Below are 56,850 nucleotides of genomic sequence, written 5' to 3'. Positions count from 1 at the left end.
TAACCCCGTCGTGTTCGTGGCGCCGCCGTGGCGCGAGATATTCGTAACCGATAGCGAGCGGGTCGAAGGCTGGGAGCATGCCCAGCGCGTCTATGCGTCACTGCGTGACTGCTATGCTGAACTGGGCTATCGCATCGTCGAACTGCCCAAGGTGCCGGTCGCGGAGCGGCTGGCCTTCGTGAAGGACGTCATTGCGCATGCCTGAGCCGAGCATTTTCGTGGACGCCGACGCCTGCCCGGTCAAGGAAGAGGCGATGCGCGTGGCTGAGCGCCTCGGTCTGGTGATCACCCTGGTCAGCAATGGCGGCGTGCGGCCGTCGCGCGACCCGATGATCCGGGTGGTCGTGGTGGCGGCGGGCTCGGATGCTGCCGATGACTGGATCGTCGAGCAGGCGCAGGCCAATGACATCGTGCTCACCGCCGACATCCCGCTGGCCAGCCGCGCTATCGACAAGGGCTGTCATGTGCTCGGGTTTACCGGCAAGCCGTTCACCCCGGCATCCATCGGCATGGCCCTGGCCATGCGCAACCTCAACCAGCACCTGCGCGAGACCGGCGAGAGCAAGGGCTACAATGCCGGCTTTCGTCCTGCGGACCGCTCGGCGTTCCTGAGCGCACTGGATACGCTGGGGCGGAAGGCTAAAGCACTGGCGGGTAAGTAGTCCTTAAGATTTCGCGAGGGAAATGTTAACCATAATCCGCGAAAAATGCGCTCAGTTGTAATCGAGCTGAGTTCAAGCCCGTGTCGCTTTCGCGTTTTGTTATGTGTCTTGTGATGGCGGGCGTAGCACTGGCGGGCTGCGCCAAGCCGCCCAGTCCACAAGCGATCTCGCGGCCTCACACCGCGACGCATGCTTTGATCACCAACAGCATCCTGCCGGCATCGCAGCCGATCACCCAGCAGCCCATGCCGCAGCGCATCTTCTCGGCGGGCCACCTCGGCGGACGCACGCTGGCCGTCGCATCGGCCGCCGATATCATCCTGCGGCCGGGCGAGGTCGTGCTCACCTTTGATGATGGGCCGCGCCCGGGCAGGACCGGTACGATCCTGGCGACGCTCAACGATTTCGGTGTCAAGGCGACCTTTCTGATGCTGGGATCGGCCGCGCAGGGCAATCCGGCACTGGCGCAGCAGGTCGCGGCCAGCGGCCACACGGTGGGCAGTCATACGTTCAGCCATGTCGATCTGGGCAATCTCAGCCGGCAGGAGGCGCTGGACGAAATCGCCAAGGGAGAGCGGGCGGTGCGGCTGGCGCTGGCCGGTGGCGGGCAGGCGCTATCGCCGTTCTTTCGCTTCCCCTACCTGTCGCAGACGGGTTTCCTGCGCACCAACCTGATGCAGGGCAGCATGGTGGTGCTCGATGTCGATATCGACAGCAAGGACTACTACAAGGACAGCCCCGAAGTGATCGCGGCGCGCACGATGGACAAGCTCGAAGCGCGCGGCAGCGGCATCATCCTGTTCCATGATATCCACCAGCGGACAGTCGAGACGCTGCCGGTGTTCCTGGCGCAACTCGAAGAGCGGGGCTATTCGGTGGTGCGGCTCGTGCCCAAGGACAACAGTATCTTCGGCCGCGACCTGATCACGGCTGATGTCCCGGTGCTGCGGGGCACATTGTAGGTCGTCCGCTCGACTCCATCCCTAGTTACAGTTTGGGTACCGCGGCAGGGTTATCGGAGGCTGAACGGCGGATAGTCGTCGGTGCTGAGAAGGAAGGCGTAGGCCCAGACACGCGTTGCCCATCTGCCAACCCCGACCACGAAGTCGAACAGGGGGCGCGGGTAAGCGCCGGTGATCAGGATTGCGAGCCAGGCGACCAGGGTGACTACCATCACGGCGATGACCAGCAGGCCAAGAATGATAAAGTGCGGCAGGGCCAGGAGCCATTTTACCAATGGCAGCCAGCGGTTGAGGCCGTGTTCTGCGTCAGGGTAAGCCACCTCCAGGTGAACCGATTGTTGTTCCACGGTTGAGGGATAGCGGTCGGTGAGGAGCAGCAGGTAGGCGGTAACCCGGGCGCTGAAGCGGGCCAGTTCCAGCGCGAAGTCGAACCACCAGCGCGGATAGCGCTGCCGGAACACGATCATCAGCACGGTGGCCGCGAACAGGCCGGCCGCGATGCCTCCGGCGGTGGATTCGACACTTACCCCGGCCTCAGTCACATGGCGCGCGCTTCCCGCGGCGTTCAGGAGCCCCAGGACAATCAGAATGGGGATGGCCCAGATCGGTCGGAAGAACGATGTCAGGCGATCCATTTTCGACTGATACTCGATGTCGAACTGGACCGGGTAGGGCACGTTTTCAGCCATTTTGACGCCTCTCAGATCAAGGATGATCTGGCGCCAGACTAGCGCGTTTGTGGATCACCAATTTGATCTGAAGCAACCGATCGCCGATTGCCTGGGGCTGGAGGAGGACCTCAGTCCTCGTCGTCTTCCTCGACGTCGGTAAGGTAAACCGAAATCTCGATATCGATTCCGTGCCCGGCAATGGCCGCCGCCGCATGGGCGGGCAGGCGGGCGGACATGGCTTCCCCATGCTCGGGATAGTCGAATGCCAGGTCGAGCACGGCCTTGCCGATGCGCCGGTCATCCAGCATGGCTGATATGGCGAGGCCTGAGCGTTCGGCCAGCTCCAGCAGCGACCTGACCGGGTTGGCCACCGCGATATCGACCTGCGCATAGAAGCTGCCATCGGCGTCTTCCGGCTCGTAGCGGCTGGTGAGCTGCTTGAGCGCCGCATCCAGCTCGTATTGGCCGATGGTGACGCCCGACAGGCGCAGTGCGATGGCGAAGGGTGCAAACTGGCTCATCAGACCCGTCCGGCAGTGGCCGCAAAGAGCGCGATGGCGGCGGCGTTGGAAACATTGAGCGACTTGATCGGCCCGGGCATGTCGAGCTTGACCATCTCGTCGCAGAGTTCGCGGGTGCGCTGGCGCAGGCCCTTGCCCTCGGCGCCCATGACAATGGCCAGCGGCTGGTCGCCGCTGCGGGGCTTGAGCTGATGTTCTGATTCAGAATCAAAGCCGAGCACTAACATGCCGCGCGCCTTGAGCTTTTCCAGCGCGTCGCCGAGGTTGCGCACTTCGATCATGGGCACGAGATCCAGCGCGCCCGAGGCCGATTTGGCCATGACGCCGGTTTCGCGCGGCGAGTGGCGGGCCGTGGTAATCACCGCATCGGCGCCGAAGGCACAGGCGGTGCGCAGGATGGCGCCGACATTGTGCGGGTCGGTGATCTGGTCGAGCACGACGACCAGCTTGAGCGGGTGGATATCGTCCAGCCCGAAGCGGCTCACCGGATCGACTTCCAGCGCTGCGCCCTGATGCACTGCGTCGTCACCCAGGAGCTTGTCGAGCTCCTTGGGTGTGGTTTCCTTCACCGGCACCTTGCCGATTTCGCCGGTCTCCTTGAGCCGCATCAGGGCGTTGGGTGTGGCCAGCAACACCTTCTTGATGCGGTTCTTGTTGTCCAGCGCGGCCCGCACCGTGTGCAGGCCATAGAGATAGACCGGCCCGGTATCGGGATCGTATTTCGGCTTGGGCGGAAATTTGTTGTAGCTCATGGGCGAGCCGTAGCGCCTTTGCACTGACGCGGCAAGCGGCTAGGGACCCGGCGCCACCGCATGGGCGGTCAGCGTCGAAATGAAGCGTCGGGTGCGATCCTGGGCGGGCGAGCCGAACACCTGCCGGGCCGGCCCGGCTTCGACGATCTCGCCGGCATCGAGATAGACCACGTTGCTGGCGATGCTGGCGGCGAGGCGCAGGTCGTGCGTGGCCATCAACATGGTGGTGCCGCTGCGGGCGAGCTGGGCCAGGACTTCCACGACCTCGGTGGCCAATTGCGGATCGAGCGCCGAGGTCGGCTCATCGCAGAGCAGGACCTTGGGCGAGGGCGCCAGCGCCCTGGCGATCGCCACGCGCTGCTGCTGGCCCCCCGAAAGGCTCGACGGCCAGGCGTCGGCCTTGGCGCTCATGCCGACAGTTGCCAGCAGTTCGAGCGCCCGCTGCCGGGCCTGTTCGCGTGGCCATTTGAGGACGGTCAGCAGACCTTCCATGACATTTTCCAGTGCCGACAGGTGCGGAAAGAGCTGGAAGTTCTGGAAGATCATTCCGGTCTTGCGGCGCAGCGCCAGCACCGCATCGCGGCCGACATGGCCGCCGGGCGTGAATTCGATGGCGGTGTCGTCGATGCGGATACGTCCGGATTGGGGCATTTCGAGCAGGTTCACGCAGCGCAGCAGCGTGCTCTTGCCGCTGCCCGAGGCCCCGATCAGCGCCGTGACGCCGCCCTCGGGGACGATCAGGCTCACGCCCTTGAGCACGTGGTTGTCGGCAAAGCTCTTGTGGATGTTTTCGAGCGCGATCATGAGCCGGCCTCGATGAAACCGCCATAGCGGGAGAAACGCTTCTCGACGCGGGCCTGCAGGCTCGAGAGGACGGAGCTGACCACCAGGTAGATCAGCGCCACCTCGATATAGAGGATCAGCGGTTCGTAGCTTGTGGCGACGATGCGTTGCCCGGCGCGAAACAGCTCCGGCACGGTGATGGCCGCGGCAAGCGAGGTATCCTTGACCAGCGAGATGAAGGTGTTGGACAGCGGCGGCACGGCCACCCTGGTGGCCTGGGGCAGGATGGTGCGACGCATGGCCTGCGCCCAGGTCATGCCGATGGAATAGGCCGCCTCCCACTGCCCCTTGGGCACCGAGACGAGCACCGCGCGGATGATTTCGGACGTGTAGGCGCCCACATTGAGCGTGAAGCCGATCAGGGCGGCCGGAAACGCGTCGAGCACGATGCCGACGCTGGGCAGGCCGTAGAAGATGAGGAAGAGCTGGACCAGCAGTGGGGTGCCGCGGATGATCCAGACGTAGAAGCGCACGAAGGCGGCGAACGGGGCGGGAGCGAAAAGCCGCGTGATGGCGGCGACAAACCCCACCGCCAGGCCGAATGCGAATGACAGCAGCGTCAGCGGCACGGTGAAGACCAGGCACGCCCATAGCAGGGAGGGCAGGGCGTCGATCATCAGGGATAGCCAATGCGGCATCGAGCGGTTCCGTCAAGACAAGGATCGGCCGAACCCGTCGGCCGATCCATCTAAGCCAGTGAGTGGCTGGATTACTACTGCGAGACGTCTTCGCCGAAATATTTCTGCGAAATCTCGGCATAGGTGCCGTCTGCCTTGATGGCCGCCAGCGCTTCGTTGATCGCGGCCAGCAGCTCAGGCTTGCCCTTGGCCAGCAGCACGCCGGAGAAATCGGCATCGGCCTGGGTGACGACGATCTTTACGTCGGCATCGGGTTGCTGCTTCTTGAAGTCGAAGAAGGACAGGCTGTCATTGATGGTGGCGTCGGCGCGACCCTGCACGACCAGCGCGATCGACTGGTCGAAGCCTTCGGTGGGGACCAGTTCGGCGCCATATTCCTGGGCGAGCTTTCCGTAATTGCTGGTCAGCGTCTGGGCCGCCTTCTTGCCGGCGAGGCTCTCGAAGCTGGTAATGTCGGCATTGTCGCCACGCACCACCAATGCGGCCTTGGAGGCAATATAGGGCTCGGAGAAGTCATACTTGGCCTGGCGCTCCGCGTTGATGCCGACCTGGTTGATCACCACGTCGTAGCGATTGGCGTCGATGCCGGCGATCAGCCCATCCCATGGACCTTCGACGAATTCGGCCTCGACCCCGAGCTGTTCGGCAATGGCGCGGCCGATCTCGACGTCGAAGCCGACCAGTGCGCCGGTATCGTCATGGTAGGTGAAGGGGGCGTAGGTGCCTTCTGTGCCGATGCGCAGCGCGCCGGCCTGCTTGATCTGCTCAAGGGCAGACTGTGCGACAACCGGGGTAGCGGCCACGGCAGCCAGGCCGAGCGCAATCAGGAACTTCGAGAGTTTCATTATCATCTCCTTATTCGACCGGCGCCTTGTTCAGACGCCGGAATTGGCCTGAAAACTGCGCCTGCGGAGGGCGGCTTTCAACTCCTTGGATGGATGTTTTTCTCTGGCGCCGCATGACGATAGCGCCATGCTCGCTTTTGCCGGTTCCGGAGAGGACGGTTGCCGGATTTCGGTTCGCCGCAGTGGCGGCGCCCATGCACGGAACCAAGTTACCGGGCGAAGGATTGGATAGCACAGCATTTTTTGGACAGGAGATGGCCATGACCTTCCCCACCGATCCGAACCGGCGCCAGGCAAAGGGCGACCAAAATCGACGCCTGGCCCTGGGGCTCGAACCGGATGTCTTTGCCCGGGAGGCCGGCGTTACGCTGGAACAGCTTCGCCAATACGAGCTGACCAGCCCCGACCAGGATTTCGACCTTGAGGTCGCCCGTCGCGTCGGCTTCACGCTCGAACGGCTCGAAGCCAATCCGCCCGCATCGCAGAAAGTGGTGAACTAGCATGGCGACCGAAAAATCGAAGCCGGCGCCGCTCGAAACCCGACCCGGCCAGCAACAGGACGACAATATCGACGATCTCGGCCGCAAGCAGGACGGGTCCAGGCAGGAACAGCCCGGCAAGAGCAAACCATCGAAGGGCTGACGGTCAGGTGGACGCCAGCGTCCACTCCGTCCTCTCGCAATTGCTGCATTGGTCGGAACCGTCGTGCTTGTTTCCGCAAGTGGCGCAAACAAGCTTGCCATCATGGGCAGCCTGGCCGTTCGGCGAAACCAGCTCGTGGGGTTCGATCTGCGACGGGGGAACAATCGGCAGGCCCCCGGGCAGGTCGCCCTTCTGGCGGAACACCGTAACCTTGCCATCCTTTTCGATATAGGCGCGCCGGACCTCACCAAGCTGTTCGATCCCCGCCTCCCGCAGTTCCTGGAACAGTTCGTAGCGGCTCATCGAGTTCTCTTTGAGAAACTGCCGGGCGACGACGCCGTCCCGGACGACCTCGCGCGGCTTTCCGTCCAGCACGCGCTCGGCGCGCCGGCTCTTGGCAATGATGAGGTCCAGCAACTTGTTGGCGACTACCACGACGGTGACCACCAGCATGGCCTGGAGCAGGGGCACATCGGGGTAGAACATGGCGTCGCCAACGGCGGAGCCGAGGGCGATGACGAGCAGGAACTCAACCGTCGAAAGCTGCCCGACCGTGCGACTTCCGAGCCAGCGCAGCAGCAGCAGCGTGTAGGCGTAGATGATAATCGTCCGGACAATGATTTCGAGGAGGAACAGCGGGGGCTCTTCCCCGATCAGCATGTGCTTCAAATCAAACGCGGCGATGGCCTGATCCATTGGTACCCCCGTGATCATGCGGATGATAATGTGGCGATCTCGGGCCCGAAGCACTCGATGAAAGCCGCCTGGTTCCGGCTCATGGCGTAGCCAGCACCCATACTGGACCGGCCGAAGAGCCGGTGACGATAGCGAGCTCTGACGGTTCGGCCGCGATGCCCGCCGCGTGGCCGGGCGACACATCAGCCAGAACCAGAACCTGGTCGGTCCCTTGGCGTCGGCGGAAAGCCAGGGTGCTGGCGCCAAGCTCCAGGGGTTCGTAGCTGCCCTCGGCGAACAGGCGCGGCAGACGGCGCCGCAGGCGCAACAGGGCCTGCGTGAGCATGAGCTTGTCGTCTCGCTCTACCACAGGCGAGGAGAGCCTTTTGGCCAGCGCGGCAAAGTCGAGGTGACGCCGGTTGTCGGGGTCGACGAAGCTCTGCTCCCAGTCCTCGGCGCCCCGATAGATGTCGGGGACGCCCGGTATAGTCAGCTTCAGGGCCGCCTGGATCAGGCCCTTGCGGCGGCCGATGGCCTGCAAGCGAAGGCGCGTGGGATGAAAGCTGGCGAGGAAATCGGCATCGGCCAGCGCGTGATCGATGAACCCGGTCACCGTGTTCTCATAGGCGACGGCGTTGACGCCCCAGTCACTGCGTTCGCGTGCTTCCCGCAGAGACTTGATCATCGCCCCCTTGAGCCGGTCGCCAAAGCCGGTGGCATCGCTGTCGATCGGCCACCCACCGACCAGGAGCTGGAAGAACAGGTAGAGGTCATTGGGGTGGATGGCGTCGCAGTGCGGCGTCAGTGCGGAGCGCCATTGCTGGAGGGCTGCGGTCCATTCATCGGGCACATCCGCTATTGCGGCAATGATGGCTCTCGTGTCCTCGCCGCGCTTGGTGTCGTGCGTGGACGTGGCAATCATGCAATGCGGATGGGTGGCCAGCCGACGCCGATTGCTGTCGTGGAAGGCCGCCAGGGTAGTCGAAAAGCGCTCGGGATGGGCGCCGACCTCGTTCAGCGCCACGAGCCGGTTGTAGCGATAGAGGGCAGTATCTTCGAGCCCCTTGGCCATCACAGGGCCGGCCAGCTGCTGGAAACGGCCAACGGCTACGGCAATGGCCTTGGGGTCGTAGTCCGCGCCCAGTGTTCCACACAGCAGCCCCCCGACAAAATCGAAGACCATGGGCTGGATCTGCGGCTGGTTGCGCCGGCTGCGCTCTACGGTACGGCCGATCTCACGCCGGTCGCGCGCCACCGCGCCATCATCGTCGATATAAGTGCGATACACCGCCATCTGCGCGATGATTTCGCGCAGGGCCCTGGCCAGGCCGAGTTCGGTGATGTCGGCAGTGGCGTCGACCGACCATGCGACTCTGGCAAACAGGCGGGCCAGCGCCGAGAGCTCGGCCGCCAGTTCATTGTCCATGACGCGCAGCTTGCAGCGATAGGCTTCCTCGCCAGGCTCGGTGGTTTCGCCGGTGAAATCCCTGTAGGCAGCGGTGACCTCGGCCTCGGCATGCCCGGACACCAGCAGCCGGGTCAGTTGCGCCCCGATCTCGTAACCGGTGGTGCCCTCGACCGGCCAGTCGGCGCGGAGCAGCTCATGCGGCGCGAGGATTTTCTCGACCACGAGATAGATCCGCCGCGGCGCATGACTGCGCAGTTTTTCAAGGTACCCCTTGGGGTCGAGCAGGCCGTCCACATGGTCGATGCGCAGGCCATCGACCAGCCCATCGGCGACAAGCGAATAGATCAGCCCATGCGCGTGTTCGAAGACATCTGGCCGGTCGATCCTGATGCCCGCCAGATCGCTGTTGATGAAGAACCGCCGATAGTTGATCTCGTCTGCCGCCACGGCGAAGTGGGCGAGCCGCCAATGCTGGGAGGCGATCAGGCTGTCGAGTGCGGCCCAACTGCCCCGATGGCCCTCTTCCCCGGTCAGGGCCGCAATCGCCGCCTCGGCGCTGCCATGGCGATCGAGCAGAGCCCGTTCATCCTCTGGCCGGATCGGCAGCTTGTCGCCATCATGCGCCCATACGGCAAAGCCGTCCCCATCTGCCTTGAGGCGCAGATGCCCGGAGGCGAGTGACTGCGCATAGGTGGAGACCAGGAAGGGCACCAGCAGCTTGCCATCCATGTCCGACCGCGGTGGATGCCAGTCGATGTCGAACCAGCCGGCATAGCGGCTGGCGGCGCCATGCTTGAGCACATCGAGCCAGAGCGCATTGTCGGCCCCGCCCACGCCCATATGGTTAGGCACGAAATCGAGGATGATGCCCATCTCGCGTTGTCGCAGCGCCCCTGCAAGGGCACGGAAATCCGCCTCGGTGCCAAGCTCGGGGTTGATGCGCGTGTGGTCGACCGTGTCATAGCCATGCGTACTGCCCGGCCGCGCCTTGAGGATGGGGGACAGGTAGACATGGCTGACGCCAAGGCTGTCGAGATAGGGCACCCGAGCCATCGCGTCGGCGAAGGTGAAATCCTTGTTCAGCTGCAGGCGATAGGTGGCGCGGGGTACAATCATGATTGCAGCTCGCTGCGGAACACCAGCGCGCAATCGGATGGCAGGATCCAGAATTGCTGCGGGTCGGTCGGGCGGCGGCCGGCCCCGTCATAGTCGGGGTGCTCGCTCGACCAGCCCACGGTCCAGCGGCGGCCATCCGGCGGCGCCAGCAGCGGTTCGGCCGCCACGCCGACCTGCAGGTCGCGGCCAAGGTTGAGCAGCAGCAGGCGGTGACCCGCCGGGTCGGGCGTGAAATAGCGGATGAGCAGCGCTGCGTCACCGATCACAGCGCCATCGATGCGCCGCTCGCTGGCCTGCGAAAAGGCGGGATCGCTGCGCCGCATGGCCAGCAGGTCCCGGTGTAGCGCCAGCATGCCGGCATGGCGCTCGGCCTCGCTCCAGTCGAGCTTGCTGGTCTGAAAGGTCATCGGATCGGCAGGGTAGGGCAGTCGTTCCTGCATGACAGGATCGGCGACGCTGGGGAAATTGCTCACCGATTGCCGCCGACCCTCGGCCCCGGCCTTGGCCTCATCGCCCTCTAGCCCGAGGAAGTAGAGGAATGGGTTGGTGGCGCCGAATTCCTGGCCCTGGAACAGGCAGGGCGTCTGCGGACCGAGCAGCAGCAGGCTCGTCACGGCCCGGACCCGCGCCGGCGAAGCGAGCGTGGCTAGGCGGAAACCCCGAGCAGAATTGGCCACTTGATCGTGGTTCTCAAGAAAATGCACGAAGTGCTCGGCCGGGGTTGAGAGGTTGTAGGTGCCATAGGCCTTGTCGCGCATGTCGGAGCGCTGCCCCTGATAGAGGAAGCCATATTTCAGCGCCGAGACGAGCTCCTGCGGCGAGCCGAGGTAGTCGCGATAATAGAAGTCGTTATGACCGGTAACGGCGACGCGCACGGCGTGCTGGAAATCGTCGCTGACCATGGCGTCCACGCCGTAGCCGCCCTGCGCCGGCGGGTCGATCATCAGGTGTTGCTGGGGCTGGTTCTCCACCACCACATAGACCTGGCGTTGCCCGGCGGCCTCGCGCATGGCGCGGGTGAGTTCGGCAATGATATGTTCGTCGCTGGCGTCGAACATGGCCTGGGCGGCGTCGATGCGCAGCCCATCGAAATGGAAATCCCGGACCCAGTAGACGGCATTGCCGATGATGAAATCGCGCACCGGCCGGGCGTTCTCGCCGTCATAATTGAAGCTGGCGCCCCAGTCATTCTCATAGCCGTCGGTGAAATAGTGGTCGCCATAGGCGCGATAATGGTCGCCGTGGCCCACATGGTTATAGACCACGTCGAGGATGACGCCGATGCCGAGCGCATGGGCCGCGTCGATGAAGGCCCTGACATCGTCGGGCGTGCCGTAGGGGGCAAAGGGCGCATAGAGCAGGGTGGTGTCATAGCCCCAGCCAAATCGCCCCTTGAAGGTGGCGATGGGCATGACATGGATCACCGTGATGCCCAGGTCCCGCAGGAAAGCGAGCTTCGTCGCCGCCGCGCGCCAGGTTCCTTCCGGCGTGAAGGTACCGACATGGAGCTCGTAAAGCACCTGGTTCTGCCGCTCCACGCCAGCCCAGGTCTGGTCCGTCCATGGGAAATCGCTCGCCACCACCTCCGACGGGCCGTCATTGCCCTCCGGCTGGCAGCGCGAGGCAAGATCGGGCACTGGCGGACCGTCATCGAGGCGGAACTGATAGCGGTCGCCCGGGCCGACACCAGCTACCTCTGCCCCGAAATAGCCCTCGCCCAGATTGTTCAGCTCAACACGGCCCCGGCCCTCGATCTCGACGGCGGCCGCATGCCGCCCGAGTGCCCAGAGGGTAAAGCGGGTGCCATCGCCATGCGGGACGGCGCCAGGAACGTGAGGTGGAGACATGCAGAGGGCCGGGCGGTTGGTGCGACGGGCAGAACGGGCGGCGCTCAACTTCGTTCCGGCGATGCCCATACTACCGCCGACCAGGCTGACAGCCGCAGCACTTCGCCATGCTGGGAATAGTCGCCCGCGCGGACCGCCCTGCCGGACGCTACGGGCATCCAGTTCGGCCGTCAGCAGATGCGCCGCAACGCCGGTGGTCGGGTCGTGTTCACGGATGACGCGGCCGCCAAGACTGCGGCCGGCGGGGGACGGAGGGGCAACTTGAACGTGGCCATGCACCAGAAGCGGCGTATACTTGTTTTCCATCGCCGAAGAGAGCCGTGACCGATGACTATTCGCAATCTCGATCGTGCCTTTTCGCCGCGTAGCGTAGCCCTGATCGGGGCCTCCCAACGCCCAGGCTCCCTGGGGGCACTGGTTCTGTCCAACATCGTCTCGGGCGGCTACGGCGGAGCGATATTTCCCATCAACCCCAAATATCGGGACCTGTCGGGAAGGGCCTGCTTTGCGCGCGTGGCCGACCTTCCTGAAGTTCCCGATCTCTGCGTCATCGCCACCCCGGCACAGACCGTGCCCGCTCTCGTCGAGGAGATCGGTCAGTTCGGATGCAGGGCCGTCGTTGTCATCACGGCCGGCGTCGGCAGCGAGGGCCAGTTGCGTCAGCGCATGCTCGAGGCCGCGGGCCGCCATGGCGTGCGGATCATCGGACCCAATACGATTGGCCTGCTGGCGCCGCTGGTCGGGCTCAATGCGAGCTTCACCCATATTCCCGCACGCGCTGGCTCGCTGGCGCTGCTGTCACAGTCGGGGGCAATCGTTTCCTCGATCATCGACTGGGCAGAGTCGGAGCAGATCGGTTTCTCCCAGATCATCTCGCTGGGCGACATGGCCGATGTCGACGTTGGCGATTGCCTCAACATGCTGGCCACCGATCCCAAGACGTCGGCCATCCTGATGTATCTCGAATCCATTCCCAATGCGCGCAAGTTCATGTCGGCCGCGCGCGCGGCCGTTCGGCTCAAGCCGGTGATCGCCATCAGGCCGGGCCGGCACGAGCAGGCGGCCAGAGCCGCCCAAACCCATACGGGCGCGCTCGCGGGAGCCGACGCCGTGGTCGATGCCGCCATGCGGCGCGCCGGCATCATCCGGGTCAACGATCTGGAAGACCTGTTCTCCGCAGCCGAAATCACCGCGCGCTTTAAGCCGCTGGAACGCGGCCGGGTCGCCATCGTCACCAATGGCGGCGGCGCCGGCGTGCTGGCGGTAGACCACCTGATCGACCGGGGATGCGAACTCGCCGAACTGTCGCCGCAGACGCTGGCGTCGCTCGACGCGGTGCTGCCGCCCAACTGGTCCCATGCCAATCCGGTCGACATTATCGGAGATGCGCCACCCGAGCGCTACCTGGCCGCCATGCGTCTGGTGGCCGACGATCCGGGTGTGGATGTCGTGCTGGCGATGAATTGCCCCACGGCCCTTGCGTCCCCGATCGCGGCCGCCAACGCATTGGCCGATGTGGTTCAGGACGGATTGATCAACAACAAGCCGGTGCTAGCCACCTGGCTTGGCCAGTTTGCCGCCACCGAGGCGCGGCGGGTGCTCAACACGGCCGGCATTGCCAGCGTCGATACACCGGCCAAGGCAGCCGATGCCGTCAGCATTCTGACCCGCTGGCGGCGCCTGACCTCGCGCCTGCAGCGCGTCCCATCGGCCCATGAAGCCATTCACGTCGATCGCCCCGCGGCCGGCGCGGCGCTGGCAATTGCCGCAACGGCGGGCCGGAGCATGCTCACCGAGCCCGAGGCCAAGAGCGCGCTCGCCGCCTATGGCATTGCCGTGCCCCGCACGCTGACCGTGACCAGCATCGACGCCGTCGAGGCGGCGGCAGCCGAACTGCTGGTCGGTAGCAGCCGGGTGGCGGTGAAGATGCTGTCGGCATCGCTGACCCACAAATCCGATCTTGGTGGCGTCGTACTGGATATCGAGACCGCCGATGCCGCGCGGGCTGCCGCCCAGGCCATCCAAGATCGTCTGGCAGCAAAGGGGCTCGCCTCGGCACTGGACGGCTTTGCCGTTCAGCAAATGATCATCCGTCCCATGGCTCAGGAACTGTTGATCGGGGTCACGACCGACCCGGTCTTCGGGCCGGTGCTGATGTTCGGGGCCGGCGGCGTCTCGGTGGAGGTGGTCCGCGATACAACCATGGAACTGCTGCCGGTGGACGATGTCCTGGCCGACGACATGATCAGCCGCACGCGCATCAGCGCCCTGCTTGCTGGCTATCGCAACCGGCCTGCGGCAGACCGTGGCGCCATCGTGCTGGCGCTCAAGGCGGTCTCGCAATTGCTCATCGATTTCCCCCAGATCGTGGCCATCGACATCAATCCCCTGCTTGCCGACGCCGATGGCGTGATTGCCCTCGACGCCCGCATCGAAATCGATCCGCAGCGCCTGGCGATCGCGCCGCCAAACCCGGCGCTGTCCATCCGGCCCTATCCGGGTGAGTGGACAACGCAACTCGCGCTGGGTGCGAGCAGCTTCGATCTGCGCCCCATTCGTCCGGTGGACGCAGCGCTCTATCCGCGATTCCTTGAAAGGGTTACGGCGGAGGATCTGCGCTTGCGGTTTCTCGTACCGACCAGCGAACTTTCCCCTGAAACGCTGATCCGGCTGACCCAATTGGACTACGACCGCGACATTGCCTTTGTTGCGCTATCCCGGCCAGAGGGCGACCTGGCGGGAGTTGTTCGATACGCTGCCGATCCGGACGGCAAGCATGCCGAGTTCGGCCTGCTGGTCCGCAGTGACCTCCAGGGGATTGGCCTGGGCACCGGGCTGCTGCGCCACCTGATCGACTATGCCAGGGCACGGGGCATCATCGAGCTGACAGGCGGAATGCTCCGCGAAAATGAGCGGATGGCGGCCGTTTGTCGGGAGCTCGGTTTCGAGATGACCTCGCTCCCCGGAGACGCCGCTCGCGTGCAGGCCCGACTGGTTCTGCGTGCCGGGTAATCCCGATGGCGACTGTGTAACGTGGCTCTGGCGGAAGTGCCCGGGAAGCTGCTCGAGCGGTAGATCGTCGCGGCCGAATATCCACCGTGATGCATGAGGACTGGTGGGGTCGGTCGAGATCAGATCGAAACCCGCCTGAGCATCGGCGAGAGCATCCAGGAATCGCAAAACATGTCCGCGTCCGTATAGTCGGGGGAGCCGCGCGTCGAAGCCGAGATCGCCTTTGTCATGAAGTCGCCCCTGGCCGGTCCTGATGCCAGTATTTTTGAGGGGCAGGGCAGGGGCCGTTCGCGGACTGACCGATTGTGGCGTCGGCGGCCCGTATCGCTGACATCTAGACCGGCGGCGGACTAGGTCTTGGATAGGTCGGGGCGGTCATTGTGAGTGCTTGGTGGCGAGGCAGCGAGTGGTGGCTTAGCACAAACTAGGCTCGGGGACTGCGACTGGCGGCGATGATAACGGCGATGATGATCACGCCGGTCAGCAGCAGCCTGATGCCCGCGCTGGCGCCATAGGTGTTAAGCATCGAGACGACCAGGAACAGGAAGAGCGAAGCGCCCCAGATTCCGGGGATATTGGCAAATCCGCCGGCGACGGCTGTGCCGCCGATCACGACTACGGCGATCGAGGTGAGCAGATATTCGGCTCCCATATTGAGAGCCGCCCCTCCCGAAAAACAGCTTAGCAGCAGGCCGGCCAGCGACGCCAACACTGCGCACACCAGATACGTGCCGGCGCGAACGCCATCCACCGGAACGCCGGCCATTCGCGCAGCGCGCATGTTCTGGCCCACCGCGGAAACCCAGCGTCCATAGATGCCTTTCTCGAGCGCCACCCAGGCAACGGCCGAGACCAAAAGCGCGAAGTAGGCCAGGTTGGGAATTCCCAGGGTCGTTGCAGTGGTGAATTCGGCCAGCGCAGCGGGCGGCTTGATGCGGATACCCCGATTATAGGAGATCGCCGCCGACTGAATGATAAAACTCGACGAGAGCGTGGCGATGATCGGTGGGATGCGCAGCAGCTTGATCAGGCCGTAGTTGATGACGCCGATGGCGAGGCCAATCGCCAGGGCCACCAGAATGCCCACGAGGATGAGGCTATCATTGGTATCCATGATCTTGAGGGCCACGGTGCCAGCCAGTGTCATGGTCGCGGGAATGGAGAGGTCCACATTGCCCGGTCCAAGGGTGATGACGAACATCTGGCCGATGCCGACAATGATGGAGAATGCTGCAAAGGTCAGCGCGGCCTGTGCGAGCCCTCCCGCGGAACTGCCCCCGGTAAAGGCTATGGTGACGAGCCAGACGCCGATTGCGGCCACGAAGGACCAGATCCAGGGTTTGGCGTAGAGGGCACGGACGACGCTCATCTGGCGGTCCGCCCTTCATGACGATTGAGGACCAGTCGCAAAGCGAGGACGACGATGAGGATGGCCCCTTGCGCACCGATCTGCCAATCGGGTGAAATCTTGAGGAATGACAGGAACGAGGCGGCCAGTGTCAGCGTCAGCGCGCCGATGACCGCGCCGATGGGCGACACGCGCCCGCCCACGAATTCTCCGCCGCCCAGGATCACTCCGGCAATCGAGAGCAGCGTATAGCGCAGGGCGATATTAGCGTCGGCGGAGGTGGTAAGGCCGACAAGGCACATACCGGCGAGGACCGCGAAGACGCCCGCCAGGGCGTAGGCGGAGGCCCGCGCCCGCAGCACCGACCAACCGGCCCGGGTAACCGAGCGCTCATTACCGCCAACGCCGCGAATGACCACGCCGAATGCCGAGCGGATGACGATCCAGTGCGCGACAGCCGCGATCAGCACGCTGGCGATGATCGCCATGGGGACAAAAGGAGGCTTGCTCACCATCACGGCGCGGATCCAGTCGGGCGCGACGCCACCCGGCGCCGGCAGCAGCAGCACGGCGAGGCCACCCCAGACAAAACTCATGCCAAGTGTGACGACAATGGAAGGCAGGTTGCGCAGGTAGATGACGACGCCAAGGACGGCATAGACCCCGACACAGCCGGCCAGAATGAGCACGCCCAGCAAGGGGTTGGATTGGAGGAATGTCGCCGTCACGCAGGCGGTGAAGCTGACGAATGTGCCCATGGAGAGATCAAGATCATTGACCGTCATGATCAGCATCTGGGCAATGGTCGCCAGCGCGATGGGAACGGCCAGGTTGAACAGCAGGTTAAGCCCGGTATAGCTCATCGCCCTCGGCTGGATCCAGAACACGGCAGCAAGCAGCACCGCCAGCGACAGGGCGGGCACCACGAGGCGAAGGCGGTCTGCGCTCAACCAGTTCATGCAGCCTCGGTGGAAAAGGACGCGGCCAGCACTCGATCTTCCCGGATATCGGCTCCGGTGAGCTCGACGACGATGCGGCCTTCGCGGAATACGTAGACACGGTCGCACTGGCAGATCTCGTCGATCTCGGTAGAGTACCAGACGAAGGTCCGGCCCCTGTCGGCCTCGGCGCGCAACATGGCATAGACCTCCTGCTTGGTGCCGATATCGACGCCCCGCATGGGGTCGTCCATCAGCACCACCGGCGCACGCGTGGCAAGCGCCCGGGAGAACAGCACCTTCTGCTGGTTGCCGCCCGATAGCGACAGGATGGGATTGTCGAGGCTGTCGGTGCGAATGCCTATACGCTCGCGCCAGCTCTGCGCGACGGCGCGTTCGTCGCCGTCACGCACGATGCCGGCCCGGGTCAGGTCGGTCAGCAGCGTGATCGAGATGTTGCGCAAGATGCTCCACATCGGCAGGTTGCCATCGACATGGCGGTCTCCGGCGACGAAGGCTGCCTTCACGTCGGCTGGTGCCAGCCAATCGCCGCCGAAGCCGCGATAGAGTTCGACCAGTGTTTCGGTCTGTCCGTGGCCGCCCAGGCCGGCAAGCCCGACGATTTCTCCTGCATAGGCGCGAAATTCAGGCGCCCCGTCGGTGCCGCGCCTGGTCAAAGCAGGCGTTGTGCCCGTGCGGTCGCGCGGCGGCGCTGCAGCATCGCGGGCCCGAACTACGCTACCCATGGCACCGACCAGGGTTTCCATGGTGAACCTGCTGGAGGGGCCTTCGGCGACGAGGCCACCATCCTTCATCACCACGATACGGTCTGTAGTCGTTAGAATCTCGCTCAGGATGTGGGAGATGAGGACGACCGAGCCGCCACCGCCCACGAATTTGCGGATGTGGTCCAGCATCTGCCGGGCAATATTGGCATCGAGCGACGAGGTCGGTTCATCGAGGATGACGATGCGCGCCGGACCGTCGCTCTCGGAAAACGCCATGGCAATTTCCACCATCTGGCGCTGGGCGATGCTCAGCGTGCCCACGGCCTGGTCACAATCGATGCCATGTCCGGGAAAGATCTCGTCCAGCTTGCTCCGAACCACCCGCTCGGCGCGCCGGCGCCAGCCAAAGCCGCTGATGGAAGCATGCGCGATGCGGGCGTTTTCGGTGACGGTCAGATTGGGGCAGAGCGATAGTTCCTGGAACACACAACGCAGGCCGTATTTTCGCGCCACCGCGACCGAATAGCGGCCGGTTTCGTCATTGCCCCCGAGATGGATCGTGCCGCTATCGGGGCGGGTGCCGCCGTTCATGATCCCCACAAGCGTGGACTTGCCCGCGCCGTTATGCCCGACCAGGCCAACGCATTCGCCCGCTGCCAGGGCGAAGCTCAAACCGTTAAGGGCGCGAACGGCGCCAAAGCTCTTGCTGGCGCCGTTCACTGCTAAGACAGGATTGTCTCTTTGATCATTCATGGTCTTGGAGACTAGCAGCCTTATTTGGCCGCAGCGATAACCGCCTGGGCATCCTCAAGGCTATATTCGACATTGGCGACGCCGCCCGCAGGGGTAGTTTCGAGGCTGGCTTCAAGGCCATCCTGATCGATGCGGAGGAATGGCACGACGAGATCCTTTGGCACGTCCTGGCCATCGAGAATCTGCTGCGCCACCCAGAAGGCGAGCGTGGACACGCCCGGTGCGATGGAAACGGACATGGTCTCGTAGCCGCTCGCGTCCTTCTGCTCCTTCCACCAGGCCAGTTCGTCCTGACGGTTGCCCATGATGATGAGCGGCATATCGCGACCTGCGGCATCAAATGCCTGCGCCGCGCCATAGCCGTCGCCACCCTGGGTGACCACCGCCACGATGTCCTCCGGCAGGCTGGGCAGGATGCCGGCAACAGCCTTCTGCGCCACGTCCTGAGCCCAGTCGCCATGCACCGAGCCGACAATCTCGAACTTGGGATTCTCGGCGACGCCTTCGTGGATACCAGCGGAGATTTCGTCATCGACGAACACGCCGGCCAGACCGCGGATTTCGAGGAGCTTGCCGCCATCGGGGAGCTTTTCGCCCAGATAGACCAACTGGTCCTTGCCCATCTGCTTGAAGTCCACCGCAATCCGCCAGGCGCAGGGTTCGGTGACGATACCGTCGAACGAGACGACTGTTATGCCGGCGTCGCAGGCTTCCTTGACGGCGCCGTTGAGCGCGGTCGGCGAGGCGGCGTTGACGACAATCGCGTCATAGCCTTCCAGGATCATGTTCTGGATCTGCGCGGCCTGTTCGGTAGCCTGGTTTTCGGCGGTGGTGAACGCATCTGCCGCCGCCACGATGCCGGCTTCGACAGCCGGCTTGGTGATGGTTTCCCAGCTCTGCAGCATGGCCTGGCGCCATGAATTGCCGGCATAGTTGTTGGACAGCGCGATGCGCTTCGCCGCGGTGTCTGCCATGGTGGTTGATGTCATGGCGGTCGAGGTCAAGAGGATGGTGAGGCCTGTCAAAACGACGAGGTTTTTCATGTGGTTCTCCCTAGGGCCCCATTTTTCAACCGCCGGCCCGCGGCGGGCTGCGACAGCGCCTCGATCTTGGTCGTCGAGTGCGCAGAGCGCCTCGGCATGCAATCAGCGAGGACGGTCGCAGTCAATTGTTTTTTATAGATAAAGCGAAGGCCAATAGTTCAGAAACCTCCTGCATCAACTGCAACGGGAAGGTGTCTTGGTCTAGATGTTTGCCAATGAGTGGCCTGCTGTCAGTTTTCGCCAAAGGCGCGAGCTTCGCGGAAAATCACTCCATCGACTCAAGTCGGGCGCGGCAGAGGAGAATTGAGGGCTGAGCATCTGCCGTAAAGAGATGGAGAGGTCTGCCAGCGTGATCTCAACACTGAAGCGGACGGACCGTTTTCACCCCACTGCGGACGCCGGGCCGTGGCAAAGCGGACCGGCAGCTTTCGGCACTCCGCAAAGGCCGTCTGGATGTCTGATATGGGCGGAAAGCGGAAGGGTGGCGGAGGGGCCGCAAGCGGTCCGTCGGCTTATGGCGTCGGCGAGTGAACTGCAGACGTTCAAGGCGATCGGCAAGGTTGAAGTAATCGAACCGGACAGCGCATTTAGATCCTTGCGATGGCGAACGCTCGGCCAGTGGCTCCACACTGACACAGGCATAGTCATAACGAGCACCGAGAGCGCTGCGATTCAGAGCTGCAACTCCCTGACGTTGGAGACCGCATAGCCATATGTGAGTTCCGCATAATCTTGCTGTGGTCGACCACGAAGTATCATCTGCGGGAACTACCCGGCGGTCAGACGTTGGGACAACTTCCAACATCCTCGGAACGCAATGAACACCATAACCTCGAGCCTGAACAGCATCTGCGAAGGCGTGCCATATTCGGTGCGATACAGCATCCTGAATGCTCGCGATGGGACGGTTTTCGAGCGGGCGGAGAGAGAAGAGACGCCCTCGGCCAGTACCCGCAAGATCTCAATCATGCTTGCGGTGCTTAATGCGGCCAGCGAGGGCAGGCTCGATCTCGACGACCACATCGTCTACGAGCCCCGCCTTCGTGATGGAGTGGCCAGCGGAATTTTTCGCTACCTTACGCCTGGCATTACCCTGACCTTGCGCGACGCGATCGTCGGAATGATCGTCCTGAGCGACAATGTCTGCACCAGAATGGTATTGGAGCGGCTTACCTTGCAGGAGGTCGCCGACTATTGCCAGGCTCTGGGCATGACCGGAACGCACCACCGTTTCCTGATTCCGCCGCCGACCCTGCCTGCCGACCACGGCCTGGAGGACGTTACCACGACGACCGCTGCCGATCAGGTCCGGCTATTGAAGCTGCTTGCCGACGCCCGGCACTCTGCAGCCAGTGCACGTATTCTGGGTATCTCGCCAGCGCTCTGCCAGTTTGCCCTGCAAACCCTCGGCCAGCAGATCCTGCGTTACGGCATCCCGTCACGGCTCCCTTACGATGTTCAATTTGCCTGCAAGGGCGGTCGCGGCAAGCGCGGGCGGATGGATGCGGGGATCGTGTTCAAGGACAAGGAACCGCTATACATCCTTGCCGTGTTCACCGACCATGTCCCCACGGCTCTGCCCGATGGCACGCCGGGTTACACGTCGGCGCTGGAGACCATCGGCAAGATATCCAGGGTCTGCTGGGATGGCTTTCAATGAGTGAGCTGCTGGATGCGGACGCCCTCCACGCCATTGAGGTCATAGCGACCTGGTGTGCCTCCCCCCACGAGTTTAGTGCGACGGCCCGCCTCAGTGCGGAGCAGGCGATAACCGACACCGTGGGATGCATGCTGGCAGGGGCCACCGATGGCGCGACCAAGGCGGTGAAGGCAGCATTTTCCGGCGAGATTGGTCCGCACGGCGCTGCTGGCATCGTCCGCGGCGGCCGGGCTGCCGCCTCCGTGGCAGCGCTCATCAACGGCACCGCGGCCCATGCCCTCGATTTCGACGACAATTTCCACGGCGCCACCACGCATGCCTCGGCCGTGCTGGTGCCCGCCCTGCTGGCAGTGGCTGAGAATGTCGGCGCCACTGGGGAAGCTTTGATCCAGGCTTACCTCGTCGGGCTCGAAGCGCAGGCGGCGGTCGGGCGGGGAGTCAACCCCTCGCACTATACCGCCGGCTGGCACTCCACCTCCACGGTCGGCTGTATCGGCACCGCAGCGGCCACCGCCTGGCTCATGGGCGCGGACCGGTCGGGCATCGCAGCCGCCATGAGCATTGCCACGAGCATGGCGAGCGGAGTCAAAGGCCAGTTCGGGACGCCGGTAAAGCCTTTTCATGCCGGTCTGGCAGCCCGCAACGCGGTCGAAGCGGCGCAGCTATCGGCAGCCGGCCTTGTCGGGCGGACCGACATCCTTGAATCGTCACAGGGCTTTCTTGCCCTCTATGGCGGTCCCAATCCTGCCGGCTGGAGCCAGCTCGCAATTGGCCCCGTCTCGATCGTCGAGACCATTGGCCTGGCGACCAAGCGCCACCCGTGCTGCGGCTCGACCCATCGCGCGATAGACATGGTGCTCGAGCTCAAGGCCGAGCACGGGTTCCGCGCCGAGGATGTCGCGGGCATCGACGTGTTGGTCGCCATCGCCCATGCCCGCAATCTGGCGTTTCCGTCACCCCGTGACGAAATGGAGGCCCGGTTCAGCATGAATTACTGCCTGGCTGTCGCCCTGCTGTGTAACCGGGTGACGCTGAACGACTTTACGCCCGCCGCCGTGGCGCGCCCGGACGTTCGCGCCCTGCTGCCCCTGACGCGAATGAACACCTATTCCGAGGATTATGAGCGGGCTACCCCGGGGCGCTTGCCGCATGAACTGACACTGCGACTGCGCGACGGCACCGAATTGCGCGTCTCACGGCTTGCGGCCAAGGGCACACTTGCGTTCCCGTTGGACGAAGCCGACCGACGGATCAAGTTCCTCGATTGCTCGGCGAAGGCAATCTCCTTGCCGTCTGCCGAGCAGCTTTTGAGCCAGATGAGTCATCTGCAGTTGCTGGACAGGGTGAACCTGTTTCAGGGCTTCGACTGGACCTGAGCTATTTGCCCGTAGTCAGGATCGCCTCTGCCAGGATGCGCTCACGCAGCATGTCGATGAATAGCTGCATCGGCCGCGACAGAGGCGAGTCGCGCAGCGTGATGATCCCGTAGTCCACTACAGTTTCGGGAATGAGCGGCACGAGCCGCACCCGCTCGCTGGTAATGAAACTGCCGATGAATGCCGGCACGATCGAGATGCCGATCCCTTCCGCCACCAGGGCAATGCTCGATTCTACCGAATGGGTCTCCACCCTGCAGCGGACTTCGCTCTTGGCGTCACGCAACAGGTCTTCGATCTCCTGCCGATTGTGGCGCAGGCGGCCCAGCAGGACCATGTCCGCGTGATTGAGGTCTTCGGCGGCGATAGCCTGCCTGTCGGCCAGGGGGTGATCGGCCGGAACGGCGCACAATGTGCCGCTGCTGAACAGGGGCATGACCTCAAATCCGAGGTCTTCAGGGGGCAGGCGCACGAAGCCGAAATCGGCGACCCGTCCCGTGACGGCATGTTCCACATAGCTATATGGCCCCGCAACCAGCTCAAGGCTCACCGATGTCGTTTCGGCGAGAAAGTCCCGGATCACCTTGGGCAGGATGGTGGTGGTCATGGAGTGGGGAAACCCCATTTTCATGAGCGAGCGCCCGAAACGTCCTGCGCCCAGCTCGTCGGTGCGGCGTTTGAGGCGCGCCAGGACGTCGGCCAGCTCGTCGACCTCATCGACAAGTATTCGCGCTTCCGCCGTGGCGAGCAGGCGCCCCCGGTCGCGATGGAACAGATTGAATCCGAGGTCGGCTTCCAGGGCGCTGAGCTGCCGGCTGATGGCCGACTGGGAGAGCTTGAGGACGACGGAAGCACCGATCGTGGTGCCCGTGGACATCACGGCCCGGAAGACTTCGAGTTGCTTAGGCGTCATCGGATCGTCCCATCGGCCCCACCTCGGACCGGTCCGAGTCTGCATCGATCAATGCAAAAAACACATAAGATTGCGCCGTTTGCCGATTGATCATTAGCTGCCACCACGGGTCGCGCAAGGACATTGTGGTCTGGGCGGCCAAGGGGAAAGACAATGGCAAGACTGCTGCCGAAGCGCGGAAAACAGAGGACGGAGCGATGACCGTATTCATCCTCCGCCGCCTGTTGCAAAGCGTGGGTGTGCTGTTCGCAACCTCGATCATCGTATTCCTCGGCGTGTTCGCCATCGGCAATCCGGCCGACATTCTGATCGCTGCCGATGCCACCCAGGCGGAACGCCAGGCTGCGATCGTCTCGCTCGGTCTCGATCGCCCGTTGCTCGAGCAATACTGGATCTTTCTCAGCAATGCGCTGCAGGGCGATCTCGGCCGGTCCTTCGTTTTCAACCAGCCGGCAATCGGGCTGATCCTGGCGCGGCTACCGGCAACGCTCGAACTGGCCTTCGTGGCTCTGTTCATCGCCCTTGCCGCTGGAATTCCGCTTGGGTTGATCGCTGGACTGAAGCCGCAGACGATCGTCGATGAAACCATCATGACCGGATCGATCCTGGGCTTCAGCCTGCCCAATTTCTGGCAGGGCATGATGCTGATCATGATCTTTTCCGTTTGGCTCGGATGGCTGCCCGCCGGTGGCCGTGGCGAAACCGTCCAGGTCCTCGGCATCTCCACCAGCCTGCTGAGCTGGGATGGCATCGCCCACCTGATCCTGCCGGCCACCAATCTCGCCCTGTTCAATCTCGCCCTGGTCATCCGCCTGACCCGCACCGGCGTGCGCGAGATCATGCCCCTCGACTTCATCAAGTTCGCCCGCGCCAAAGGCCTTACCGAACGGCGGATCGTGCTGGTCCACGTGCTCAAGAACATCATGATCCCGGTCGTCACAGTGGTCGGCATGGAGTTCGGCTCGATCATCGCCTTCGCGGTCGTTACCGAAACCATCTTCTCATGGCCCGGTATCGGCAAGCTGCTGATCGACTCGATCATGTTGCTCGATAGGCCTGTCGTGGTCTCCTATCTGCTGGTCGTCGTTTTCATGTTCATCGTCATCAACCTGCTCGTCGACATCGCCTATTCGCTGCTGGATCCGCGCATCCGGCTGAGGGACTCGCAATGAGCGCCCCGATGAGCAGATGGCGTCTCTCGACAGACTCGACGCTGGGCAAGGCGGTGGACGGGATCGTCACGAGCCCCAAGGCTGCGGTCGGCGCGGTGGTAGCGATATTGCTTGTGCTGGTGGCCATTTTCGGCCCCTGGATCGCGCCGCAAAACCCCTATGACCTTGGCGCGATCGATTTTTTCGACGCCCGTCTGCCGCCCATGTCTCCCACCATGAACGGCTCCATCTATCTGCTGGGCACCGACGGGCAGGGCCGCGATATGCTGTCGGCGATGATCTACGGCTTGCGGACCAGCATCGCCGTTGGCCTCCTGGCCGGCATCGTGGCGCTGGTGGTCGGTACGGCCCTTGGCCTGGTGGCAGCCTATATCGGCGGTCGGGTCGATGCGCTGGTGATGCGTCTGGTCGACCTCATGCTGGGCCTGCCGGCCATCCTGGTTGCGCTGATGCTGCTGGCTCTGCTGGGGCAGGGGGTCTGGAAAGTGATCCTGGCTCTCGTGCTGGTGCAATGGGCTCAGTTTGCCCGCGCCGTCCGCGCCGCCGCCCTGGTCGAGCGCAACAAGGAATATGTCGAAGCCGCCGTGTCCCTCGGCCTCTCCAGGCCGCGGATCCTGTTCGGACACATGCTGCCCAATTGCCTGCCGCCAATCATCGTGGTGGGAACCTTGCAGGTGGCGAGCGCCATTTCGGCCGAAGCGACCCTGTCATTCCTTGGCATCGGGCTCCCGATCACCGAGCCGTCCTTGGGCTTGCTGATTGCCAATGGCTACAAGGTGCTGCTTTCCGGTCAGTACTGGATCAGCGTCTATCCGGGCCTGCTCCTGCTGCTGCTGGTCTTCAGCATCAATGTGGTCGGCGACCGTCTGCGCGAAGTGTTCAACCCGCGGTTCTTGGGGCGCTGAGATGAGCACGATCGTCATAGACAATCTCGAAACGCATTTCGATACGCCGGCCGGCGTGATCCGCGCCGTCGACGGCGTCTCCTTCAGTGTCGAGCGCGGCGAAATCCTTGGCCTGGTTGGTGAATCGGGCTCAGGCAAGTCGATCACCGGCTTCTCGGTGATCGGCCTCGTCGATCCACCGGGCCGTGTGGCCGGCGGTCGTATTCTCTTCCAGGGCGAAGACCTGGTCGGGCGCTCGGAAAAGGAGATGCGGGCCCTCCGCGGCAAGAAGATCGCGATGATCTTCCAGGACCCGATGATGACGCTCAACCCCGTACTGACCATCGAAACACAGATGGTCGAGGCTGTCCGGGCGCACGACAAGGTCAGCCACGCCGAAGCCCGGCAACGCGCTGTCGAGGCCCTCGGCCTGGTCGGCATCCCTTCGCCCGACGAACGTCTTTCGGCCTATCCGCACCAGTTTTCCGGAGGCATGCGGCAGCGCGTGGCCATCGCCATTGCCCTGTTGCATCGCCCTGATCTCATCATTGCCGATGAACCGACCACGGCGCTGGACGTCACCATCCAGTCCCAGATTCTGTTCGAAATTCAGAAAGTGACCCGGAACTTTGGCATGTCGCTGATCTGGATCAGCCACGATCTGGGGGTAGTGGCCAGCCTCGCGCACAAGGTAGCCGTCATGTATGCCGGGCGCATCGTTGAGGCGGGCCCCGTCGATACGGTGCTCGACCATCCGGTCCATCCCTACACGATCGGCCTCTTGCGCTCGATACCGGCAAACCTTCAGCGCGGCGAGACCCTGCAGGCCATTCCCGGCATGGCGCCATCCCCGCTGCACCGGCCCAGTGGCTGCCCCTTCCGGCTGCGCTGTTACGCGGCCACGCCGGTCTGCGAGACCGAACTGGTGAAGTCCCGGGTCGGCGAACACAGCTGGCGCTGCTTCCACCCGCAGACCGAGGCTCGCCCATGAGCACGCCATTGATCAAGGTCGAGAACCTCTCCAAACGCTTCACCCGCAAGCTCGATCTTGCAGAACGCATTGTTGGCCGGCTGAGAGGTGCCGCCGAACCCAGGACAGTCCGGGCCCTGGACGATGTGTCCCTCGAAATAGGTGCCGGCGAGATCGTCGGTCTCGTCGGTGAATCGGGCTGCGGCAAGTCCACCCTCGGCCGGATACTGGCCGGGATCATGGACCAATCCGATGGCCAGGTCCTGTGGGAGGGGCAGTCGCTTGCCACGATGGCGCCGCGGGACCTCAAGGCAGCGCGGCTGGCCGCGCAGATGATCTTCCAGGACCCGATGTCCTCGCTCAATCCACGCAAGACGGTGGCCCAGGCTATCGGGGAAGCGCCCGTGGCGCACGGCATGACGCGCCGGGCAGATGTGGCCGGACTGGTTGAGAGTTTGATGGCCAAGGTCGGGCTCGACCCCTCCTATGCCCGTCGTTTCCCCCACCAATTCTCTGGCGGACAGCGGCAGCGCATCGGCATTGCCCGGGCCCTGGCAGTCAATCCGCGCTTCCTGATCTGCGACGAATCCGTCTCGGCGCTCGACGTGTCGATTCAAGCCCAGGTGCTCAACCTCTTCCTGCAGCTCAAGCAGGATTTTGGGTTGACCTACCTGTTCATCAGCCACGACCTCGGCGTGGTCAAGCACATCGCCGACCGGGTCGTGATCATGTATCTCGGGCGCATCGTGGAGAGTGCGCCGGCCGAGGCGTTCTTCGCCACACCAAATCACCCATACACCCAGGCGCTGCTTGCCGAGATGCCCAATATCCGGCAGCGGCGGCGTGTGTTCCAGCCGGTCAAGGGCGAGATTCCATCGCCTCTCGATCCGCCACCCGGCTGTCATTTTCATCCGCGCTGCCCCCAGGCCTTTGATCGCTGCCGCATCGAGCGGCCTGCGCTCAAGACGATCGCCCCGGGACATACCAGCGCATGTCACCTCAATGACGCGCCGCACACCACAGGCGCCGACAACCACCAGCAGGGAAGGATTTCGCCGTGACACGTCGATCAATCGGGAAGGAAACATCAATGCCCAGAATTCGCATGCTTCTGCTCGGACTGGCTCTGTCGAGCTGTCTGACCACGGTCGCCATGGCCGTCGATCTGACCGTCGGCAGCTCGACCGAGCCCGCCGCCATCGATCCGCATTTCTCCCGCTCGGGCAACAGCCAGCAGATTGCGGCACAGGTGTTCAACCGTCTGGTCGAGCCCGATGAGAACCTGCAGATTCAGCCGGGCCTGGCAGTGTCCTGGGAAAACCTCGACGAGCTCACCTGGGAAGTGAAGCTGCGCGAGGGCGTCACCTTCCACGATGGGTCGCCTTTCACCGCTGAAGACGTCGTTTTTTCGCTCGAACGGGCCGATGAAATCCCCAACAGCCCGGCCCCCTTTACCGCCAATGTCGCCCCGATTGCCGCCATGGAAATCGTCGATCCACTTACCATCCGCTTCACCACGACCAAGCCGACGCCGCAATTCATGGAACTGGCCGGCCTGGTCTTCATCGTGTCCAAGGCCGCGGCCGAGGGCGCCAGCATCGAGGCCTTCAACAGCGGCGAGGCCGCCATCGGCACTGGCCCCTACAAGTTCGCCTCATGGACCCCGGGTGATCGCTACACGCTTGTGCGAAACGACGACTATTGGGGTAAGGCTCCTCAATTCGAGAACGTGACCTACCGTCTCATGTCCAATTCCGCGGCGCGCGTGGCGGCTCTGCTGGCTGGCGACGTGGACCTCATCGATGCCGTTCCGCCGGGCGACATAGCAACCCTCGAAGCATCCGATGGTGTCCAGCTCCACACCACCGCATCGGGACGCATCATCTATCTCGGCCTCGACTCCGCACGCGATGAAAGCCCCTTCGTGACCGGCCCCGATGGCGCGCTCCTCAATCCCAATCCCCTCAAGGATGTGCGGGTGCGCGAGGCCATGTCCAAGATGATCGACCGGCAATTGCTGATTGACCGGGTGCTTTCGGGCGCCGGCACACCGGCCGGTCAGCTGGCGCCGGCAGGCCTTGGCGGTCATGCTGTATCCCTTCAGCCCGACCAGATCGACATTGAAGCCGCCAAGGCCCTCCTGGCCGAGGCCGGCCTGCCCGACGGTTTCGGCATTACCATCCACTCGTCCAACGATCGCTTCCCGGGCGATGGCGACGTTGCCCAGGCCCTGGGCCAGCTGTTCCAGCGCGGCGGCCTCACAGTCAACGGCGTCGTGACTCAGCCCTACAATGTCTATGCGACCGCGGCGGGCAAGCAGGAGTTCAGTGCCTTCATCTTCTCTTTCGGTACGACGACCCCATCGGCGGCGCCCGGTATGACCAATGTGCTGATGACATTCGACGAGGCAGCCGGCACCGGCTCGTTCAACCGCATGCGCTACTCCAACCCGGAATACGACGCTGCCATGCGTGCGGCGCTGGCCGAGTTTGACCCGGCAACCCGCAACAGACTGCTCGAGATAGCGGCGGAAATTGCCTTCCACGACTACGCCATCCTGCCGCTCTACTGGCCTGAAGTGACCTGGGCCAGCCGTGAGGGCATCGGTTATATTGCCAACACGTCGGAAGATACGCTGGCCACCTATGCGAGCGTGACTGAATGACGGCTCGGGACGCCATCGACAGGCCGGTGGTTGAGGTGGACGCTCTCCCGCCGCCTCACCATGTCACTGAAGGGGTCCTGGTCCATCGCGATGTCATGGTCATCATGCGCGATGGCATCCGGCTCGCAGCCGACATCTACCGCCCGGCCGCAGATGGCGTCCCGCATGCCGGTCCGCTCCCGGTCATCCTGGAGCGGACCGCCTATGGCAAGGGCGAACGGTCCCGCTCGGAGATCGAGGTGGGGATGGACCTCCCCATGACCCGCGCGGAGGTGGCCAGCCATTTCGTCCGCCATGGCTATGTGGTGATTTATCAGGATTGCCGGGGCCGCTACGGATCGGAGGGCGAGTTCGTCAAATACCTGTCCGAAGGCGCCGACGGCTTCGATACGCTGGATTGGATCGTCCGGCAGGCCTGGAGCAGTGGCAAGGTCGGCACCATGGGCCTGTCCTATGCGGCTCACACCCAGATGGCTCTGGCCTGCCTCAATCCACCGGGTCTTGCGACCATGGTGCTCGACTCCGGCGGCTTCGCCAATGCTTTTACCTGCGGCATCCGGCAGGGTGGGGCGTTCGAGCTCAAGCAGGCGACATGGGCCTACAACAACGCCCATGAAAGCCCCGTAGTTCGCGATAACCCGCTGCTTGCCAAGGCGCTTGGCGCAGAGGACCTGCGGTCGTGGTTCCAGGCCATGCCGTGGTCGGAGGGACGCTCCCCGGTCCGCTGGGTTCCTGAGTATGAAAGCTATCTGCTCGAGCAATGGCGGCACGGCACCTTCGACGACTATTGGCGACAGGTCGGCCTCTACGCTGCCGGCCACTATGACCATTTCCCCGACATTCCGGTCGCGTTCCTCTCTAGCTGGTACGATTGCTATGTCAGCTGCACCTTCGAAAACTATGCCGGCTTGTCGCGCTCGGGTACGCGTCACCTCGATCTGATCATGGGTCCGGGGCTGCACGGCAACCGCAACACCAGTTTCGCCGGTGACGTCTCGTTCGGTCCCAATGCCCCTGTCGGCGGCAATATTGCGCCGAGCTGGCTGGAGTTTCGGCGCCATTGGTTTGACCGCTGGCTGAAGGGTGTTGTACCAGCCGCTGCCGAAACACCGCGCGTTCGGCTGTTCCTCATGGGTGGTGGCTCCGGCCGGCGCGACGAAAGCGGCCGACTGGATCATGGTGGCACCTGGATCGAAGGAGCCCAATGGCCACTGCCGCAAAGTGAGGAAGTCAGGTTTTTCTTTCACGCGGACGGGCGCCTGTCGCCAGACGCCCCCCGAACCCAGGTCGCCCCGCTGGTCTATGACTTTGATCCCGGAAATCCGGTCCCCACCATTGGCGGTGCGCTGACCAGCGGTCGGCCAGTTTTTGAGGGCGGGGCCTTCGACCAGCGGGAGGACCAGCGATTCTACGGCGTAACCCGGCCGGGACTGCCCCTCTCCGCGCGGGCCGATGTGCTGACCTTCGAGACCGAGCCGCTTGCGGCCGACACGGCCATTGTCGGTCCCGTGAGCGTGCGCCTGTTTGCAAGCACCGACGGCCCCGACACGGACTTCACCGCCAAGCTCATCGATGTCTATCCGCCGAGTGAGGACTACCCAACCGGCTTTGCCATGATCATCACGGACGGCATTATCCGCTGCCGCTACCGCGAGTCCTTCGAGCAGCCGGGGCCCTGTACCCCCGGCGAGATCATGGAACTGGTCATCGAACCCTTCGCAACGGCCAACCTGTTCAAGGCCGGCCACCGCATTCGCGTCGACATCTCTTCCAGCAACTTCCCCAAATTCGACGTCAATCCCAATACCGGTGCCCCCGAGGGTACCGGCCGCACCCGGCGCGTGGCGCACAACGCGGTGTACTGCGATAGTGCCCGCTCCTCCTCGATTGCGCTCCGGACGGTTTCGGTCGACCGGCTTTCTCCCGCCTCCTAGGAGGCGTCGCAGCTAGGCCTGATGAAGTTCCACGTCGGCACGCGTACCCGGCAGCGCCGGTCGCAGCCTTCGAACGCCGCCGCAGATGAACTTCCTCCCAGTTGATTTTGTCCACATTGTGAGCGCCGGACCTGGACCAGGACTGCGTAACAAACTGTGTAACGTTGCTTGGGGAGGAGCCCGGATCTGCTGGCCTGAGGGCCTCAGCAGGAAGCGATGGTGGAGGGGACTGGATTCGAACCAGTGTACGCTAAGCGGTCAGATTTACAGTCTGATGGATTTAACCACTCTCCCACCCCTCCACTACAACGTCGCTTGGGTAGGAAACGAAGCGCCGGGGCGCGTCGTCGGGGCGGTTTATGGTGGTCTGATGACACAGTGTCAACACCCGTTTGGCAATGCCCCGCAAGAAAAGGTCAATCCGGGCCCATCCTGTCCTCGGCAGGTGCTGTGAACGGTCGGGAGGCCTGAACACTCCTCGCGTCAGGCAGCGGCCTGCGAAACAGAATCGGGGATGCAAGGGCAGGGGGATTTGGAGCGGGTAGCGGGAATCGAACCCGCATATTCAGCTTGGAAGGCTGCTGCTCTACCACTGAGCTATACCCGCTCGGTCGGTGACCGACATGCTAGCCAATAGCCCGTCACGGCCGGACCTGACAACCCCTTGGCGCATTGGAATCTGTGCGCGGGCGACGGTGGGCCACCGCCCGTGCGGTGGGGGCTAGAGCCAGCCCGCCAGGATGCCGAGGCCGGCAATGGCGAAGGCGCCGCCTGCCAGTCGCGCCGCGGTGCCGCCGAAGCGCCCGGCGAGGTGTGCAGCGCCGAAAGCGGCAGCAAGGCCGGTGAGGTGGAGCAGGGCGGTCGCCGTAACGAAGCCCAGGGCATAGGTGAGGCCATCGGCAGATTCGGCCATTTCGGCGCCGTGGGCATGGCCGTGGAACACGGCGAAGACACCGACCAGGGCCATGGCCGCCCCGACAGGCATGGGGCGGCCCAGGGCGGCCGCGCCGCCGATTGCCACGATCGAGAGGGCAATGGCCAGTTCGACGAATGGCAGCTGGACCTGCGCAATACCGAGACCGAATCCGGCCACCATTGCGCCGACGAAGCTGAGCGGCACCAGCCACAGCGCCCGGCCGCCGAGCACGAAGGCAAAGACGCCCACGGCGAGCATGGCGAGCACGTGGTCGAGGCCGCCGACGGGGTGGGCAATACCGTGGAAGAACCCCGCGCCATGGGCGATTCCGGTATGGGCGAAAGCCAGGCCAGGGGAGAGAGCCAGAATGGCCAGTGCCAGCAAAAGACGCATTGTCATCCTTCCGGGGCCTTTGCCCCTGAGTGATCGTGTCGCTGCCGCCAAACTTCCCTGAACTCGCAAAGCCATTTATTGGCTGGGTCTTGCCGATTGTAAATGGTGATCCTGTTGGCGCCGTCATGCGTTAGCGGGGGAAGGGCGGCGCAATGCCACCGGTGTTCAAGGGTTATTTCGTTTGTTGCTGATCATTTTTCTGGTGCTGTTCCTGCTGTTGATTCAGGTCGCCTTGCCCGGCCGCTACCTCACCGAGCAGGTCGGAACCGACGCGCAGATCGGACCGCGGGACGACCTGCCTGAACCCAGCCGCGATCTCGGCCGCGCGCGTCGGGCCCTGGCCAACCTGCAGGAGACCCTGCCGGTCTTCCTGACCCTGGCGTTGCTGTCGATCATGCTTGGCGAGATCGGTTGGCTTTCGCTCGCGGGTGGAGCGCTCTACTTTGTGGCGCGTGTTGCGCACCTCTATTGCTATATGCGCGGCCTTACGCCTTGGCGGTCGGTCAGTTTTCTCGCCAGCCTGCTGGGCAACCTGCTCCTGGCGCTGCCGCTGCTGCCCCATCTCTGGAGCTAGGCGCAAAGGGTCTTGCGAAACACGCCCATTGCCATTAGACACACCCTCGCCTGAAGGGGTTTAGCTCAGTTGGTAGAGCATCGGTCTCCAAAACCGAGGGTCGTGGGTTCGAGTCCCCCAGCCCCTGCCAGGCGTTCTTTCCAGATTTTCTGGGACTTCCAACATATTGACGCGCGCAATGCTTCGGTCGGTTAGACAGCCTGACCGATGTGGCAAGACGCTTGCGCTCCAGCGACATGGCGTTTGCGCCAGCGCCGCGATAGGCTTGGGCGCAGTCATAACCTGGAGTTGTGACCTGTTTGACGCCCATGCGGACATGGGGCGCTGTCGGGCCTGACGCAGGATTCGTATTCTATCGACAGCCCCGGGCAGCATATACCTCCGGCCGGCTTGTTTGTTTCTGGCCGTAATGCTGCCGCTTGTCGAAGCAGCTCGTTCCTGTTGTTCTTGCGAAGGGGATTCCTGGCGAGGTAGAAACGTCCCAACTAGGGGGCATTCTTGTTCGTCTTTCTCGCACAGCTTCCCACGCAACTGGTCGAATTTCGGCGCCTCCGCAAAATTCTGAACGACCGAGGGGTGGCGCACAAGCTACTGGTGGAAAGCGCTGCTCTGCTGAGCGAACCGGGTAGCGAAATGCTCCCAACGCTGGCGCCTGAGGCGGCCGATGGCGTGGGCACCGTGACCTTGAACAAAGAGGTCCACGGCGTGACGGCGGTTGTGACCGCGGCCAGAGCGGCGCGGCGCAGCGCCCGTCAGTACCTCCGGTCAATTGCTGCCACTGCTCTGGTTGTCGGGGAGGATGGTGTTGGTGGCAATCTGCCGTGGATCGCGGAAGCGAGGCGCATCGGCTTGCCGGTATATATTCTGCCCTACGAGTTTTCCGGACGGCGGCAGGCAGAAGTGGTGATCGGCAGCGCACCTGAGGACTATGTTGCGTCCGGCCGTGTGGCCCGGCTGTTTTCTCTGGTCAAGCCGCAGTGGTCGGGGATCGTAGGCGGCCGACGCGTGTTTCGGCTGCCGCTGCGATTTGCCCTCGGGTACGAAATTGCGGGCGTCGCTCCGCCAAACCCGTGGGCGGTTCATGGTGGTCGGGCATCCAGGCTGCTGGCAGAGAGCCCCAGAATGGCCGCGCATTATGCCTCGGATGGAATAGGGCGGCCTAAGGTGGTCGTAGTCGGTTCGCTGGCGCTTGATGACGTGCACACATCAATGGCAATGAAGCCACGCAGCCAAAAGATGTGCATCGTCTGTGCGCTGCCACCGGACTACACCGACACCTATGGTCCGAGACCCTACGCAGAAGCGATGGCGTCCTGGGTTGATCAGGTTCGTCGCCTGGGCGACGTGGTCATCCAGGCTCATCCGGCCGCCAGGGCGAAGCTGGAAGGACTGGGTTTTGCCATTGATCAGACCGACATCGCAACGCTCATTGGCAAATGCGATGTGTTGGTTACTTCAGTTTCGTCCATTATCCGTCTGGCTCTCGCCGCAGGAAAGCCGGTGGTCAACTACGATCTCTATCGTTTCGGCTACGACGATTACGCCGATGCCAAGGGCGTCATCACCACGAGTGACCAGGCGGATTTCAATCGCGCCATAAATGACCTTGCGAAGTCAGATGAGTTGAGCGAGCTGCAGCGCCGAGCGGAATCAGATCGCGCGCGGTGGGGCGCTGTCGATGGACTTGCTCACACGCGCATCATGTCGGCTCTGGGTCTCGCTTCGGGCGAAACGCGATAGATCCACCGAGTCGCCGGGCCGGCTGCTCGAAATATTTGCTGACATAGTGTGCCGCAGCAATGGTCAAAGCAAAAACCAGAACAATGCGCAGCGGAGCCCAGGGCACCCCATATTTGTGCAGGCTGTAGTGAACGAGCGGGTGCAGCAAATAGACCGGATAGCTGATCACCCCTAGCCAGATGCTGACTTTGAGCAGTTTGCCGGTGACCGGCGGAACGAAGGCTGCGGCAGCAACAAAGACGATCGTCAAAGTGGTCAAGAGCAGGCCGCGCCAGCCCGTCAGAAAGCCGACGGGATATGGGCTCGTGACCAGGGCGAAACCGATCAAGGCCGCGCCAGCAATGGTCAGCGCGTGACGATAGTGCTTTTTCGGTCCGGCGCGGAACAGCTCACCGATCAGGCACCCGGCCAGAAAGTAGCCCGCAAAGCTGACGGGCTGAGAATAAGAGGCCCAGAGAGGGCCGGTCATCACCTCGGCGGTGCCGAGAATCAGGTTCACGAAAACTACCTGCATTGCGATTGCCATCGTCGCAACGACGACAAGTGCCCTCAGGCTTTGGACCGCGACGAAGAGAATAGGCAGCAGCAGGTAAAAGACGAACTCGATGCCTAGCGACCAGCCGCCAGTGATGAGCGAAGTCGCGCCTGGGTTATAGAAGCCCAGCATCAGGGTGATATTCGCTGGCAGATCGAGAGGCCATGTCGGTGGCAACGGGTAGAGTAATATGCGGATCAGCAGGGCCAGATAATACAGCGGCGCGATCCGAAAGAAGCGCTTCAGCAGGTAGGAGCGGACGTCCGACGACGTCTGCAGTTTCCCGTAATAGGAAATCCACAGTGAGAAGCCACTGATCACAAAGAACGCATAGACGGCGTAGTAACCCACATTCTCGACGGCGGCGATGCTCTCGTTGCTCAGCGAATGGAACGCCATAACGCTGAGAGCCAGAAGCCCCCTGGCTGCATCCACCGATGATACGTGCCCAGTCCGTCCCGATTGATTTCCGTCGCTCATCTACTTGGGCTCTGCCCCATCCTTGCTCTCGGCACGAGGCTGTTGACGCCTCTGACCACGGTCGCGCCGCGCATCCTGCGACGGCCCGCCTGACTCTGCAATCAACACATCAATGGAGACTACCATGGCCAAGGGCAACGTCGCCTTAGCCCTCGCGGACGCAGTTGTCCATGAGGGCGGACACACCGCGGAGCGACGCGCCCCCGTTTGGACACATCGCGTTTTGCGCTAGCCGGCCACGCGCCGGTAGAGTCGCACCATATTCACCGGCTGCCCTGGTGTCTGCCAATAGACGCGCGCGATGAGGTCCTTGCGCTGGCCACTGCGCACCAGTTCGACGCCGAGCGCCTGGCGTCCGGCGTCCTCGGGTGAGCGGGCGCCTACGATGATGGTTTCTTGCGGGTCGATGCTGTCGCTGCGCATATCGACCACGCGAAAGGTTATCGCCATTCCGAATCCTTGCTGCAGGGGGCCTGTAGCACTCGGATCGGTCGGGGCACCTTTAACTATGACATAAGTGGCCAAATTAGCCGGCGGCGATATCGTCCACCGGCTCATAGCCGAGCCAGCTTCGGCCATCCTCGAGGTTCCACGCCGTGCCGGTATTGTTGCTGACGCCGCTCACCACGATGGCGCGGGCGGGCCAGCGATCGGCCGGCGCCGTAATGGCCTTTTCCATCAGCTGCAGGAAGTCCCGGTTGGACAGCCACATGCCGCGAAACCAGGCCATGCCGCGCTCGATCTCTTCCTGGTCGGGCAAAGCGGGGCCGGTACGCCGGCCAGCCCCGCGCAGGTCGATTGTTTCAGGACGGTTCTCGCCGGGCTGGACCCAGCCGATGCGCACATTGACGCCGGTCAGCGAGGAGGACGCAGAGCGGGCTGCAACGGCGCGCTCACCCATGAGCTTGGAGGCGCCATAGGCGGTGGGCCTGCAATAGTCATGGCCATCGAAGAAGCGTGTGCCGGGGCGCGGCGGCGTGTCCCATGTGAGCCGCTGGTCGGGCGGCAGGGGTGCATCTTTGTAGCCGCCCATGACATGGTTGGACGATGCGAAGACGAAGCGGCATGGCGCCTGGCCAACCCGCTGCAGCAGGTTCATCGTCATGTCGATGCTCTGGGTTGCCTCAACCCAATTGGAATCGGGCGCTGGATTCTGCGCTGCGAAGTGAACCACGGCATCAGCCTGCTGCACTGGCTCAATCCAGCGGCGGTCATGCGGGTCGCGTAGGTCGGCGCTGACCGCGCTGAACTTGCCACTATCCGTCAACGGCTTGGGATCGATCCCTGTTATGGCCGAGCACCATTGTGCCGATTGCAGATGGGCGGTGAGCTTGCGGCCGAGATTGCCCCCGGCTCCGGTGATTACGACATGCACGAGACTGTCCCCTCCGACCGGGAGACGCTAGCAAATGCCGGGCGCGGCGAACAGGCGGACTATTCGGCCGCCAAAGGCAGCGCATCGCTGTGGCGCGACTTCAGCCGGTTGAGCTGGTGGGCGGCGTGGGCGAGCAGGGCGCGGCGCACTTCGGGGGTGCTGACAGAGCCGACATCGGCCTTGACCTTGAGATCGAGGTGGTAGCGCGACAGGTTGCCCATGAAGCGCTCTTCGATGATTACGCGAACAACGCCGGTCACGCGGCCGGCAATGGCCTGATGCGGACCGTAGAACCGGACCTCACAACCCTTGATGTCGAAACTTGCACCACTCGAAGACATGTCACAGCCTCCCGTTGCCGCTTTTCCGTCACAATTGGATCAAATGCCATTGCGATACGGGGCGCAAGCCGGTTCCGCAAGCTTCTTAACAGATGATTAACAAAGTGATCGGCGGCGAGTCGCCGGGGCTGCGATCAATGTGTGCCGGCCCTGTTGCAATTGGCGGCAAGTTTCTCTAGATAGCGGCATTCCAGCCGTGCGGGATTCCTGCGCGGCCTTTGGTTTTGCACCAAAACCCAAGAGTAGATTCGCCTATGGCCCGACCGAACCCGATCCAGTTCCTGCAGCAAGTCCGGCAGGAAACCGCCAAGGTCACCTGGCCGAGCCGCAACGAAGTCCTGGTCTCGACGATCATGGTCCTCGTGCTGGTTCTTGCGGCGAGCCTGTTCTTCCTGCTGGCCGACCAGGTCATTTCCTGGCTTGTCAGCCTGATGCTGTCGATCCGCGCTTAGCGGTCTGGAACTAGAATTTAGGAGCGGCGACGCTTAATGGCCAAGCGCTGGTACATCGTTCAGGCATACAGCAACTTCGAGCGCAAGGTGGCGGAGGATATCCGCCAGAAGGTTGCGCAGAAGAAGCTCGAGCACCTGTTTGAAGACGTGATCGTGCCGACCGAAAAGGTCGTGGAGGTCCGTCGCGGGCGCAAGGTCGATGCGGAACGCAAGTTCTTCCCGGGCTATGTGCTGGTGAAGATGGACATGACCGACGAGGCGTTCCATCTGATCAAGAACACGCCCAAGGTCACCGGCTTCCTCGGCTCGGACAACAAGCCGATGCCGATTTCCGAAAAGGAAGCCCAGGCCATCCTGCAGCAGGTGCAGGAAGGCGTGGAGCATCCCAAGCCTTCCGTCTCGTTCGAAGTGGGCGAGAATGTGCGCGTGTCGGACGGTCCCTTCGCCAGCTTCAATGGCGTGGTGGAAGAGGTCGACGAAGAACGCGCCCGCCTCAAGGTGGAAGTATCGATTTTCGGGCGTCCCACTCCGGTGGAGCTCGAATACGGTCAGGTCGAAAAGGTCTGACCGGAAATCTCGCGGCGCGGCGCAAGAAATCTTGCGGCATGCTTCGGGGCAAATCTGTGGGAGAGGGCGGTTGCTGCCAAGCATCCGAACAAGCCTCGGACCACAGCGTCAAACGGTCCGCGTGACAGCGGACACATTCAGATAGGACGATTATGGCAAAGAAAATCGTTGGCTACGTAAAGCTGCAGGTGCCCGCGGGCTCCGCGACGCCGTCCCCGCCGATCGGACCGGCTCTCGGTCAGCGCGGCCTGAACATCATGGAATTCTGCAAGGCATTCAACGCCGCCACGCAGGAACTGGAAAAGGGTTCGCCCATTCCAGTCGTGATCACCGCCTATGCCGACAAGAGCTTCACCTTCGAGATGAAGCAGCCGCCGGTCACCTACTTCATCAAGAAGGCCGTCAACCTCAAGTCGGGCAGCAAGCTGCCGGGCAAGGAATCGGCTGGCACGATCACCACGGCCCAGCTCCGTGACATCGCCGCCAAGAAGATGAAGGATCTCAACGCCGACAATATCGACGCTGCCGTGTCGATGATTGCTGGCTCTGCCCGTTCCATGGGCATTCAGGTCGAGGGCTGATTGAATGGCACACGTTGGTAAGAAGATCGCCAAGGCCCGCGAGGGCATCGACCGCAACAAGCTCTACAAGCTCGACGAAGCCATCAAGATGGTGAAGTCGCGCGCCTCGGCCAAGTTCGATGAGACCATCGAAATCGCCATCAATCTCGGCGTCGATCCGCGTCACGCCGACCAGATGGTCCGTGGCGTGGTGAACCTGCCCAACGGCACGGGCAAGACCGTGCGCGTGGCCGTGTTCGCCAAGGATGCCAAGGCTGATGAAGCCCGCAAGGCTGGTGCCGATATCGTTGGCGCCGAAGACCTGATGGAAGCCATCCAGGGCGGCAAGATCGATTTCGATCGCTGCATTGCCACTCCGGACATGATGCCGCTGGTCGGCCGCCTGGGCAAGATCCTCGGGCCGCGCAACCTGATGCCGAACCCCAAGGTCGGCACGGTTACCCCCGATGTCGCCGGCGCCGTCAAGGCTGCCAAGGGCGGCGCCGTGGAATACCGCGTCGAAAAGGCCGGTATCCTGCATGCCGGCGTTGGCAAGGTCTCCTTCTCGGAAGAAGCCCTGCTGCAGAACATCAAGGCGTTTACCGACGCCGTGCTGCGGTCCAAGCCTGCCGGTGCCAAGGGCACCTATGTCAAGCGCGTCGCCGTGTCCTCGACGATGGGGCCGGGCGTGCATGTGGAGCCGGCTTCGGCTCTCTAAGAAATTCTGGACGGGTTCGCCCGTCCAGTCTTGCCTTCCGCAAGGAGGGTAAAGTCCTGTCCGAGACTGCCGGTGCTGATCGATCTGGGTCAGCTTAATGTCCACCGACGCCAGCATAGATGGGGTGAGACCACAATTTTCCTGTTCGCAAGGGCAGGGTGATCGCGGTTCGAACCAGGCCAGTTGCCCTACCGGGCAGCACGGTTGACAGGCATGTAACCGTTGCTCCTCTCCTCCCTCGGGAGATCGGAGGGCAGCAATTGGCAATGGCCCGGCTGACTTTCGCCGGGCTCAATGTGGAGACTAGCAGTGGAAAGAGCGGAAAAGCGTGAGCTTGTCGCATCGCTTCAGTCAGCCCTCTCGGGCGCTGGATCGATCGTCCTCGCGCAGAATGCCGGTCTGACCGTGGCCAATCTGGAATCGCTTCGCCGTGAGGTGAAGGGTGCCGGTGGCTACGTGAAGGTCGCAAAAAACCGTCTTGCCAAGCTTGCTCTGAAGGAAACCGACCACGCGGACATTTCGGGCCTGTTTACCGGCCCGATCGTCATCGCCTATGCGGCCGATCCCATGACTGCGCCGAAGATCGCGCAGAAATTCGCTGAAAAGAACGCAAAGTATGTCGTTCTTGGTGGCGTGATGGGCAAGACCGCGCTTGACGCGAATAACGTCAAGGCGCTGGCGACCATGCCTTCGCTCAACGAACTGCGCGCAACGCTCGCCGGGATGCTCAAGCAGCCCGCGACCCGTATCGCGTCGGTCATCGTTGCGCCGGCTGGTGGTATCGCGCGCGTGTTGGCCGCTCACGCGGAAAAGAGCAACGAAGCAGCGTAACCCCATGGCTCCCATTGGGAGCTGGTTTGAACTGAACACCTACAAAAGAGAGATTTATCAAATGGCTGATCTCGCCAAGATCGTAGACGACCTGTCTGCCCTGACCGTTCTGGAAGCTTCGGAACTGTCGAAGATGCTGGAAGAAAAGTGGGGCGTTTCCGCCGCCGCTCCGGTTGCTGTTGCTGCTGCCGGTGGCGCTGCCCCGGCTGCTGCCGCTGAAGAAAAGACCGAATTTGACGTGATCCTCGCCTCGTTCGGCGACAACAAGATCAACGTCATCAAGGAAGTCCGCGCCATCACCGGCCTGGGCCTCGGCGAAGCCAAGGCTCTGGTTGAAGCTGCTCCCAAGGCCATCAAGGAAGGCGCTTCGAAGGCCGAAGCTGCCGACATCAAGGCGAAGCTGGAAGCTGCCGGCGCCAAGGTCGAACTCAAGTAATTTCGACTTCTGCCTTGAAATTTGCGAAATGGCGCTTTATGTGCCATTTCGCATCCTCGTTTTCACGAGACGATTCGCCGGACCGATTGGATGGGTCCCTGGCGCCAATTTGCGGAATATATGACGATTTCGATGTCTGAGGCACGCTGACGTCCACGTGGCCCTATGGTTCTTGACCATGGGGTGTTTGACGTTTTCTTGTCCGCCTTCCATTGGCTCTGGAAGGTTTCAGGCGTCGCTGAGCCCGAATCTACTGCCTAATCAAGGGCATATATCCCGAGACCCGACGGCTGATAGTCGGATTTTTGGATATCTGCCTCCGAGACAAATCGCAAAGAAACAGGAGCTTTCATGGCTACCACGTTCAACGGCCGCCGCAAGGTACGCAAGTCCTTCGGTTCCATTCGCGAAGTCACGGAGATGCCCAACCTGATCGAGGTCCAGAAGGCCTCCTATGATCAGTTCCTCCTCGTCGACGAGCCCAAGGGTGGCCGTCCCGATGAAGGGCTTCAGTCCGTCTTCCGTTCGGTTTTCCCGATCACCGACTTCTCCAATACGGCGTCTCTCGAATTCGTGAAGTACGAGTTCGAGCAGCCCAAATACGACATCGAAGAGTGCCGTGCGCGCGACATCACGTTCGCTGCCCCGCTCAAGGTGACGCTGCGGCTGATCGTGTTCGAGGTGGACGAGGAAACCGGCGCCCGTTCGGTCAAGGACATCAAGGAGCAGGACGTCTACATGGGCGACATGCCCTTCATGACGAGCAACGGCACCTTCATCGTCAACGGCACCGAGCGCGTCATCGTCTCGCAGATGCACCGTTCGCCCGGCGTGTTCTTCGATCACGACAAGGGCAAGACCCATTCGTCCGGCAAGCTGCTGTTTGCCGGCCGCATCATTCCCTATCGCGGCTCCTGGCTCGATATCGAGTTCGATGCCAAGGACGTGGTGTTCGCGCGCATCGATCGCCGCCGCAAGATTCCGGTCACCTCGCTGCTCAAGGCGCTTGGCATGGATACTGAGGAAATCCTCAGCACCTATTACAAGACGCTGCAGTATGAGAAGACCGACAAGGGCTGGCGCGTGCCCTACGACGCCGAGAAGTGGAAGGGCGCCAAGCCGAGCCACGACCTGATTGACGCCAAGACCGGCGACGTCGTCCACGAGGGCGGCAAGAAGCTGTCCGCACGCCAGGCCAAGAAGCTGAGCGAAAACGGCCTGACGCACCTGCTGGCGGTCAATGAAGACCTCTATGGCATGTATGTCGCCGAGGACCTGATCAACATGAAGACCGGCGAGGTCTACATGGAGGCAGGCGACGAGCTCGACGAGAAGACCCTGACCAAGATGATGGATCTGGGCTTCGACGAGCTGCCGATCCTGGACATCGACCACATCACCATCGGTGCCTATATCCGCAACACGCTTGCCGTGGACAAGAACGAGACGCGTGAAGACGCGCTGTTCGACATCTACCGCGTGATGCGTCCCGGCGAGCCGCCGACCGTCGATACTGCCGAAGCCATGTTCCAGTCGCTGTTCTTCGACAGCGAGCGCTATGACCTGTCTGCAGTCGGCCGCGTCAAGATGAACATGCGCCTCGAGCTCGATGCGCCCGACACCATGCGCACCCTGCGCAAGGAAGATATCGTGGAAGTCGTCCGCACCCTGGTCGACCTGCGCGATGGCCGTGGCGAAATCGACGACATCGACAATCTCGGCAATCGTCGCGTGCGTTCGGTCGGCGAACTCATGGAAAACTCCTATCGCCTTGGCCTGCTCCGCATGGAACGCGCCATCAAGGAGCGCATGAGCTCGGTTGAAATCGACACTGTCATGCCGCAGGACCTGATCAACGCCAAGCCGGCTGCTGCCGCGGTGCGTGAATTCTTCGGCTCCTCGCAGCTCAGCCAGTTCATGGACCAGACCAACCCGCTTTCGGAAATCACCCACAAGCGTCGCCTGTCGGCGCTTGGGCCGGGCGGTCTCACCCGTGAGCGCGCTGGCTTTGAAGTCCGCGACGTGCATCCGACCCACTATGGCCGTATCTGCCCGATCGAGACGCCGGAAGGCCCGAATATCGGTCTGATCAACTCGCTGTCGACCTTCGCCCGCGTCAACAAGTACGGCTTCATCGAGACCCCGTACCGCAAGATCGTGGACGGCGTGCTGACCAATGACGTGGTCTATCTCTCCGCCATGGAAGAGGCCAAGCACTACGTCGCCCAGGCCAACGTGCAGTTCAACAAGGACGGCACGCTGAAGGACGATCTGGTCGTGGCGCGTCACGCCGGCGACAACGGCCTGACGCCCAAGGAAAACGTCGATCTGATGGACGTTTCGCCCAAGCAGATGGTGTCGGTTGCCGCCTCGCTGATCCCGTTCCTCGAAAACGACGACGCCAACCGCGCCCTGATGGGCTCGAACATGCAGCGTCAGGCCGTGCCGCTGCTGCGTGCCCATGCTCCCTTCGTGGGCACGGGCATGGAAGCGATCGTGGCCCGTGACTCCGGCGCCGCCATCGTGGCCAAGCGCAAGGGCATCGTCGACCAGGTGGACGCCACCCGTATCGTTATCCGCGCAACGGAAGAAACCGATGCGTCGGTCTCGGGCGTCGACATCTACAACCTGATGAAGTTCCAGCGTTCGAACCAGTCGACCTGCATCAATCAGCGTCCGCTGGTGGTGGTGGGCGATCACGTCAACCAGGGCGACATCATCGCCGACGGTCCGTCGACCGAGCTGGGCGACCTGGCCCTGGGCCGCAACGTGCTCGTCGCGTTCATGCCCTGGAATGGCTACAACTTCGAAGACTCGATCCTGCTGTCTGAAAAGATCGCCATGAACGACGTCTTCACCTCGATCCACATCGAGGAATATGAAGTGATGGCCCGCGACACCAAGCTTGGTCCGGAGGAAATCACCCGCGACATTCCGAACGTCTCGGAAGAAGCGCTGAAGAACCTCGACGAAGCCGGTATCGTCCATATCGGTGCAGAAGTCGCCCCGGGCGACATCCTGGTCGGCAAGATCACCCCCAAGGGTGAATCGCCGATGACGCCGGAAGAGAAGCTCCTCCGCGCCATCTTCGGCGAGAAGGCATCCGACGTTCGTGATACCTCCCTGCGCGTGCCGCCGGGCGATGCTGGTACTGTCGTTGAAGTGCGCGTGTTCAATCGCCACGGCATCGATAAGGACGAGCGCGCCATGGCCATCGAGCGCGAGGAAATCGAGCGTCTCGCCAAGGACCGTGACGACGAACAGTCGATCCTGGACCGCAACGTCTATGCCCGCCTCAAGGAAATGCTGTTCGGCAAGGCCGCTACGGCAGGTCCGAAGGGCTATGTCGTGGGCACCAAGCTCAACGACCAGATGTTCGAGGCTCAGCCCCGCTCCAAGTGGTGGCAGTTCGCGGTCGATGACGACAAGGTCATGACCGAGATGGAAGCGCTTCATGCCCAGTATGAAGAGAGCCGCCGTCTGCTCGAGCAGCGTTTCATCGACAAGGTGGACAAGCTGCAGCGCGGTGACGAACTTCCGCCGGGCGTGATGAAGATGGTCAAGGTCTTCATCGCCACCAAGCGCAAGATCCAGCCGGGCGACAAGATGGCCGGCCGTCACGGCAACAAGGGCGTGGTTTCGCGCATCGTTCCCGTGGAAGACATGCCGTATCTGGAAGATGGTACGTCGGTCGACATCGTGCTGAACCCGCTGGGCGTGCCTTCGCGCATGAATGTGGGCCAGATTCTCGAGACGCACCTGGGCTGGGCTTGCGCCGGCATGGGCAAGAAGATCGACGAGATGGTCCGCATCTACCAGCAGAAGGGTGACCTCAAGCCGCTCCGCAAGGAAATCGGCGAGCTCTTTGCCGGTGACGAGTCGGTTACCGATCTGGACGATGACGGCCTTGTCCGCCTGGGCGAACACCTTTCCAAGGGCGTGTCGATCGCGACCCCGGTGTTCGACGGCGCCAAGGAAGCCGATATCGTCGAGATGCTGGAACGTGCCGGCCTCAAGGGCTCTGGCCAGTCGACCGTCTATGATGGCCGTTCGGGCGAGCAGTTCGATCGTCAGGTGACCGTGGGCTATATCTATATGCTCAAGCTCGATCACTTGGTGGACAACAAGATCCACGCCCGTTCGATCGGCCCGTACTCGCTGGTCACCCAGCAGCCGCTGGGCGGCAAGGCCCAGTTCGGCGGTCAGCGCTTCGGCGAGATGGAAGTGTGGGCTCTGGAAGCCTATGGCGCGGCCTATACGCTCCAGGAAATGCTCACCATCAAGTCGGACGACGTTGCCGGTCGTACCAAGGTCTACGAAGCCATCGTGCGTGGCGACGACACGTTCGAAGCGGGCATCCCCGAGAGCTTCAACGTTCTGGTCAAGGAAATCCGTTCGCTCGGTCTCAATGTCGAACTCGACATGCGTGAGATCGACGATGGGTCCGAAAAGGCCGAAGCGGAGCTCGCACCTCCTCAGGAAGCGGCGGAATAATCCGGCACTTCCTACCCCCATTCACTTCCGGAGGGAGCAGGGCGTGAGCCCGCTCCCGAAGGAAAGAGGAGAGAATTGATGAATCATCATTCCCACGTCATGGACCCGTTCAACCCGGCCGTTCCGGTGCAGACTTTCGATCAGATGAAGATCTCGATCGCTTCGCCCGAGAAGATCCTGAGCTGGTCTTACGGCGAGATCAAGAAGCCCGAAACCATCAACTATCGCACGTTCAAGCCTGAACGCGATGGTCTGTTCTGCGCACGCATCTTTGGCCCCGTGAAGGACTATGAGTGCCTGTGCGGCAAGTACAAGCGCATGAAGTTCAAGGGCGTCATCTGCGAAAAGTGCGGTGTGGAAGTCACCCTGAGCCGCGTCCGTCGCGAGCGCATGGGCCATATCGAACTGGCCGCTCCGGTCGCCCACATCTGGTTCCTGAAGTCCCTGCCGTCCCGTATCGCGCTGCTGCTCGATATGACGCTGAAGGATATCGAGCGTATCCTGTATTTCGAGAACTATGTCGTTCTCGACGCTGGCCTCACGCCCTTCACCCAGCATGAACTGCTGACCGAAGAGCAGTTCCTCGACGCCCAGGACGAATATGGTGCCGACAGCTTCACCGCCAAGATCGGCGCGGAAGCTATCCGCGACATCCTGCTCGCCCTCGATCTCGAGAAGATCGCGGCCGACCTGCGCGTGGAAATTGCTGAGTCCACCACGGAACTTAAGCCCAAGAAGCTCGCCAAGCGCTTGAAGATCGTCGAGCAGTTCATCGTCTCGGGCAACAAGCCCGAATGGATGATCATGACCGTCATTCCGGTCATTCCGCCCGAGCTGCGCCCGCTGGTGCCGCTGGATGGTGGCCGCTTTGCCACGTCCGATCTCAACGACCTCTATCGTCGCGTGATCAACCGCAACAACCGGTTGAAGCGCCTGATCGAGCTGCGGGCGCCTGACATCATCATCCGCAACGAAAAGCGCATGCTGCAGGAAGCCGTGGACGCGCTGTTCGACAACGGCCGCCGTGGCCGCACCATCACCGGTGCCAACAAGCGGCCGCTGAAGTCGCTGTCCGACATGCTCAAGGGCAAGCAGGGCCGGTTCCGCCAGAACCTGCTCGGCAAGCGCGTCGACTATTCGGGTCGTTCGGTCATCACCGTGGGTCCAAACCTCAAGCTGCACCAGTGCGGCCTGCCCAAGAAGATGGCGCTCGAGCTGTTCAAGCCCTTCATCTATAGCCGTCTTGAGGCGAAGGGTTTCTCTTCGACCGTCAAGCAGGCCAAGAAGCTGGTCGAGAAGGAGAAGCCTGAGGTCTGGGATATCCTGGACGAAGTGATCCGCGAGCATCCGGTTCTGCTGAACCGCGCTCCGACGCTGCACCGCCTTGGCATCCAGGCCTTCGAGCCGATCCTGATCGAAGGCAAGGCCATCCGTCTGCACCCGCTCGTCTGCTCGGCTTTCAATGCCGACTTCGACGGCGACCAGATGGCCGTTCACGTTCCCCTCTCGCTGGAAGCCCAGCTTGAGGCGCGTGTGCTGATGATGTCGACCAACAACGTTCTGTCGCCCGCCAACGGCGCGCCGATCATCGTGCCGTCGCAGGACATGGTTCTGGGCCTTTACTACGTCACGATGGAACGCAAGGGCATGCAGGGCGAAGGCATGGCCTTTGCCGACATCGAGGAAGTGGAACACGCGCTGGCCGCCGGTGCGGTGCATCTGCACGCCCGCATCAAGGCCCGCCTGCGTCAGGTCGACGACGAAGGCAACATCGTCTGGAAGCGGTTCGACACCACGCCCGGCCGCCTGCGGCTTGGCAACCTGTTGCCGCTGAACGCCAAGGCGCCGTTCGAACTGGTCAACCGTCCGCTTCGCAAGAAGGACGTGCAGACCGTCATCGACACCGTCTATCGCTACTGCGGTCAGAAAGAGTCGGTCATCTTCTGCGACCAGATCATGGGCCTTGGCTTCCGTGAAGCCTTCCGCGCCGGGATTTCCTTCGGCAAGGACGACATGGTCATCCCCGACAACAAGTGGGATATCGTCAACGAGGTGAAGGAACAGGTTGCCGGTTTCGAGCAGCAGTACCTCGACGGCCTGATCACTCAGGGCGAGAAGTACAACAAGGTCGTGGACGCCTGGTCGAAGTGCAACGACAAGGTCACCGACGCCATGATGAAGACCATCTCGGCGCCGAAGTTCGACGACAGTGGCGCCGAAAAGGAACCGAACTCGGTCTACATGATGGCCCACTCCGGTGCCCGGGGTTCGGTCACGCAGATGAAGCAGCTGGGCGCGATGCGCGGCCTGATGGCCAAGCCGAACGGCGAGATCATCGAGACGCCGATCATCTCGAACTTCAAGGAAGGTCTGACCGTTCTTGAATACTTCAACTCGACCCACGGCGCCCGGAAGGGTCTGTCGGATACCGCGCTGAAGACGGCGAACTCGGGCTACCTGACCCGCCGTCTGGTGGACGTGGCGCAGGACTGCATCATCCGCGTGCATGACTGCGGCACCGAACGGGCGATCACCGCCGAAACCGCCGTGAATGATGGTGAAGTGGTGCAGACCCTGGCCGAGCGCGTGCTGGGCCGGGTGGCTGCCGACGACATCCTGGTGCCGGGCACCGAGGAAGTCATCGTCCGCCGCGGCGAGCTGATCGACGAACGTCGTTCCGACGCCATCCATGTGGCCGGCGTCCAGACCGCGCGCATCCGCAGCCCGCTGACCTGCGAGTCCGAAGAGGGCGTCTGCGCGCTCTGCTACGGCCGTGACCTGGCGCGCGGCACGCTGGTGAACATCGGTGAGGCTGTCGGCATCATCGCCGCCCAGTCCATCGGCGAACCCGGCACGCAGCTGACGATGCGGACCTTCCACATCGGCGGCGTGGCGCAGGGCGGCCAGCAGTCGTTCCTAGAAGCCAGCCAGGAAGGCAAGATCGAGTTCCGCAACGCGAACCTGCTGCAGAACGTGGCGGGCGAGCAGATCGTGATCGGCCGCAACATGTCGATCGCGATTGTGGATGAAACCGGCGGCGAGCGGGCGGTTCACAAGCTGACCTATGGCGCCAAGGTCCATGTCAAGGAAGGTGCGCAGGTCAAGCGCGGCACCAAGCTGTTCGAATGGGACCCCTATACCCTGCCGATCATCGCCGAAAAGGCGGGTGTGGCACGGTTCAAGGATCTCATCTCGGGTCTGTCGGTCCGCGAGGATACCGACGAAGCGACCGGCATGACGCAAAAGATCGTGTCCGACTGGCGCTCGGCGCCGAAGGGCGGCGATCTGAAGCCCGAAGTCATCGTGATGGACCCGGCAACCGGCGACCCCGTGCGCAACGATGCGGGCAACCCGATCAGCTATCCGATGTCGGTGGATGCCATTCTGTCGGTCGAGGACGGGCAGGAAATCCGGCCCGGCGACGTGGTGGCGCGTATCCCGCGCGAAGGTGCCAAGACCAAGGACATCACCGGGGGTCTTCCCCGCGTGGCGGAACTGTTCGAAGCCCGTCGTCCGAAGGATCACGCGATCATCGCCGAAACCGATGGCTATGTCCGCTTCGGCAAGGACTACAAGAACAAGCGCCGCATCACCGTGGAACCGGTCGATGAGACGCTGACCCCGATCGAGTACATGATCCCCAAGGGCAAGCACATTCCGGTTCAGGAAGGCGACTTCGTCCAGAAGGGCGACTACATCATGGACGGCAACCCGGCTCCGCATGACATCCTGCGGATCATGGGGATCGAGGCGCTTGCCAACTACATGATCGACGAGGTGCAGGACGTCTATCGCCTGCAGGGCGTGAAGATCAACGACAAGCACATCGAGGTCATCGTTCGTCAGATGCTTCAGAAGCTGGAAATCCTCGACAGCGGCGACACCACGCTGCTGAAGGGCGAACAGGTCGAGAAGCAGGAACTGGAAGAAGAAAACCTCAAGGTCCGGGCCCGCGGCGCACGCGAAGCCAAGGCCGAGCCGGTTCTTCTGGGCATCACCAAGGCGTCGCTGCAGACCCGCAGCTTCATCTCGGCGGCGTCCTTCCAGGAAACCACCCGCGTGCTGACCGAGGCTTCGGTTCAGGGCAAGCGCGACAAGCTGGTGGGTCTGAAGGAAAACGTCATCGTCGGCCGCCTGATCCCGGCGGGTACTGGCGGGGCAACCGGCCGCGTGAAGAAGATCGCCACCGACCGCGACCACACCGTGATCGAGGCGCGCCGGACCGAGGCCGAACAGGCCGCCGCTCTGGCCGCACCGATGGACGACGTGATGGACTTCACGGCGGACTCGGGTCTGGTCGATACGGTGGAAAGCCGCGGCGAGTAATCGCTCGGCGATGAAATCAAGGGGCCGCGCGGCGCAGGTCGCGCGGCCCTTTCCATGTGTGAAACATTTCGTGCGTCCGTCCGCCCTTGCCGGCCCGCCGCCTGGCGGCCAGAACGGACCAAGCGCATTCCGGATCGTGACATGACCTTGTCTGACAACTCCCGCGGCATCCTGTTGATGTGCGGTTCGATGCTGGCCTTCACGGTCAACGACAGTTTCATGAAGGCCGCCACCCAGACGATGCCGCTGTTTCAGGCCATCGCGCTGCGTGGGGTGGTGGCAACGGTCGCGCTGCTGGTCATCGCGCGGCTGACCTCGGGCAGCCCTTCGATCATGCCGCAGGGGGCCGACCGGTGGCGGGTTGCCCTGCGGTCGCTGGCCGAGATCGGGGCGACGGCCACTTTCCTGACGGCGCTGACGCATATGCCGCTGGCCAACCTGTCGGCCATCATGCAGGCCTTGCCGCTGGCGTTGACGCTTGCCGCGGCGCTGTGGCTGAAAGAGCCGATCGGCTGGCGGCGGCTGACGGCCATCCTCATCGGCTTTCTGGGTGTCATGCTGATCGTCAAGCCCGGCACCGGCGGCTTTACCGTCTGGTCGGTTCTGGGGCTGATCGCGGTCGGTTGCGTAGTGGTGCGCGATCTGTCCACGCGCACGCTGTCGCGTCAGGTGCCCTCGGCTGCGGTGGCGGTCTGGGCTTCGGTTGCGGTGATGGTCATGGGAGCCATCGTAACGGCCATCGAGGGGTGGCGTCCCGTCTCAGGCCCCGAGGCGGGGCATCTGGCCGCCGCCTCGCTGGCGCTGGTGGTGGGCTACATGCTGTCGGTCATGGTGATGCGGGTCGGCGACATCGGGCTGATTGCGCCTTTCCGCTATACCGCGCTTCTGTGGGCGATCCTTTTCGGCTGGCTGCTGTTCGGCACGCTGCCCGATGGATGGACGGTTGTGGGTGCTGCCATCGTCGTGGCCACCGGCATCTATACCCTGTTGCGTGAGCGCAAATTGCGCCGCCGCGCCGCCATGGCGGGCTGAGGAATTGCATGACTTGGGTGCAGCGCCTATAGAGGCGACAGGCGGGCATCCCCGCAAGGCGTGGCCATGACAGTGATTTCCGTCGTCATCCCCTGCAAGAACGAGGCCGGGAACATCGTGGCGTTGGTCGAGGGTATCGACCGCGCCCTGACGCCCCATGCCCCGTTTGAAATCATCGTGGTCGATGACGGCTCGACCGATGCCACCGGCGACGCGGTGCTGGCACGGGCCGAATCCATGCCCCACCTGCGGCTGATCCGGCATGACCGGTCGGGTGGGCAGTCGGCAGCTGTGCATTCGGGGGTGCTGGCGGCGACCGCGCCGATCATCCTGACGCTGGACGGCGACGGCCAGAACCCGCCGGAAGAACTGCCCAAGCTGGCAGCGCCGCTTCTGGCCGATGCTTCCGGGCAGATCGGGCTGGTTGCCGGGCAGCGCGTGGGCCGGCAGGATACCTGGTCGAAGAAGATCGCCTCGCGCTTTGCCAACCGGCTGCGTGCCTGGGTGCTGGATGACCATACCCGCGACACCGGCTGCGGGCTGAAGGGTTTCCGGCGTGAAGGGTTCCTGCGGCTGCCCTATTTCGACCACATGCACCGCTATCTGCCGGCGCTGTTTGCTCGGGACGGATGGCAGATTGCCCATGTCGATGTGACGCACCGGCCGCGGGGCGAGGGGCGATCGAACTACTCGAACATCCAGCGCGCGCTGGTGGGTGTGGTGGACCTGATGGGCGTGGCCTGGCTTCTGCGCCGGCGCAAGAAGGCGCGGCCGATCACCGGGAAAGGGACCGAATGAGCACGCTGATGTCGTGGTTCCACGTCAATTCGACGGCCGAGCTTTTGTGGGTGCTGTTCGGGTTCCTTGCGCAGGCCATGTTCACCGCGCGCTTCCTGATCCAGTGGCTGGCCTCGGAAAAGGCGCGCAAGTCGGTGGTGCCGGTGGCCTTCTGGTATTTCTCGCTGCTGGGGGGCGTGATGCTGCTGGCCTACGCCATTCACCGCCGCGACCCGGTGTTCATTCTGGGTCAGGCGCTGGGTGTCGTGATCTATCTGCGCAACCTGTGGCTGATCCGCAATGACAGTGTCTCGGGCGGAAACTGAGGCCGGCTGGCTGCGGCTGGCCGTCCTGCTGGTGCTGGCGGTCACGGCGCTGCGCTGGCTGTTGCTGGCGTTCAACCGGACCGACCTGTTTGTCGATGAATCGCAGTACTGGCTTTGGGGGCAGGAGTTTGCCTTCGGCTATTATTCCAAACCCCCGCTGATCGCCTGGCTGATCGGCGCGGTCACTTGGCTGGCCGGGTCGGATGCGCCGTTCTGGGTGCGGATGCCGGGGGCGGCGCTGCACGGCGCGACGGCGCTGATCCTGGGGGCGCTGGCCGCAAGGGCAGGGGGGCGCAATCTGGCCCTGTGGGTGGTGGCCGGCTATCTGACCTTGCCGATGGTCGCGGCAGGCAGTCTGCTGATCTCGACCGATACGGTCATGGCGCCATTCTTTGCGGCGGCGCTGCTGTTTCATGCGCGGCTGCTGGAAAAGGGGCGTGCGCGTGATGCGCTGTTGGCCGGGGCGATGGCAGGCGTTGCCTGTCTTGGCAAGTATGCCGGAGCCTACTTCCTTGTCGGGGTCGTGCTGGCGGCGCTTCTGCGGCGCGACCTTCGGCCCCGGCCAGGCCATGCGGTGCTGATCCTGCTGGCATGGGCCGTAGTGCTGTCCCCGAACCTGCTGTGGAACCTGAACCACGGGCTTTCCACCCTGTCGCATACTGCCGACAACATCGGCTGGGTCCGGCAGGACAGCCTGCTGGCCGGGCTGAATCCCGCCGGGCTGCTGGAGTTCTGGGGCGCGCAGTTCGGCGTTGCCGGGCCGGTGGTGATGGGGGCGCTGGTCGCGGGGCTCTGGCATCTGCGGCGGCATGCGCAGTGGGCGGCCTTCGTCCTGCCGCCGCTGGCCGTTGTCAGCCTTCAGGCGCTGATGGACAAGGCCTATGCCAACTGGGCGGTCGCGGCCTATTTCGCCGGTACGGTTCTGGCTATGGCGGTTCTGGCGGGCTGGCCCCGGCTGCGGGCCGCGGGCGTGGGGCTGAACGCGCTGATCTGCATTGCGCTGCCGGTGCTGACGCTGTTCCCGACCCTTGGCCCCGCCGAGCGGCCCTGGCTTGCCCGGCAGCTGGGGCGGGCCGACATGTCGCAGCAGATCATCGCGCTGGCTAAAGCCAACGGGGCCGCCGCCGTCCTGTCCGAAGACCGCGATGTGCTTGCCGATCTCTACTATACCGGGCGCGATGCCGGGCTGGCCTTCTATGCCCCCCGCCCCGCAGGCCGGCCGATGAACCATTATGAGCAGAGCTATCCGCTGCCCGAAGGCTTTGCTGAGCCGCTTCTTCTGGTTGCCGAGGCGGCGCCCGCATGCGCCGGCGCGGCCTTCCCGCTGGATGCCGCAGGCGGCGCCTATGCCCGTAGGGGGCTGGGTGCGTGGCTTCTGCCGGCCGGGTGCCAGCCCGCGCCGTGACGCGGCGCGACTGCCATTGACATCCCCCGGCCAAGCCCGTATCAGCGCCTCACTTCCGCATGAGGGGATTCTCTCTTGCGGCGGTCAGAATGCTTGATGTGGTCATGATCCGGGTCTGAACCCCGATCCTCTGGAATTCCACCGCGTCGTCCCCGCACGGGATGATTGCGGTTTTGTGCTTTGCGATTCGCGCAAGGCACACGTCGAGAAGTGGCGCGCCGAAGTTCGGTGCGAGTATTGACAGAGCAACACGAGGAACGTGAATGCCGACGATCCAACAGCTGATCCGGAAACCCCGGGAAGCGAATGTGCGGAAGTCCAAGTCGCAGCACCTGGAATCCTGCCCGCAGAAGCGTGGGGTTTGCACCCGCGTCTACACCACCACCCCGAAGAAGCCGAACTCGGCCATGCGGAAAGTCGCCAAGGTGCGTCTGACCAACGGCTTTGAGGTCATCTCCTACATTCCGGGCGAAAAGCACAACCTGCAGGAACACTCGGTTGTTCTGATCCGCGGCGGCCGCGTCAAAGACTTGCCGGGTGTGCGTTACCACATCCTGCGCGGTGTTCTGGATACCCAGGGCGTCAAAGACCGTCGTCAGCGTCGTTCGAAGTACGGCGCCAAGCGTCCGAAGTGAGGTATTGAGAGATGTCCCGTCGTCACGCCGCAGAGAAGCGCGAAATTCTCCCGGACGCCAAGTATGGCGACCGCGTTCTGACCAAGTTCATGAACAACCTGATGCTCGACGGCAAGAAGTCTGTCGCCGAGTCGATCGTCTATGGCGCGCTTGAGCGCGTCCAGACCCGTCTGAAGCGCGAGCCGGTGCAGGCTTTCCACGAAGCGCTGGACAACGTGAAGCCTTCGGTCGAAGTGCGCAGCCGCCGTGTGGGCGGTGCGACCTACCAGGTTCCCGTCGAAGTCCGCACCGAGCGTCGTGAAGCCCTGGCGATCCGCTGGCTGATCACCGCCGCCCGCAAGCGCAACGAGAACACCATGGAAGAGCGTCTGGCCGCCGAACTGGCCGATGCCGTCAACAACCGTGGCACCGCCGTGAAGAAGCGCGAAGACACCCACAAGATGGCCGACGCGAACAAAGCGTTCAGCCATTACCGCTGGTAAGGAGCGCCTCAAATGGCACGCGAATATCCGCTGAACCTCTACCGCAACTTCGGGATCATGGCCCACATCGACGCGGGCAAGACCACGACGACCGAGCGGATTCTGTATTACACCGGCAAGTCCCACAAGATCGGCGAAGTCCACGACGGCGCCGCGACCATGGACTGGATGGAGCAGGAGCAGGAACGCGGGATCACCATCACCTCGGCTGCGACCACCACCTTCTGGGAACGCACCGAAGACGGCAAGACCCCGCAGTCGCCGAAGCACCGCTTCAACATCATCGACACCCCCGGCCACGTTGACTTCACCATCGAAGTCGAACGTTCGCTTGCCGTGCTTGACGGTGCCGTCTGCCTGCTGGACGCCAACGCCGGCGTTGAACCCCAGACCGAAACCGTGTGGCGTCAGGCTGACCGCTACAAGGTTCCGCGCATCGTGTTCGTCAACAAGATGGACAAGATCGGGGCCGACTTCTTCAACTGTGTGAAGATGATCAAGGACCGCACCGGCGCCACCCCCGCCCCGATCGCCCTGCCGATCGGCGCCGAGGACAAGCTGGAAGGCATCATCGACCTGGTGACCATGAAGGAATGGGTCTATCTGGGCGAAGATCTTGGCGCTTCGTGGGAAATCCGCGACATCCGCGCCGGCCTGCAGGCCGAAGCCGATGAATGGCGCGGCAAGCTGGTCGAACTCGCCGTCGAACAGGACGACGAGGCGATGGAAGCCTATCTGGAAGGCAACGAGCCTGACGTCGACACCCTGCGGAAGCTGATCCGCAAGGGCTGCCTCGCCATGGCCTTCGTTCCGGTGACCGCCGGTTCGGCCTTCAAGAACAAGGGCGTCCAGCCGGTTCTGAACGCTGTGATCGACTATCTGCCCTCGCCGCTGGATATCCCGCCCTACATGGGCTTCAAGCCGGGCGACGAGACGGAAACCCGCAACATCGCGCGGTCGGCCGATGACACCCAGCCCTTCGCGGCGCTGGCGTTCAAGATCATGAACGACCCCTTCGTCGGCTCGCTCACCTTCACCCGGATCTATTCGGGCGTCCTGAAGAAGGGCGACCAGATGGTCAACTCGACCAAAGAGCGCAAAGAGCGCGTTGGCCGGATGATGATGATGCACGCCATCAACCGCGAGGAAATCGATGAAGCCTTTGCCGGTGACATCATTGCGCTGGCGGGCCTGAAGGAAACCACCACCGGTGACACCCTGTGCGACCCGAACCATCAGGTCGTTCTGGAAACCATGACCTTCCCGGAACCGGTGATCGAGATCGCCGTGGAACCGAAGTCGAAGGCCGACCAGGAGAAGATGGGCCTCGCCCTTGCTCGCCTGGCTGCCGAAGACCCGTCCTTCCGCGTCGAAACTGATCTGGAATCGGGCCAGACCATCATGAAGGGCATGGGCGAACTTCACCTCGACATCCTCGTTGACCGCATGCGGCGCGAGTTCAAGGTCGAGGCGAATATCGGTGCCCCGCAGGTGGCCTACCGCGAGACGATCTCGAACGCGCACGAAATCGACTACACCCACAAGAAGCAGACCGGCGGCACGGGCCAGTTCGCCCGCGTCAAGCTGCAGATCACCCCGACGCAACCGGGCGAAGGCTATTCCTTCGAATCCAAGATCGTTGGCGGTGCGGTGCCGAAGGAATACATCCCCGGCGTCGAAAAGGGCATCAAGTCCGTCATGGACTCGGGCCCGCTCGCTGGCTTCCCGGTCATCGACTTCAAGGTGGCGCTGGTTGACGGTGCCTTCCACGACGTCGACTCGTCGGTTCTGGCCTTCGAAATCGCGTCCCGTGCAGCCATGCGTGAAGGCCTGAAGAAGGCCGGCGCGAAACTGCTGGAACCGATCATGAAGGTCGAGGTCGTGACGCCGGAAGAATACACCGGTTCGATCATCGGCGACCTGACCTCGCGTCGGGGCATGGTGCAGGGTCAGGACAGCCGCGGCAACGCCAACGTCATCACGGCGATGGTGCCGCTGGCCAACATGTTCGGCTACATCAACAACCTGCGCTCGATGTCGTCGGGCCGCGCGGTCTTCACGATGCTGTTCGACCACTACGACGCGGTTCCCGAGAATATCTCGCAGGAAATCCAGAAGAAATACGCGTGATGCGTGCGGTGGGCGGCAACGCCCACCCTACCCCGTAGGGTGCGTGATCCACGCACCGCAACCGAATGTAAGGAGTTGCCACGATGGCAAAGGCAAAGTTTGAACGGAATAAACCGCATGTGAACATCGGGACCATTGGTCACGTTGACCATGGGAAGACGACGCTGACGGCTGCGATCACGAAGTACTTCGGCGAGTTCCGCGCCTATGACCAGATTGACGGTGCGCCGGAAGAGCGTGCGCGGGGGATCACGATCTCGACCGCTCACGTCGAGTATGAGACCGAGGCGCGCCACTACGCCCACGTCGACTGCCCCGGCCACGCCGACTATGTGAAGAACATGATC

52 protein-coding genes and 3 tRNA genes (1 of these 55 only partly in view) are annotated in these 56,850 nt (G+C 63.1%); 33 read left to right on the top strand and 22 right to left on the bottom strand.

What is annotated here, in order from left to right; genetic code table 11:
* The 3 genes from IH615_RS09880 to IH615_RS09870 all read left to right on the top strand — a co-directional run.
* Window positions 1-205: the end of an AAA family ATPase gene (locus IH615_RS09880; protein ID WP_291361699.1), read on the top strand. The gene continues 344 nt to the left of window position 1, outside the view; only the last 205 of its 549 coding nucleotides appear in the window; the start codon falls outside the window, past its left edge; it ends in the stop codon at window positions 203-205.
* Window positions 198-662 (top strand): YaiI/YqxD family protein, encoded by a 465-nt coding sequence (locus tag IH615_RS09875; RefSeq protein ID WP_291361698.1) that lies wholly within the window; start codon window positions 198-200, stop codon window positions 660-662. Before IH615_RS09880 ends, IH615_RS09875 begins: the two co-directional genes overlap by 8 nt.
* Window positions 663-856: 194 nt before the next feature.
* Window positions 857-1,624, top strand: coding sequence for a polysaccharide deacetylase family protein (locus IH615_RS09870; RefSeq protein ID WP_291361697.1), 768 nt, complete (start codon window positions 857-859; stop codon window positions 1,622-1,624).
* A gap of 50 nt (window positions 1,625-1,674) precedes the next feature.
* Here IH615_RS09870 and IH615_RS09865 read toward each other — a convergent pair whose 3' ends face one another.
* The 7 genes from IH615_RS09865 to IH615_RS09835 form a co-directional block, all read right to left on the bottom strand.
* Complete coding sequence (locus tag IH615_RS09865; RefSeq protein WP_291361696.1) at window positions 1,675-2,313, bottom strand: DUF4389 domain-containing protein; 639 nt, start codon at window positions 2,311-2,313, stop codon at window positions 1,675-1,677.
* A 110-nt stretch (window positions 2,314-2,423) separates the two neighbouring features.
* On the bottom strand, window positions 2,424-2,816 hold the full coding sequence (locus IH615_RS09860) for a hypothetical protein (protein ID WP_291361695.1): 393 nt from the start codon (window positions 2,814-2,816) through the stop codon (window positions 2,424-2,426).
* Window positions 2,816-3,568 (bottom strand): 23S rRNA (guanosine(2251)-2'-O)-methyltransferase RlmB, encoded by a 753-nt coding sequence (gene rlmB, locus IH615_RS09855; protein WP_291361694.1) that lies wholly within the window; start codon window positions 3,566-3,568, stop codon window positions 2,816-2,818. Before rlmB ends, IH615_RS09860 begins: the two co-directional genes overlap by 1 nt.
* Before the next feature lie 39 nt (window positions 3,569-3,607).
* Window positions 3,608-4,372, bottom strand: coding sequence for an amino acid ABC transporter ATP-binding protein (locus IH615_RS09850; RefSeq protein ID WP_291361693.1), 765 nt, complete (start codon window positions 4,370-4,372; stop codon window positions 3,608-3,610).
* Window positions 4,369-5,049: an amino acid ABC transporter permease gene (locus IH615_RS09845; protein ID WP_291361692.1), complete on the bottom strand. Its 681-nt coding sequence runs from the start codon at window positions 5,047-5,049 to the stop codon at window positions 4,369-4,371. Before IH615_RS09845 ends, IH615_RS09850 begins: the two co-directional genes overlap by 4 nt.
* A 74-nt stretch (window positions 5,050-5,123) precedes the next feature.
* Complete coding sequence (locus IH615_RS09840) at window positions 5,124-5,894, bottom strand: amino acid ABC transporter substrate-binding protein (RefSeq protein WP_291361691.1); 771 nt, start codon at window positions 5,892-5,894, stop codon at window positions 5,124-5,126.
* Window positions 5,895-5,904: 10 nt separating this feature from the next.
* Entirely contained in the window at window positions 5,905-6,156 is a 252-nt protein-coding gene (locus IH615_RS09835) for a hypothetical protein (RefSeq protein ID WP_291361690.1), read from the bottom strand.
* Here IH615_RS09835 and IH615_RS09830 point away from each other — a divergent pair.
* Both IH615_RS09830 and IH615_RS09825 read left to right on the top strand, forming a co-directional pair.
* Window positions 6,155-6,394, top strand: a complete 240-nt coding sequence (locus IH615_RS09830; protein ID WP_291361689.1) for a hypothetical protein — start codon at window positions 6,155-6,157, stop codon at window positions 6,392-6,394. The two genes, IH615_RS09835 and IH615_RS09830, sit on opposite strands and share 2 nt — an antisense overlap.
* A gap of 1 nt (window position 6,395) precedes the next feature.
* Window positions 6,396-6,536 (top strand): hypothetical protein, encoded by a 141-nt coding sequence (locus tag IH615_RS09825; RefSeq protein WP_291361688.1) that lies wholly within the window; start codon window positions 6,396-6,398, stop codon window positions 6,534-6,536.
* A gap of 3 nt (window positions 6,537-6,539) precedes the next feature.
* Here the strand turns inward: IH615_RS09825 and IH615_RS09820 are convergent, their stop codons facing one another.
* The 3 genes from IH615_RS09820 to treZ all read right to left on the bottom strand — a co-directional run bounded on the left by IH615_RS09820 (window position 6,540) and on the right by treZ (window position 11,888).
* A complete protein-coding gene (locus tag IH615_RS09820; RefSeq protein ID WP_291361687.1) occupies window positions 6,540-7,232 on the bottom strand; it encodes a YetF domain-containing protein in 693 nt (230 codons plus the stop codon).
* A gap of 79 nt (window positions 7,233-7,311) precedes the next feature.
* Window positions 7,312-9,735, bottom strand: a complete 2,424-nt coding sequence (treY, locus tag IH615_RS09815; RefSeq protein WP_291361686.1) for a malto-oligosyltrehalose synthase — start codon at window positions 9,733-9,735, stop codon at window positions 7,312-7,314.
* Complete coding sequence (gene treZ, locus IH615_RS09810) at window positions 9,732-11,888, bottom strand: malto-oligosyltrehalose trehalohydrolase (RefSeq protein ID WP_291361685.1); 2,157 nt, start codon at window positions 11,886-11,888, stop codon at window positions 9,732-9,734. Before treZ ends, treY begins: the two co-directional genes overlap by 4 nt.
* 21 nt (window positions 11,889-11,909) lie before the next feature.
* On the opposite strand from treZ, the gene IH615_RS09805 reads away from it, so the two are divergent.
* Window positions 11,910-14,594, top strand: a complete 2,685-nt coding sequence (locus tag IH615_RS09805; protein ID WP_291361684.1) for a bifunctional acetate--CoA ligase family protein/GNAT family N-acetyltransferase — start codon at window positions 11,910-11,912, stop codon at window positions 14,592-14,594.
* A gap of 424 nt (window positions 14,595-15,018) precedes the next feature.
* Here the strand turns inward: IH615_RS09805 and IH615_RS09800 are convergent, their stop codons facing one another.
* From IH615_RS09800 to IH615_RS09785, 4 genes are read right to left on the bottom strand one after another with little or no spacing between them, the layout of a single operon-like run.
* Complete coding sequence (locus IH615_RS09800) at window positions 15,019-15,963, bottom strand: ABC transporter permease (protein ID WP_291361683.1); 945 nt, start codon at window positions 15,961-15,963, stop codon at window positions 15,019-15,021.
* Window positions 15,960-16,901 (bottom strand): ABC transporter permease, encoded by a 942-nt coding sequence (locus IH615_RS09795; RefSeq protein WP_291361682.1) that lies wholly within the window; start codon window positions 16,899-16,901, stop codon window positions 15,960-15,962. The genes IH615_RS09800 and IH615_RS09795 overlap by 4 nt, the downstream gene beginning before the upstream one ends.
* Window positions 16,898-18,361, bottom strand: a complete 1,464-nt coding sequence (locus tag IH615_RS09790; protein WP_291361681.1) for a sugar ABC transporter ATP-binding protein — start codon at window positions 18,359-18,361, stop codon at window positions 16,898-16,900. The genes IH615_RS09795 and IH615_RS09790 overlap by 4 nt, the downstream gene beginning before the upstream one ends.
* A gap of 20 nt (window positions 18,362-18,381) precedes the next feature.
* Entirely contained in the window at window positions 18,382-19,350 is a 969-nt protein-coding gene (locus IH615_RS09785) for an ABC transporter substrate-binding protein (protein WP_291361847.1), read from the bottom strand.
* Window positions 19,351-20,221: 871 nt separating this feature from the next.
* Here IH615_RS09785 and IH615_RS09780 point away from each other — a divergent pair.
* Together IH615_RS09780 and IH615_RS09775 are read left to right on the top strand one after the other, a co-directional pair.
* The gene (locus IH615_RS09780; protein ID WP_291361680.1) at window positions 20,222-21,064 is read left to right on the top strand and encodes a serine hydrolase; all 843 of its coding nucleotides are present in this window, start codon (window positions 20,222-20,224) and stop codon (window positions 21,062-21,064) included.
* Complete coding sequence (locus IH615_RS09775; RefSeq protein WP_291361679.1) at window positions 21,061-22,440, top strand: MmgE/PrpD family protein; 1,380 nt, start codon at window positions 21,061-21,063, stop codon at window positions 22,438-22,440. Before IH615_RS09780 ends, IH615_RS09775 begins: the two co-directional genes overlap by 4 nt.
* A 1-nt stretch (window position 22,441) precedes the next feature.
* On the opposite strand, the gene IH615_RS09770 is transcribed toward IH615_RS09775, so the two are convergent.
* Window positions 22,442-23,353 carry a LysR family transcriptional regulator gene (locus IH615_RS09770; RefSeq protein WP_291361678.1) on the bottom strand — a complete coding sequence of 304 codons (912 nt, stop codon included), beginning with the start codon at window positions 23,351-23,353 and terminating at the stop codon, window positions 22,442-22,444.
* A 197-nt stretch (window positions 23,354-23,550) separates the two neighbouring features.
* Here IH615_RS09770 and IH615_RS09765 point away from each other — a divergent pair, with 197 nt between their 5' ends.
* From IH615_RS09765 to IH615_RS09740, 6 genes are read left to right on the top strand one after another with little or no spacing between them, the layout of a single operon-like run.
* A complete protein-coding gene (locus tag IH615_RS09765; protein ID WP_291361677.1) occupies window positions 23,551-24,525 on the top strand; it encodes an ABC transporter permease in 975 nt (324 codons plus the stop codon).
* Between the two features lie 8 nt (window positions 24,526-24,533).
* Complete coding sequence (locus IH615_RS09760; RefSeq protein WP_291361676.1) at window positions 24,534-25,430, top strand: ABC transporter permease; 897 nt, start codon at window positions 24,534-24,536, stop codon at window positions 25,428-25,430.
* Between the two features lies 1 nt (window position 25,431).
* On the top strand, window positions 25,432-26,400 hold the full coding sequence (locus IH615_RS09755) for an ABC transporter ATP-binding protein (RefSeq protein ID WP_291361675.1): 969 nt from the start codon (window positions 25,432-25,434) through the stop codon (window positions 26,398-26,400).
* Window positions 26,397-27,440, top strand: coding sequence for an oligopeptide/dipeptide ABC transporter ATP-binding protein (locus IH615_RS09750; RefSeq protein WP_291361674.1), 1,044 nt, complete (start codon window positions 26,397-26,399; stop codon window positions 27,438-27,440). The genes IH615_RS09755 and IH615_RS09750 overlap by 4 nt, the downstream gene beginning before the upstream one ends.
* A gap of 29 nt (window positions 27,441-27,469) precedes the next feature.
* Complete coding sequence (locus IH615_RS09745) at window positions 27,470-29,044, top strand: ABC transporter substrate-binding protein (RefSeq protein ID WP_291361673.1); 1,575 nt, start codon at window positions 27,470-27,472, stop codon at window positions 29,042-29,044.
* Entirely contained in the window at window positions 29,041-30,978 is a 1,938-nt protein-coding gene (locus tag IH615_RS09740) for a CocE/NonD family hydrolase (RefSeq protein ID WP_291361672.1), read from the top strand. The genes IH615_RS09745 and IH615_RS09740 overlap by 4 nt, the downstream gene beginning before the upstream one ends.
* 217 nt (window positions 30,979-31,195) lie before the next feature.
* Here the strand turns inward: IH615_RS09740 and IH615_RS09735 are convergent.
* The 3 genes from IH615_RS09735 to IH615_RS09725 form a co-directional block, all read right to left on the bottom strand.
* Window positions 31,196-31,280, bottom strand: a tRNA-Tyr gene (locus tag IH615_RS09735).
* Window positions 31,281-31,511: 231 nt separating this feature from the next.
* Window positions 31,512-31,585 (bottom strand) — tRNA-Gly (locus IH615_RS09730).
* A gap of 114 nt (window positions 31,586-31,699) precedes the next feature.
* Window positions 31,700-32,287 carry a HupE/UreJ family protein gene (locus IH615_RS09725; RefSeq protein WP_291361671.1) on the bottom strand — a complete coding sequence of 196 codons (588 nt, stop codon included), beginning with the start codon at window positions 32,285-32,287 and terminating at the stop codon, window positions 31,700-31,702.
* Between the two features lie 184 nt (window positions 32,288-32,471).
* Between IH615_RS09725 and IH615_RS09720 the strand changes: the two genes are divergently transcribed.
* The 3 genes from IH615_RS09720 (at window position 32,472) to IH615_RS09710 (ending at window position 34,601) form a co-directional block, all read left to right on the top strand.
* Complete coding sequence (locus IH615_RS09720; RefSeq protein ID WP_291361670.1) at window positions 32,472-32,861, top strand: MAPEG family protein; 390 nt, start codon at window positions 32,472-32,474, stop codon at window positions 32,859-32,861.
* 54 nt (window positions 32,862-32,915) lie between these two features.
* Window positions 32,916-32,991, top strand: a tRNA-Trp gene (locus IH615_RS09715).
* A 368-nt stretch (window positions 32,992-33,359) separates the two neighbouring features.
* Window positions 33,360-34,601 carry a hypothetical protein gene (locus IH615_RS09710; RefSeq protein ID WP_291361669.1) on the top strand — a complete coding sequence of 414 codons (1,242 nt, stop codon included), beginning with the start codon at window positions 33,360-33,362 and terminating at the stop codon, window positions 34,599-34,601.
* On the opposite strand, the gene IH615_RS09705 is transcribed toward IH615_RS09710, so the two are convergent.
* The 4 genes from IH615_RS09705 to IH615_RS09690 all read right to left on the bottom strand — a co-directional run bounded on the left by IH615_RS09705 (window position 34,561) and on the right by IH615_RS09690 (window position 37,332).
* Window positions 34,561-35,616, bottom strand: coding sequence for an acyltransferase (locus IH615_RS09705; protein WP_291361668.1), 1,056 nt, complete (start codon window positions 35,614-35,616; stop codon window positions 34,561-34,563). The two genes, IH615_RS09710 and IH615_RS09705, sit on opposite strands and share 41 nt — an antisense overlap.
* A 228-nt stretch (window positions 35,617-35,844) precedes the next feature.
* On the bottom strand, window positions 35,845-36,066 hold the full coding sequence (locus IH615_RS09700; protein WP_291361667.1) for a hypothetical protein: 222 nt from the start codon (window positions 36,064-36,066) through the stop codon (window positions 35,845-35,847).
* A gap of 76 nt (window positions 36,067-36,142) precedes the next feature.
* Window positions 36,143-36,991, bottom strand: a complete 849-nt coding sequence (locus IH615_RS09695; RefSeq protein WP_291361666.1) for an NAD(P)-dependent oxidoreductase — start codon at window positions 36,989-36,991, stop codon at window positions 36,143-36,145.
* A gap of 59 nt (window positions 36,992-37,050) precedes the next feature.
* Window positions 37,051-37,332, bottom strand: a complete 282-nt coding sequence (locus tag IH615_RS09690; RefSeq protein ID WP_291361665.1) for a hypothetical protein — start codon at window positions 37,330-37,332, stop codon at window positions 37,051-37,053.
* A gap of 254 nt (window positions 37,333-37,586) precedes the next feature.
* On the opposite strand from IH615_RS09690, the gene secE reads away from it, so the two are divergent.
* The 16 genes from secE to IH615_RS09610 form a co-directional block, all read left to right on the top strand.
* The gene (secE, locus tag IH615_RS09685; RefSeq protein ID WP_291361664.1) at window positions 37,587-37,784 is read left to right on the top strand and encodes a preprotein translocase subunit SecE; all 198 of its coding nucleotides are present in this window, start codon (window positions 37,587-37,589) and stop codon (window positions 37,782-37,784) included.
* A gap of 36 nt (window positions 37,785-37,820) precedes the next feature.
* A complete protein-coding gene (gene nusG / locus IH615_RS09680) occupies window positions 37,821-38,351 on the top strand; it encodes a transcription termination/antitermination protein NusG (RefSeq protein ID WP_056251191.1) in 531 nt (176 codons plus the stop codon).
* A gap of 152 nt (window positions 38,352-38,503) precedes the next feature.
* The gene (gene rplK, locus IH615_RS09675; RefSeq protein WP_291361663.1) at window positions 38,504-38,932 is read left to right on the top strand and encodes a 50S ribosomal protein L11; all 429 of its coding nucleotides are present in this window, start codon (window positions 38,504-38,506) and stop codon (window positions 38,930-38,932) included.
* 4 nt (window positions 38,933-38,936) lie between these two features.
* Window positions 38,937-39,629, top strand: a complete 693-nt coding sequence (gene rplA / locus IH615_RS09670) for a 50S ribosomal protein L1 (RefSeq protein WP_291361662.1) — start codon at window positions 38,937-38,939, stop codon at window positions 39,627-39,629.
* 309 nt (window positions 39,630-39,938) lie between these two features.
* Window positions 39,939-40,460 (top strand): 50S ribosomal protein L10, encoded by a 522-nt coding sequence (gene rplJ / locus IH615_RS09665; protein WP_291361661.1) that lies wholly within the window; start codon window positions 39,939-39,941, stop codon window positions 40,458-40,460.
* Window positions 40,461-40,521: 61 nt separating this feature from the next.
* Window positions 40,522-40,896, top strand: coding sequence for a 50S ribosomal protein L7/L12 (rplL, locus tag IH615_RS09660; protein ID WP_291361660.1), 375 nt, complete (start codon window positions 40,522-40,524; stop codon window positions 40,894-40,896).
* Window positions 40,897-41,247: 351 nt separating this feature from the next.
* Window positions 41,248-45,390 carry a DNA-directed RNA polymerase subunit beta gene (gene rpoB / locus IH615_RS09655; RefSeq protein WP_291361659.1) on the top strand — a complete coding sequence of 1,381 codons (4,143 nt, stop codon included), beginning with the start codon at window positions 41,248-41,250 and terminating at the stop codon, window positions 45,388-45,390.
* Window positions 45,391-45,468: 78 nt separating this feature from the next.
* Window positions 45,469-49,716 carry a DNA-directed RNA polymerase subunit beta' gene (rpoC, locus tag IH615_RS09650; protein WP_291361658.1) on the top strand — a complete coding sequence of 1,416 codons (4,248 nt, stop codon included), beginning with the start codon at window positions 45,469-45,471 and terminating at the stop codon, window positions 49,714-49,716.
* Between the two features lie 141 nt (window positions 49,717-49,857).
* Entirely contained in the window at window positions 49,858-50,748 is an 891-nt protein-coding gene (locus tag IH615_RS09645) for a DMT family transporter (protein WP_291361657.1), read from the top strand.
* Between the two features lie 66 nt (window positions 50,749-50,814).
* Window positions 50,815-51,546 carry a glycosyltransferase family 2 protein gene (locus tag IH615_RS09640; protein WP_291361656.1) on the top strand — a complete coding sequence of 244 codons (732 nt, stop codon included), beginning with the start codon at window positions 50,815-50,817 and terminating at the stop codon, window positions 51,544-51,546.
* Entirely contained in the window at window positions 51,543-51,851 is a 309-nt protein-coding gene (locus tag IH615_RS09635; RefSeq protein ID WP_291361655.1) for a lipid-A-disaccharide synthase N-terminal domain-containing protein, read from the top strand. Before IH615_RS09640 ends, IH615_RS09635 begins: the two co-directional genes overlap by 4 nt.
* On the top strand, window positions 51,832-53,256 hold the full coding sequence (locus tag IH615_RS09630; protein WP_291361654.1) for a glycosyltransferase family 39 protein: 1,425 nt from the start codon (window positions 51,832-51,834) through the stop codon (window positions 53,254-53,256). Before IH615_RS09635 ends, IH615_RS09630 begins: the two co-directional genes overlap by 20 nt.
* A 263-nt stretch (window positions 53,257-53,519) precedes the next feature.
* The gene (rpsL, locus tag IH615_RS09625) at window positions 53,520-53,891 is read left to right on the top strand and encodes a 30S ribosomal protein S12 (protein WP_165014620.1); all 372 of its coding nucleotides are present in this window, start codon (window positions 53,520-53,522) and stop codon (window positions 53,889-53,891) included.
* An 11-nt stretch (window positions 53,892-53,902) separates the two neighbouring features.
* Window positions 53,903-54,373 (top strand): 30S ribosomal protein S7, encoded by a 471-nt coding sequence (rpsG, locus tag IH615_RS09620; protein WP_291361653.1) that lies wholly within the window; start codon window positions 53,903-53,905, stop codon window positions 54,371-54,373.
* A 12-nt stretch (window positions 54,374-54,385) separates the two neighbouring features.
* Window positions 54,386-56,503, top strand: coding sequence for an elongation factor G (gene fusA, locus IH615_RS09615; RefSeq protein ID WP_291361652.1), 2,118 nt, complete (start codon window positions 54,386-54,388; stop codon window positions 56,501-56,503).
* Between the two features lie 83 nt (window positions 56,504-56,586).
* A partial coding sequence (locus IH615_RS09610; RefSeq protein ID WP_291361651.1) for a GTP-binding protein occupies window positions 56,587-56,850 on the top strand: 264 nt, incomplete at its 3' end.

It is taken from the genome of Devosia sp. (assembly GCF_014860165.1).
In the GTDB taxonomy this organism is placed as follows: domain Bacteria; phylum Pseudomonadota; class Alphaproteobacteria; order Rhizobiales; family Devosiaceae; genus Devosia.
Note: the sequence above shows the minus strand (reverse complement) of the source record. Positions and strands in the feature narration are given on the sequence as shown.

Coding starts and splice junctions, on each gene's coding strand:
- IH615_RS09790 (WP_291361681.1), bottom strand. CDS start 18,361: ATGAATGATCAAAGAGACAATCCTGTCTTAGCAGTGAACGGCGCCAGC.
- rpoB (WP_291361659.1), top strand. CDS start 41,248: ATGGCTACCACGTTCAACGGCCGCCGCAAGGTACGCAAGTCCTTCGGT.
- IH615_RS09825 (WP_291361688.1), top strand. CDS start 6,396: ATGGCGACCGAAAAATCGAAGCCGGCGCCGCTCGAAACCCGACCCGGC.
- IH615_RS09805 (WP_291361684.1), top strand. CDS start 11,910: ATGACTATTCGCAATCTCGATCGTGCCTTTTCGCCGCGTAGCGTAGCC.
- IH615_RS09740 (WP_291361672.1), top strand. CDS start 29,041: ATGACGGCTCGGGACGCCATCGACAGGCCGGTGGTTGAGGTGGACGCT.
- IH615_RS09745 (WP_291361673.1), top strand. CDS start 27,470: ATGCCCAGAATTCGCATGCTTCTGCTCGGACTGGCTCTGTCGAGCTGT.
- rplK (WP_291361663.1), top strand. CDS start 38,504: ATGGCAAAGAAAATCGTTGGCTACGTAAAGCTGCAGGTGCCCGCGGGC.
- IH615_RS09760 (WP_291361676.1), top strand. CDS start 24,534: ATGAGCAGATGGCGTCTCTCGACAGACTCGACGCTGGGCAAGGCGGTG.
- IH615_RS09755 (WP_291361675.1), top strand. CDS start 25,432: ATGAGCACGATCGTCATAGACAATCTCGAAACGCATTTCGATACGCCG.
- rlmB (WP_291361694.1), bottom strand. CDS start 3,568: ATGAGCTACAACAAATTTCCGCCCAAGCCGAAATACGATCCCGATACC.
- IH615_RS09780 (WP_291361680.1), top strand. CDS start 20,222: ATGAACACCATAACCTCGAGCCTGAACAGCATCTGCGAAGGCGTGCCA.
- IH615_RS09830 (WP_291361689.1), top strand. CDS start 6,155: ATGACCTTCCCCACCGATCCGAACCGGCGCCAGGCAAAGGGCGACCAA.
- fusA (WP_291361652.1), top strand. CDS start 54,386: ATGGCACGCGAATATCCGCTGAACCTCTACCGCAACTTCGGGATCATG.
- IH615_RS09645 (WP_291361657.1), top strand. CDS start 49,858: ATGACCTTGTCTGACAACTCCCGCGGCATCCTGTTGATGTGCGGTTCG.
- IH615_RS09795 (WP_291361682.1), bottom strand. CDS start 16,901: ATGAACTGGTTGAGCGCAGACCGCCTTCGCCTCGTGGTGCCCGCCCTG.
- treY (WP_291361686.1), bottom strand. CDS start 9,735: ATGATTGTACCCCGCGCCACCTATCGCCTGCAGCTGAACAAGGATTTC.
- IH615_RS09800 (WP_291361683.1), bottom strand. CDS start 15,963: ATGAGCGTCGTCCGTGCCCTCTACGCCAAACCCTGGATCTGGTCCTTC.
- IH615_RS09700 (WP_291361667.1), bottom strand. CDS start 36,066: ATGGCGATAACCTTTCGCGTGGTCGATATGCGCAGCGACAGCATCGAC.
- IH615_RS09725 (WP_291361671.1), bottom strand. CDS start 32,287: ATGCGTCTTTTGCTGGCACTGGCCATTCTGGCTCTCTCCCCTGGCCTG.
- IH615_RS09770 (WP_291361678.1), bottom strand. CDS start 23,353: ATGACGCCTAAGCAACTCGAAGTCTTCCGGGCCGTGATGTCCACGGGC.
- IH615_RS09875 (WP_291361698.1), top strand. CDS start 198: ATGCCTGAGCCGAGCATTTTCGTGGACGCCGACGCCTGCCCGGTCAAG.
- rplL (WP_291361660.1), top strand. CDS start 40,522: ATGGCTGATCTCGCCAAGATCGTAGACGACCTGTCTGCCCTGACCGTT.
- rpsG (WP_291361653.1), top strand. CDS start 53,903: ATGTCCCGTCGTCACGCCGCAGAGAAGCGCGAAATTCTCCCGGACGCC.
- IH615_RS09845 (WP_291361692.1), bottom strand. CDS start 5,049: ATGCCGCATTGGCTATCCCTGATGATCGACGCCCTGCCCTCCCTGCTA.
- IH615_RS09635 (WP_291361655.1), top strand. CDS start 51,543: ATGAGCACGCTGATGTCGTGGTTCCACGTCAATTCGACGGCCGAGCTT.
- rplA (WP_291361662.1), top strand. CDS start 38,937: ATGGCACACGTTGGTAAGAAGATCGCCAAGGCCCGCGAGGGCATCGAC.
- IH615_RS09785 (WP_291361847.1), bottom strand. CDS start 19,350: ATGACATCAACCACCATGGCAGACACCGCGGCGAAGCGCATCGCGCTG.
- IH615_RS09775 (WP_291361679.1), top strand. CDS start 21,061: ATGAGTGAGCTGCTGGATGCGGACGCCCTCCACGCCATTGAGGTCATA.
- IH615_RS09860 (WP_291361695.1), bottom strand. CDS start 2,816: ATGAGCCAGTTTGCACCCTTCGCCATCGCACTGCGCCTGTCGGGCGTC.
- IH615_RS09850 (WP_291361693.1), bottom strand. CDS start 4,372: ATGATCGCGCTCGAAAACATCCACAAGAGCTTTGCCGACAACCACGTG.
- IH615_RS09765 (WP_291361677.1), top strand. CDS start 23,551: ATGACCGTATTCATCCTCCGCCGCCTGTTGCAAAGCGTGGGTGTGCTG.
- IH615_RS09865 (WP_291361696.1), bottom strand. CDS start 2,313: ATGGCTGAAAACGTGCCCTACCCGGTCCAGTTCGACATCGAGTATCAG.
- IH615_RS09835 (WP_291361690.1), bottom strand. CDS start 6,156: ATGGCCATCTCCTGTCCAAAAAATGCTGTGCTATCCAATCCTTCGCCC.
- rpoC (WP_291361658.1), top strand. CDS start 45,469: ATGAATCATCATTCCCACGTCATGGACCCGTTCAACCCGGCCGTTCCG.
- IH615_RS09640 (WP_291361656.1), top strand. CDS start 50,815: ATGACAGTGATTTCCGTCGTCATCCCCTGCAAGAACGAGGCCGGGAAC.
- rpsL (WP_165014620.1), top strand. CDS start 53,520: ATGCCGACGATCCAACAGCTGATCCGGAAACCCCGGGAAGCGAATGTG.
- IH615_RS09750 (WP_291361674.1), top strand. CDS start 26,397: ATGAGCACGCCATTGATCAAGGTCGAGAACCTCTCCAAACGCTTCACC.
- secE (WP_291361664.1), top strand. CDS start 37,587: ATGGCCCGACCGAACCCGATCCAGTTCCTGCAGCAAGTCCGGCAGGAA.
- nusG (WP_056251191.1), top strand. CDS start 37,821: ATGGCCAAGCGCTGGTACATCGTTCAGGCATACAGCAACTTCGAGCGC.
- IH615_RS09820 (WP_291361687.1), bottom strand. CDS start 7,232: ATGGATCAGGCCATCGCCGCGTTTGATTTGAAGCACATGCTGATCGGG.
- IH615_RS09690 (WP_291361665.1), bottom strand. CDS start 37,332: ATGTCTTCGAGTGGTGCAAGTTTCGACATCAAGGGTTGTGAGGTCCGG.
- IH615_RS09705 (WP_291361668.1), bottom strand. CDS start 35,616: ATGAGCGACGGAAATCAATCGGGACGGACTGGGCACGTATCATCGGTG.
- IH615_RS09840 (WP_291361691.1), bottom strand. CDS start 5,894: ATGAAACTCTCGAAGTTCCTGATTGCGCTCGGCCTGGCTGCCGTGGCC.
- treZ (WP_291361685.1), bottom strand. CDS start 11,888: ATGGAAAACAAGTATACGCCGCTTCTGGTGCATGGCCACGTTCAAGTT.